58 protein-coding genes and 2 riboswitches (1 of these 60 running past the window's edge) are annotated in these 57,419 nt (G+C 42.5%); of the genes, 34 read left to right on the top strand and 24 right to left on the bottom strand.

The annotated features are described in order from the left end of the window. On the bottom strand, positions 1 to 1,631 hold the 5' portion of the coding sequence (locus tag ADA55_RS21180; RefSeq protein ID WP_048687437.1) for an ABC1 kinase family protein. 40 nt of this gene lie to the left of the window's left edge; only the first 1,631 of its 1,671 coding nucleotides appear in the window; the start codon lies at positions 1,629 to 1,631; its stop codon lies beyond the left edge, outside the window. A 14-nt stretch (positions 1,632 to 1,645) separates the two neighbouring features. Beyond that, entirely contained in the window at positions 1,646 to 1,948 is a 303-nt protein-coding gene (locus ADA55_RS21175; RefSeq protein WP_048687436.1) for a phasin family protein, read from the bottom strand. A 243-nt stretch (positions 1,949 to 2,191) separates the two neighbouring features. On the opposite strand from ADA55_RS21175, the gene ADA55_RS21170 reads away from it, so the two are divergent. Next, complete coding sequence (locus ADA55_RS21170; RefSeq protein WP_048687466.1) at positions 2,192 to 2,941, top strand: glucose 1-dehydrogenase; 750 nt, start codon at positions 2,192 to 2,194, stop codon at positions 2,939 to 2,941. 1 nt (position 2,942) lies between these two features. On the opposite strand, the gene ADA55_RS21165 is transcribed toward ADA55_RS21170, so the two are convergent. Then, a complete protein-coding gene (locus ADA55_RS21165; protein ID WP_226990521.1) occupies positions 2,943 to 3,149 on the bottom strand; it encodes a hypothetical protein in 207 nt (68 codons plus the stop codon). Between the two features lie 87 nt (positions 3,150 to 3,236). Further along, positions 3,237 to 4,028 carry a TIGR00266 family protein gene (locus ADA55_RS21160; RefSeq protein ID WP_048687434.1) on the bottom strand — a complete coding sequence of 264 codons (792 nt, stop codon included), beginning with the start codon at positions 4,026 to 4,028 and terminating at the stop codon, positions 3,237 to 3,239. Positions 4,029 to 4,219: 191 nt separating this feature from the next. On the opposite strand from ADA55_RS21160, the gene glpK reads away from it, so the two are divergent. Together glpK and ADA55_RS21150 are read left to right on the top strand one after the other, a co-directional pair. Next, a complete protein-coding gene (gene glpK, locus ADA55_RS21155; RefSeq protein ID WP_048687432.1) occupies positions 4,220 to 5,710 on the top strand; it encodes a glycerol kinase GlpK in 1,491 nt (496 codons plus the stop codon). 68 nt (positions 5,711 to 5,778) lie between these two features. Next, complete coding sequence (locus ADA55_RS21150) at positions 5,779 to 6,246, top strand: CBS domain-containing protein (protein ID WP_034314788.1); 468 nt, start codon at positions 5,779 to 5,781, stop codon at positions 6,244 to 6,246. A 53-nt stretch (positions 6,247 to 6,299) separates the two neighbouring features. Here the strand turns inward: ADA55_RS21150 and ADA55_RS21145 are convergent, their stop codons facing one another. The 4 genes from ADA55_RS21145 to ADA55_RS29570 form a co-directional block, all read right to left on the bottom strand. Beyond that, positions 6,300 to 8,414: a peptidoglycan D,D-transpeptidase FtsI family protein gene (locus tag ADA55_RS21145; protein ID WP_034314785.1), complete on the bottom strand. Its 2,115-nt coding sequence runs from the start codon at positions 8,412 to 8,414 to the stop codon at positions 6,300 to 6,302. A 343-nt stretch (positions 8,415 to 8,757) separates the two neighbouring features. Further along, positions 8,758 to 9,111, bottom strand: coding sequence for a hypothetical protein (locus ADA55_RS21140; RefSeq protein WP_048687430.1), 354 nt, complete (start codon positions 9,109 to 9,111; stop codon positions 8,758 to 8,760). Positions 9,112 to 9,185: 74 nt separating this feature from the next. After that, a complete protein-coding gene (locus tag ADA55_RS21135) occupies positions 9,186 to 10,367 on the bottom strand; it encodes a DUF2515 family protein (protein WP_048687428.1) in 1,182 nt (393 codons plus the stop codon). 22 nt (positions 10,368 to 10,389) lie between these two features. Continuing rightward, on the bottom strand, positions 10,390 to 10,557 hold the full coding sequence (locus ADA55_RS29570; RefSeq protein ID WP_153246154.1) for a hypothetical protein: 168 nt from the start codon (positions 10,555 to 10,557) through the stop codon (positions 10,390 to 10,392). 509 nt (positions 10,558 to 11,066) lie between these two features. Between ADA55_RS29570 and ADA55_RS21130 the strand changes: the two genes are divergently transcribed. The 3 genes from ADA55_RS21130 (at position 11,067) to ADA55_RS21120 (ending at position 15,218) form a co-directional block, all read left to right on the top strand. After that, positions 11,067 to 12,818, top strand: coding sequence for an ABC transporter ATP-binding protein (locus ADA55_RS21130; protein ID WP_048687427.1), 1,752 nt, complete (start codon positions 11,067 to 11,069; stop codon positions 12,816 to 12,818). Further along, positions 12,815 to 14,833 (top strand): ABC transporter ATP-binding protein, encoded by a 2,019-nt coding sequence (locus ADA55_RS21125; protein WP_048687425.1) that lies wholly within the window; start codon positions 12,815 to 12,817, stop codon positions 14,831 to 14,833. Before ADA55_RS21130 ends, ADA55_RS21125 begins: the two co-directional genes overlap by 4 nt. A gap of 136 nt (positions 14,834 to 14,969) precedes the next feature. Beyond that, positions 14,970 to 15,218: a type B 50S ribosomal protein L31 gene (locus ADA55_RS21120; protein WP_034314776.1), complete on the top strand. Its 249-nt coding sequence runs from the start codon at positions 14,970 to 14,972 to the stop codon at positions 15,216 to 15,218. A gap of 89 nt (positions 15,219 to 15,307) precedes the next feature. Here the strand turns inward: ADA55_RS21120 and metC are convergent, their stop codons facing one another. Continuing rightward, a complete protein-coding gene (gene metC / locus ADA55_RS21115) occupies positions 15,308 to 16,489 on the bottom strand; it encodes a cystathionine beta-lyase (RefSeq protein ID WP_048687422.1) in 1,182 nt (393 codons plus the stop codon). Beyond that, complete coding sequence (locus tag ADA55_RS21110) at positions 16,486 to 17,598, bottom strand: methionine biosynthesis PLP-dependent protein (RefSeq protein ID WP_048687421.1); 1,113 nt, start codon at positions 17,596 to 17,598, stop codon at positions 16,486 to 16,488. Before ADA55_RS21110 ends, metC begins: the two co-directional genes overlap by 4 nt. 86 nt (positions 17,599 to 17,684) lie before the next feature. After that, a riboswitch (SAM riboswitch) is annotated at positions 17,685 to 17,798 on the bottom strand. Between the two features lie 326 nt (positions 17,799 to 18,124). Between ADA55_RS21110 and fumC the strand changes: the two genes are divergently transcribed. Beyond that, the gene (gene fumC / locus ADA55_RS21105) at positions 18,125 to 19,507 is read left to right on the top strand and encodes a class II fumarate hydratase (protein WP_048687419.1); all 1,383 of its coding nucleotides are present in this window, start codon (positions 18,125 to 18,127) and stop codon (positions 19,505 to 19,507) included. A 109-nt stretch (positions 19,508 to 19,616) separates the two neighbouring features. Then, positions 19,617 to 19,859, top strand: coding sequence for a hypothetical protein (locus tag ADA55_RS21100; protein ID WP_034314767.1), 243 nt, complete (start codon positions 19,617 to 19,619; stop codon positions 19,857 to 19,859). Positions 19,860 to 19,912: 53 nt separating this feature from the next. Here ADA55_RS21100 and ADA55_RS21095 read toward each other — a convergent pair whose 3' ends face one another. After that, on the bottom strand, positions 19,913 to 21,058 hold the full coding sequence (locus ADA55_RS21095) for an ABC transporter ATP-binding protein (RefSeq protein ID WP_048687417.1): 1,146 nt from the start codon (positions 21,056 to 21,058) through the stop codon (positions 19,913 to 19,915). A 113-nt stretch (positions 21,059 to 21,171) separates the two neighbouring features. Further along, positions 21,172 to 22,056, bottom strand: coding sequence for a PucR family transcriptional regulator (locus tag ADA55_RS21090; RefSeq protein WP_161798632.1), 885 nt, complete (start codon positions 22,054 to 22,056; stop codon positions 21,172 to 21,174). Between the two features lie 181 nt (positions 22,057 to 22,237). Between ADA55_RS21090 and ADA55_RS21085 the strand changes: the two genes are divergently transcribed. Continuing rightward, on the top strand, positions 22,238 to 23,275 hold the full coding sequence (locus tag ADA55_RS21085) for an NAD-dependent epimerase/dehydratase family protein (RefSeq protein WP_048687414.1): 1,038 nt from the start codon (positions 22,238 to 22,240) through the stop codon (positions 23,273 to 23,275). A 121-nt stretch (positions 23,276 to 23,396) separates the two neighbouring features. Here the strand turns inward: ADA55_RS21085 and ADA55_RS21080 are convergent, their stop codons facing one another. The 4 genes from ADA55_RS21080 to ADA55_RS21065 form a co-directional block, all read right to left on the bottom strand. Next, complete coding sequence (locus ADA55_RS21080; protein WP_048687412.1) at positions 23,397 to 24,503, bottom strand: iron-containing alcohol dehydrogenase family protein; 1,107 nt, start codon at positions 24,501 to 24,503, stop codon at positions 23,397 to 23,399. Positions 24,504 to 24,565: 62 nt separating this feature from the next. Next, positions 24,566 to 25,387 (bottom strand): MetQ/NlpA family ABC transporter substrate-binding protein, encoded by an 822-nt coding sequence (locus tag ADA55_RS21075; protein WP_048687410.1) that lies wholly within the window; start codon positions 25,385 to 25,387, stop codon positions 24,566 to 24,568. Positions 25,388 to 25,443: 56 nt separating this feature from the next. After that, complete coding sequence (locus tag ADA55_RS21070; protein ID WP_048687408.1) at positions 25,444 to 26,112, bottom strand: methionine ABC transporter permease; 669 nt, start codon at positions 26,110 to 26,112, stop codon at positions 25,444 to 25,446. Next, positions 26,099 to 27,115: a methionine ABC transporter ATP-binding protein gene (locus ADA55_RS21065; RefSeq protein ID WP_048687407.1), complete on the bottom strand. Its 1,017-nt coding sequence runs from the start codon at positions 27,113 to 27,115 to the stop codon at positions 26,099 to 26,101. The genes ADA55_RS21070 and ADA55_RS21065 overlap by 14 nt, the downstream gene beginning before the upstream one ends. 69 nt (positions 27,116 to 27,184) lie before the next feature. Beyond that, positions 27,185 to 27,289: riboswitch (SAM riboswitch) on the bottom strand. A gap of 262 nt (positions 27,290 to 27,551) precedes the next feature. Here ADA55_RS21065 and ADA55_RS21060 point away from each other — a divergent pair. After that, on the top strand, positions 27,552 to 28,376 hold the full coding sequence (locus ADA55_RS21060; RefSeq protein WP_053087444.1) for an MBL fold metallo-hydrolase: 825 nt from the start codon (positions 27,552 to 27,554) through the stop codon (positions 28,374 to 28,376). 64 nt (positions 28,377 to 28,440) lie between these two features. Here ADA55_RS21060 and ADA55_RS30125 read toward each other — a convergent pair whose 3' ends face one another. From ADA55_RS30125 to ADA55_RS21030, 6 genes are all read right to left on the bottom strand, one after another. Beyond that, positions 28,441 to 28,629: a hypothetical protein gene (locus ADA55_RS30125; protein WP_034314753.1), complete on the bottom strand. Its 189-nt coding sequence runs from the start codon at positions 28,627 to 28,629 to the stop codon at positions 28,441 to 28,443. Between the two features lie 85 nt (positions 28,630 to 28,714). After that, a complete protein-coding gene (locus ADA55_RS21050; protein WP_048687405.1) occupies positions 28,715 to 28,918 on the bottom strand; it encodes a YheE family protein in 204 nt (67 codons plus the stop codon). Positions 28,919 to 28,981: 63 nt separating this feature from the next. Continuing rightward, positions 28,982 to 30,178 carry a YheC/YheD family protein gene (locus tag ADA55_RS21045; protein WP_048687403.1) on the bottom strand — a complete coding sequence of 399 codons (1,197 nt, stop codon included), beginning with the start codon at positions 30,176 to 30,178 and terminating at the stop codon, positions 28,982 to 28,984. Further along, complete coding sequence (locus tag ADA55_RS21040) at positions 30,175 to 31,542, bottom strand: YheC/YheD family protein (protein WP_048687401.1); 1,368 nt, start codon at positions 31,540 to 31,542, stop codon at positions 30,175 to 30,177. The genes ADA55_RS21045 and ADA55_RS21040 overlap by 4 nt, the downstream gene beginning before the upstream one ends. A 3-nt stretch (positions 31,543 to 31,545) precedes the next feature. After that, complete coding sequence (locus ADA55_RS21035; protein WP_048687400.1) at positions 31,546 to 32,616, bottom strand: YheC/YheD family protein; 1,071 nt, start codon at positions 32,614 to 32,616, stop codon at positions 31,546 to 31,548. A 3-nt stretch (positions 32,617 to 32,619) separates the two neighbouring features. Continuing rightward, the gene (locus ADA55_RS21030; RefSeq protein ID WP_161798631.1) at positions 32,620 to 33,645 is read right to left on the bottom strand and encodes a YheC/YheD family protein; all 1,026 of its coding nucleotides are present in this window, start codon (positions 33,643 to 33,645) and stop codon (positions 32,620 to 32,622) included. Positions 33,646 to 33,682: 37 nt separating this feature from the next. Between ADA55_RS21030 and ADA55_RS29895 the strand changes: the two genes are divergently transcribed. The 5 genes from ADA55_RS29895 (at position 33,683) to ADA55_RS21010 (ending at position 37,094) form a co-directional block, all read left to right on the top strand. After that, positions 33,683 to 33,889 (top strand): hypothetical protein, encoded by a 207-nt coding sequence (locus tag ADA55_RS29895; RefSeq protein ID WP_161798630.1) that lies wholly within the window; start codon positions 33,683 to 33,685, stop codon positions 33,887 to 33,889. A 240-nt stretch (positions 33,890 to 34,129) separates the two neighbouring features. After that, on the top strand, positions 34,130 to 35,269 hold the full coding sequence (locus ADA55_RS21025) for a DUF445 domain-containing protein (protein WP_048687396.1): 1,140 nt from the start codon (positions 34,130 to 34,132) through the stop codon (positions 35,267 to 35,269). A 73-nt stretch (positions 35,270 to 35,342) separates the two neighbouring features. Beyond that, positions 35,343 to 35,699 (top strand): YlbF family regulator, encoded by a 357-nt coding sequence (locus tag ADA55_RS21020; RefSeq protein WP_034314741.1) that lies wholly within the window; start codon positions 35,343 to 35,345, stop codon positions 35,697 to 35,699. A 147-nt stretch (positions 35,700 to 35,846) separates the two neighbouring features. Further along, complete coding sequence (locus tag ADA55_RS21015) at positions 35,847 to 36,713, top strand: Cof-type HAD-IIB family hydrolase (protein ID WP_034315523.1); 867 nt, start codon at positions 35,847 to 35,849, stop codon at positions 36,711 to 36,713. A gap of 114 nt (positions 36,714 to 36,827) precedes the next feature. Then, positions 36,828 to 37,094 carry a transcriptional regulator SplA domain-containing protein gene (locus ADA55_RS21010; protein WP_226990520.1) on the top strand — a complete coding sequence of 89 codons (267 nt, stop codon included), beginning with the start codon at positions 36,828 to 36,830 and terminating at the stop codon, positions 37,092 to 37,094. A 392-nt stretch (positions 37,095 to 37,486) separates the two neighbouring features. Here the strand turns inward: ADA55_RS21010 and ADA55_RS21005 are convergent, their stop codons facing one another. After that, the gene (locus tag ADA55_RS21005) at positions 37,487 to 37,936 is read right to left on the bottom strand and encodes a DinB family protein (protein ID WP_048687394.1); all 450 of its coding nucleotides are present in this window, start codon (positions 37,934 to 37,936) and stop codon (positions 37,487 to 37,489) included. Positions 37,937 to 38,266: 330 nt separating this feature from the next. On the opposite strand from ADA55_RS21005, the gene ADA55_RS21000 reads away from it, so the two are divergent. From ADA55_RS21000 to ADA55_RS20960, 9 genes are all read left to right on the top strand, one after another. After that, positions 38,267 to 38,569, top strand: a complete 303-nt coding sequence (locus ADA55_RS21000) for an urease subunit gamma (RefSeq protein WP_048687392.1) — start codon at positions 38,267 to 38,269, stop codon at positions 38,567 to 38,569. 13 nt (positions 38,570 to 38,582) lie between these two features. Then, entirely contained in the window at positions 38,583 to 38,897 is a 315-nt protein-coding gene (locus ADA55_RS20995; RefSeq protein ID WP_048687390.1) for an urease subunit beta, read from the top strand. Between the two features lie 4 nt (positions 38,898 to 38,901). Beyond that, the gene (gene ureC / locus ADA55_RS20990; protein ID WP_048687387.1) at positions 38,902 to 40,611 is read left to right on the top strand and encodes an urease subunit alpha; all 1,710 of its coding nucleotides are present in this window, start codon (positions 38,902 to 38,904) and stop codon (positions 40,609 to 40,611) included. 9 nt (positions 40,612 to 40,620) lie between these two features. Beyond that, positions 40,621 to 41,067, top strand: coding sequence for an urease accessory protein UreE (gene ureE, locus ADA55_RS20985; protein ID WP_048687386.1), 447 nt, complete (start codon positions 40,621 to 40,623; stop codon positions 41,065 to 41,067). Next, complete coding sequence (locus ADA55_RS20980) at positions 41,060 to 41,746, top strand: urease accessory protein UreF (protein ID WP_181151555.1); 687 nt, start codon at positions 41,060 to 41,062, stop codon at positions 41,744 to 41,746. Before ureE ends, ADA55_RS20980 begins: the two co-directional genes overlap by 8 nt. Positions 41,747 to 41,794: 48 nt before the next feature. Further along, positions 41,795 to 42,412 (top strand): urease accessory protein UreG, encoded by a 618-nt coding sequence (gene ureG / locus ADA55_RS20975; protein WP_048687385.1) that lies wholly within the window; start codon positions 41,795 to 41,797, stop codon positions 42,410 to 42,412. Beyond that, complete coding sequence (locus tag ADA55_RS20970; RefSeq protein WP_048687382.1) at positions 42,409 to 43,224, top strand: urease accessory protein UreD; 816 nt, start codon at positions 42,409 to 42,411, stop codon at positions 43,222 to 43,224. Before ureG ends, ADA55_RS20970 begins: the two co-directional genes overlap by 4 nt. A gap of 21 nt (positions 43,225 to 43,245) precedes the next feature. Further along, positions 43,246 to 43,890, top strand: a complete 645-nt coding sequence (locus tag ADA55_RS20965; protein ID WP_048687380.1) for an urease accessory protein UreH — start codon at positions 43,246 to 43,248, stop codon at positions 43,888 to 43,890. Positions 43,891 to 44,060: 170 nt separating this feature from the next. Then, entirely contained in the window at positions 44,061 to 44,459 is a 399-nt protein-coding gene (locus ADA55_RS20960; RefSeq protein WP_048687378.1) for a hypothetical protein, read from the top strand. Positions 44,460 to 44,576: 117 nt separating this feature from the next. On the opposite strand, the gene ADA55_RS20955 is transcribed toward ADA55_RS20960, so the two are convergent. After that, complete coding sequence (locus tag ADA55_RS20955; RefSeq protein WP_181151556.1) at positions 44,577 to 45,455, bottom strand: dimethylarginine dimethylaminohydrolase family protein; 879 nt, start codon at positions 45,453 to 45,455, stop codon at positions 44,577 to 44,579. Between the two features lie 250 nt (positions 45,456 to 45,705). Between ADA55_RS20955 and ADA55_RS20950 the strand changes: the two genes are divergently transcribed. The 10 genes from ADA55_RS20950 to ADA55_RS20905 all read left to right on the top strand — a co-directional run bounded on the left by ADA55_RS20950 (position 45,706) and on the right by ADA55_RS20905 (position 57,343). Further along, the gene (locus tag ADA55_RS20950) at positions 45,706 to 46,698 is read left to right on the top strand and encodes a Gfo/Idh/MocA family protein (RefSeq protein ID WP_048687377.1); all 993 of its coding nucleotides are present in this window, start codon (positions 45,706 to 45,708) and stop codon (positions 46,696 to 46,698) included. 16 nt (positions 46,699 to 46,714) lie between these two features. Then, complete coding sequence (locus ADA55_RS20945; RefSeq protein ID WP_048687375.1) at positions 46,715 to 47,734, top strand: Gfo/Idh/MocA family oxidoreductase; 1,020 nt, start codon at positions 46,715 to 46,717, stop codon at positions 47,732 to 47,734. 115 nt (positions 47,735 to 47,849) lie between these two features. Then, positions 47,850 to 49,358 (top strand): sugar ABC transporter ATP-binding protein, encoded by a 1,509-nt coding sequence (locus ADA55_RS20940; RefSeq protein ID WP_048687373.1) that lies wholly within the window; start codon positions 47,850 to 47,852, stop codon positions 49,356 to 49,358. A gap of 4 nt (positions 49,359 to 49,362) precedes the next feature. Further along, positions 49,363 to 50,361 (top strand): ABC transporter permease, encoded by a 999-nt coding sequence (locus tag ADA55_RS20935; protein ID WP_048687371.1) that lies wholly within the window; start codon positions 49,363 to 49,365, stop codon positions 50,359 to 50,361. A gap of 44 nt (positions 50,362 to 50,405) precedes the next feature. After that, a complete protein-coding gene (locus ADA55_RS20930) occupies positions 50,406 to 51,365 on the top strand; it encodes a sugar ABC transporter substrate-binding protein (protein ID WP_053087443.1) in 960 nt (319 codons plus the stop codon). A 76-nt stretch (positions 51,366 to 51,441) separates the two neighbouring features. After that, positions 51,442 to 52,455 (top strand): LacI family DNA-binding transcriptional regulator, encoded by a 1,014-nt coding sequence (locus ADA55_RS20925; RefSeq protein ID WP_048687370.1) that lies wholly within the window; start codon positions 51,442 to 51,444, stop codon positions 52,453 to 52,455. Positions 52,456 to 52,539: 84 nt separating this feature from the next. After that, positions 52,540 to 53,571 carry an inositol 2-dehydrogenase gene (iolG, locus tag ADA55_RS20920; protein ID WP_048687368.1) on the top strand — a complete coding sequence of 344 codons (1,032 nt, stop codon included), beginning with the start codon at positions 52,540 to 52,542 and terminating at the stop codon, positions 53,569 to 53,571. Between the two features lie 122 nt (positions 53,572 to 53,693). Then, entirely contained in the window at positions 53,694 to 54,533 is an 840-nt protein-coding gene (locus ADA55_RS20915; RefSeq protein WP_048687366.1) for a sugar phosphate isomerase/epimerase family protein, read from the top strand. Between the two features lie 302 nt (positions 54,534 to 54,835). Beyond that, on the top strand, positions 54,836 to 56,452 hold the full coding sequence (locus ADA55_RS20910) for a long-chain fatty acid--CoA ligase (protein WP_048687364.1): 1,617 nt from the start codon (positions 54,836 to 54,838) through the stop codon (positions 56,450 to 56,452). 93 nt (positions 56,453 to 56,545) lie between these two features. After that, a complete protein-coding gene (locus tag ADA55_RS20905) occupies positions 56,546 to 57,343 on the top strand; it encodes an enoyl-CoA hydratase (RefSeq protein ID WP_034314728.1) in 798 nt (265 codons plus the stop codon). Positions 57,344 to 57,419: the final 76 nt, after the last annotated feature.

Here is a 57,419-nt window from a genome sequence, read left to right as displayed (position 1 = left end):
AAGAACATCAGGGTTGCAACGACAAAACCAATTTCGATAACCGGTATCTTCCAAAGGATCAAGGTTTCCCCGCCTATTGCAGAGCCGATAATGAGACCGACCATGATTATGCTGAATGCAAGCAGGATGATACTGAACGACAGCCGGTTCGAGATTTGATCAAGCTTATGTAAAAAAACTTGAAGTTCGGGAATGTTGATATCGAGCCGCAATTTCCCTTTTTTTATGATACCTGTCACTTCCCGGATATCCTTGGGCAGTTCGGCAATGGCTTCAGCAGACTCGATGAATTGATTCCAGGCGTTCTTCGCAATGTTTTTTGGGTTGTAGCGTTCTTTAAAAAGCCTTTCCCCAAAAGGTTCAGCTGCCTTCATGATGCTGAAATTGGGATCTAATCCTTCGACGATGGCCTCCATGGTAAGCAGAGCCTTGCCGAGCATCGTGAATTCGGGTGGGATTTGGACTTGGTGCCGATTGGCAACCGTGAACAGGTCATTGACTGCTCCGCCTAAGCTGATTTGGCTCAATGGGATATCATAATATTTATTTCGCAGTTCATCAATATCCCCCCTTAATGGGGCCATATCGATTTCATCCGTCAAGAGACCCATATCTGAAAGCGTCTTGATCAATCCATTGGTGCTTCCGCGTTTCAGATTGATGACAAGCGAGGCGAACTGATATTTCGTTTCTTCCTCCAGACGTCCCACCATTCCGAAATCCATGAGTGCGACGACATTCCCTGGCAATATGATGATATTGCCAGGGTGGGGATCACCGTGGTAAAAGCCATCGATCAATATTTGATGAAGCATGGAGTTCGCTAATCTTTCCGCGATTTGCCGGCGATCATAACCTTCCTCATCAAGCTGTTTATAATGATTGATCTTAATTCCCTGAATGAAATCCATTGTCAGGACCCTTTTTGTGGAAAACTCCCAATGGATCCTTGGTACCTTAAACCCTTGATCATCGATGAATTGCTTGGCTATTCTTTCCCCGTTTCGACCCTCGGAGTTATAATCAAGTTCTGCGCGGAGTGATTTAGCGAATTCATCAATCATTTTTCTGATTTGGTAGCGTCTTGCCCAAGATATGCGTGCTTCCATAAGCCTTGCCAAATCATCGAGAATTTCCAAATCCGTTTCCACAGTCGGCAGAATATCTGGCCGCTGCACTTTGATTGCGACGACTTCCATTGATGGAAGCCGAGCCGTATGGACCTGTCCAATCGAAGCGGTCGCCAGTGGGGTTTCATTAAATTCAAGGAACATGTTTTCCAAAGAATCACCCAATTCGGCTTCGACAATTTTACGGACCCTATCAAATGGAAAGGGGGTGACCTGGTCCTGTAGCTTTTCAAGCTCGCGGACGATTTCGTCAGGAACGAAATCACGCCTCGTACTTGCAATCTGACCAAGTTTAATGAATGTAGGTCCCAAGCTTTGTAATATCGTATGCAGCCGCTCTCCGATTGAGCGGAGGTTCAGGTTTTCATCGGGTTGGAGTTTCGATCCCGCTTTACTCTCGGATAATCCCAGGCGATAGATGAAGTAACCAAACCCATTTTTCAAGAAGGCATTAATGATTTCTTGGTAACGATGTGCGTGTTTCAGTCGCTTGCGAAACATTCAAGTACCTCCTGTCACGGTTGTAAGTTTTGGTTCTGTTTCTCCAAAATTACGATACGGCGCTCCAATTCCTCGACTTCTTCTTTAGTTGCCAAGTTTAGGCCATTGAGGGCTTGATTGACTTTGGCCTTGACGGAATCATCCAGCTGCTTTTGGGCTTGCTCCCCTTTTTCGACCCATTGCTTAATAAGGAGCTTGGAGTCTTCTTTGCTGATATCGCCTTTTTTGACAAGAGAGTCCACCGTTTTTTCAATTTGCTCTTTTGTAGCAGCGGCAGCACCTAATCCTAAAGAAAACACATTTTTTAATAAGTCCATTTTTACATTCCTCCAATATAAATTTTTACACTGTAAGAAAGATAATAGCGGATGCCTTTCACTCTGGTTCATTCTTGTTGTTACCATCTATCATACATCACTTTAGGGCAGCTACAAAAATATAAGGGTCCCTGCGATTATTGATGATAAAGAAAAGGATTTTTAGATAGCTCAAAGTTGTTTGAAGTGGAGCGGATTGGATATTATGATAGGGAAAAGCGGCTTGAAAGTGAGGTTGGAATAATGGATTTCAAAAATAAAACGGTGATTGTAACAGGTGCTTCGAATGGGATAGGGAGAGGCGTGGCAAAGGGATATGCAGAAAGCGGCGCTTCAGTCGTTCTCGCAGATTTGGACGAGCGGGAAGGACTTCTGTGTGTGGAACAGCTCAAAAGTAACGGTCATGAAGCCATTTTCGTTAAAACGGATGTACGCAAGGAAGCTGACATTCAACAATTGATGGATGTAACGCTAAAAACATACAAGACCATTCATATATTGATCAATAATGCAGGAAAGGCATTATTCAAATCGCTTTATGATCTGACGATAGAGGAATGGGACGATATGATGAATACGAATTTGCGCAGTGTTTTCCTTTGTTCCCGGGCCGCGGCAGAATCGATGCGGAAAAATGAAAGGGGAGGTGCGATCATCAATATAGCATCAACCAGAGCGATGATGTCTGAACCTGATTCGGAATCATATGCAGCAACCAAAGGAGGGATCAAAGCACTGACACATGCACTTGCCGCTTCTTTAGGCAAAGAGAAAATTACGGTCAATTCGATTTCTCCGGGGTGGATTGAAACGGGAGATTATGAATCGCTGAGGGATGAAGATCACCAGCAGCATTTTTCCAATCGGGTTGGCAAACCCGACGATATTGCAAGGGCCTGTCTTTATTTGACGGCAACGGAAAATAATTTCGTTACGGGTGAGGATCTTATCGTCGATGGAGGCATGACAAGAAAAATGATATACGAGGAGTAACTCATTTTTTTCGGCAGAGATATTGCAGTTCAGTCCCGAGCTCACGGTTGAGCAGCTGTTCCATTTCTTCAAGCTCTTTTATGCCGATAGGGGCATCGGCAGCTGTCCAGTGAACGGTATAAACAAAATAGTAATCTCTTATTTTTCGGAAAATAACAGGCGAATTCGGGAATGGATCAAAAATTGCCCTGATATTATAGCGTCTCATGTAGGACCACTTAACAAGCTGCATGTAGCTACCCATCCTTTTCAAAAAGATCAATGACTGCCAGGATGGCAGCCATTGGTCCGGTTCTTATTTATCGTTGAATAAATTGAATAAGCCTCTAGCTACGCTGCCTTCTTCGGATGATCCTCCATTTTGCGGGGCTGCAGCAAATACACGGCTGGCAAGCCGGCTGAATGGCAAAGATTGCACCCAGACTGTTCCGGGTCCTTTTAATGTTGCAAAGAATAAACCTTCGCCGCCGAACAAAGCGGTTTTCACGCCCTTTACAGTTTCAATATTATAATCTACCCCGCTAGTCATTGCTACTAAACATCCTGTATCGACACGTAAGATCTCTCCTGCAGCCAATTCCTTTTTATGGATCGTGCCGCCGGCATGAACGAAGGTCATTCCATCTCCTTCAAGTTTTTGCATGATGAACCCTTCACCGCCAAAGAAGCCTGCCCCTATCTTTCTTTGAAACTCAATTCCGACTGAAACGCCTTTTGCGGCCGCCAGGAACGCGTCTTTTTGACATATGATTTTCCCGCCCAGCTCGCTTAAATCCATCGGGATGATTTTACCTGGATATGGCGATGCGAATGAAACGTGTTTTTTATCTCGTCCTTCATTCGTAAAAGCCGTCATGAAAAGACTCTCACCAGTAAGTAGCCGTTTCCCGGCCCCGAATAGCTTACCCATCATTCCGCTGTCACCATTTGAAGACCCATCACCAAAGATGGTTTCCATCTTGATTTGATCTTCCATCATCATTAAGCTTCCAGCTTCGGCAATCACCGTTTCCTGAGGATCCAATTCCACTTCAACAAACTGCATGTCATCTCCATATAACTTAAAATCTATTTCATGATTATTCATTTTCCATTCCTCCTATCAATCTTATTTTCATTGTAAAAGATAAACTCTTAACCTGCCAATATTTTTCAGTTTTCTGCTGTAGTTTATATATTTTTTGTTTTCACGGGTATATCTAGTAAAATGAAGAAAGAAAAAACAGCATGACACTTAAGCTGAAATGAACCTTTTCTTAAGTGCAGGAGGAGACAGCCGTGGAGACTTACATACTATCATTGGACCAGGGAACGACAAGTTCCCGGGCCATTTTATTTAATAAAAGCGGGGAAGTTTTGCATATTGCCCAAAAGGAATTCACCCAATATTTTCCGAATCCAGGATGGGTGGAGCATAACGCCAATGAAATTTGGGGTTCCATCCTATCGGTAATCGCTTCCTGTCTATCGGAAATGAATGTAAGGCCTGAACAGATCGCTGGAATTGGCATAACGAATCAACGGGAGACGACTGTGGTATGGGATAAGGAAACAGGTCAGCCGATTCATCATGCCATCGTCTGGCAATCCCGGCAGACTAGCGAAATTTGTACGCAATTGAAGGGTGAAGGCCTCGATGACTTATTTTTGCAGAAAACCGGATTATTGATTGATGCATATTTTTCCGGAACGAAGGTGAAATGGATTCTCGACCATGTAGATGGGGCACGGGAAAAGGCTGAAAACGGAGACTTATTGTTTGGTACGATCGATACGTGGCTGATATGGAAACTTTCGGGTGGTAAATCACATGTAACCGATTATTCGAATGCCTCAAGGACGCTGATGTATAACATTCATGACCTGAAGTGGGACGAAGAGCTGCTGGAAATTTTGCAAGTTCCGCGGTCGATGCTTCCGGATGTTCGTTCTTCATCGGAGGTATACGGGAAAACAGCACCACACCATTTCTTTGGGCACGAAGTCCCGATTGCCGGAGCAGCGGGAGATCAACAGGCCGCATTGTTCGGCCAAGAATGCTTTGAAAAAGGAATGGCTAAGAATACGTATGGCACCGGATGCTTCATGCTGATGAACACAGGAGAAAAGGCAGTGAAATCAGAGCATGGCCTGTTGACCACGATTGCCTGGGGGCTGAATGGAAAAGTCGAATATGCCTTGGAAGGAAGTATTTTTGTCGCAGGTTCGGCCATACAATGGTTAAGGGATGGACTGAAACTCTTGCATGATCCGAAAGACAGTGAAAAGTATGCTTTGCGGGTCACTTCAGCCGATGGTGTCTATGTAGTTCCCGCATTTGTTGGATTAGGCACCCCTTATTGGGATAGTGATGTCAGGGGAGCTATATTCGGACTGACAAGGGGAACATCGAAGGAGCATTTCGTCCGGGCAACTTTGGAAGCATTGGCCTACCAGACAAAAGATGTCCTAAGCGCCATGGAAGACGATTCAGGGATTAACCTAAAGGCATTGAGGGTCGATGGCGGGGTTGTCAAAAACAACTTCTTGATGGAATTCCAAAGCGGCCTCCTGAATGTACCAGTCGAAAGACCCATTATTAGTGAAACGACAGCGTTAGGAGCGGCGTATTTGGCGGGGCTCGCTGTCGGATATTGGGAAAGTCAGGAAGAGATTTCAAAGCTATGGGCAGTCGAAAAGAAATTCGAACCCGAGATGGAAGAACAGGAACGGAAGGATTTATATAATGGCTGGAAAAAGGCAGTTCAGGCGGCAAGGGTTTTTAAATAGAGTAAGTAAGGGTATTAATAGGGGAGAGAAGAATACAGAACGTACAAACTTAAAAAAGGGGTGGTAATATGTTAGTTAAGGATTTCATGATAAGGGAAGTCTTTGTAGCCCGTCCTGATTTTACATTAAAGGAAATTCTGCGGATCTTGATCGATAATAAAGTGGGCGGGGTCCCCGTCGTGGATGAACATGATAAGCTATTGGGAATGGTGACGGACGGGGATATCCTTCGTTACTTGACACCTGCAGAGGAAGCCATCATGGGGTATTTCACCTACATTACGGTTCTCCCCGGTGAAGAATTGGATGAAAAGGTTACATCCAAAATGAATGATAAAGTCTCACAAATCATTAAAAATAAAAGGATTACAAAGCTATCTCCCGAAGATCCGCTAGATGAATTGATAAAGGTCCTTTCCAAGCATCATTTCAAGAAAATCCCCGTCGTGGACAAAAATGATAAAGTCGTCGGCATCATCAGCAGGGGAGATGCCCTTAGGGCCCTTTATAAGGAATTCGTTCAAAAGCTGGAATGAATGGGCATCATAAAAAGGCCTGCTCGTAATCGAGCAGGCCTTTTTTGTATTCATCATTGAGTGCTTTCTACTGCTTTATCTGCATCAGATTCACCTTTTGCTCTTTTTTCCTTCAATTTAAAGTAGGCGTCCATTACGTCCCGCCCGATCCGTTTGTTAATATCATCAGAGGGCTGGCCTTGATACACCCATGGCACGACGACAGAAAATGCCACTTCCGGATTATTGTGAGGTGCATAACCTACAAGCGTCAAATTGATAGTCGGGACTGGCGCGCTATATTGATTCCTCCGCGGTCCGTCATAAAAGGCCTCGGCAGTACCCGTTTTTGCTGCCGCACGGTAAGACTTCCCGCCGAAGTATTTATATGCCGTCCCGCCTGGCTCCTGGGCGACCTGCCTGAATCCTTCCTGGACACGCTGCAACCAAACGTCCTTCCCGCCTAAATCGTTTAACACTTTGGGACTCATCGTTTTAAAGACGCTGCCCAATTCATTGTGTTCGTTGGATGGATTCCTGATTTCCCTGACCATATGTGGCTCTAGCCTTTTTCCGCCATTTGCAATCGTCGAAACATACTGTGCCAATTGCATGGGGGTATATGTATCATACTGGCCAATCGATAAATCCAGCAACAATCCGTCTGTTGACATATCGACTCCTTTAAACCCTACGGATTCATTTGGCAGGTCGATGCCTGTGCGGACACCCAAGCCAAATTGGGCATAATGATTCCGCATGATGGAATAAGCTTCCCGGTTGATTCCTAACGGCCGGTTAGGGATATAATGACCGCCGGCAATTTTGATTGCCGTCATGAACATATAGACATTCGACGATTTCTTTAACGCGGAAACATCGGTTACATAACCCAAATCACTATAAGATCCTTTGGGTTTAGCCCCTGCTAAAAGGAGTTTTCTGTCAAAGAAAGCTGACCCTGGTGCGATGGCTCCTGTCTGAAAGCCTGTATAGACAGTGGCTCCTTTAACAGATGACCCCATCGTATAGGAGGTCGTAATGTTTCCAAGGGCGAAATCGTTCATTTCGGTCAATCCTGTCTTACTGTTGCGGCCGTATTGCCTGCCGGCCATCGTAAGAACCTCGCCTGTATTCGGGTCCATTAAAACGACGAAGGCACGATCCAATAAGTAGGTATTTCCCTTAGCCTTGGTTTTGCGCAATTCGTTCTCGATGATTTTTTCAACCTGCTGCTGCAGCTCCATATCAATTGTAAGGACCAAGTCCTTTCCGCTTTGCCCTTCAGTGAGGGTATTCGTTTTGATGACTTCCCCTTTGCTCAGCACATTTTCAATCCGCGTCTTTTGACCGCGGAGGACATCTTCATATTGCTTTTCAATATAACTTTTTCCGACCCGGTCATTTCTGGTATAGTCGCGTGCCAGGTAATAGTCGATATTTTCACTGGGAATGCCTTCTTCGGAAGAAGAGACCTTGCCAAGAACCGAGCGGAGGGTCTCGTCATACTTATAGGTCCTTTCCCAATCCGTCGTTACATCCACACCTGGCATTTCATCCAAATGTTCGCTGACCCTGGCGAATTCCTTAGTGGTGACATCTTTATTCTTCACGATCGACGGTGCGAGGGCATAGCCGCTATTGAATTCCCGGAAGATGGCAATCACTTCCAATTCATCCTTTGAGAATTCCTTTATATTCTCATCGGTTACCCGCTCCATTTGAAGTTTGTATAAATCTTTTTGCTCCAGTTTCTTTTCGATGACCTTCTTCTTCTCGGCCTTGGTGATCAAGGCTTCGGCCTCTTTTGGATGCTTTAAAATCCAAAAATCCTTTTTATCCGGCAGGGTTACCTTTTTGGTATCCTTTTCTATCAAGGTGGCAAGGACCTCTGCCGTCTTCACCATATCGGCCGTTTTCGTATTCGGGTATTTCGTATAGGTGATGGCATTACGCGGCTCATTATCAACGACCGGATTCAAGTTCCGGTCATACATCTTACCACGGGGAACGGGGGTATTGGCCACATCGTTTTCCGTTCGGTCGACTTCGCGGAGGTAATCATCCCCATACACGATTTGGACGATGCCAAGCCGGATTATTAAGCTTGAAAATAAAATGAATATTAAAAAGAACATGAAGTTCAGTCGGAAAGGAATTGGGGTTTTTTTCTTTTTTTCTTTGGCCATCATTAACATTCCTTTCTAGTAAAAGTAAAAAATAAGAAAATTCCTATCTCCAATGATATATAAAATTAACTTATTTTTCTATGCTTTATCCGTAAATTTATCTATATTTCCAAAAGAATGTTTTGAAGTTATATAATTCCTAGTAATCTTATAATTGGGAAAATTGATATAATAGATAAATAGAGGAAGAAGCGGTACAGCGGCAATCATTAGTAGGGATGCGTGGTTGGGGTGCTCATATAAAAAAGGGGAGCATAAATCAAGGTACTTGGAAAGAAGTCTTGTACATGAACGATTAATGACTATAACCCTAATTCACTACAGCGACTTAAGTACCATGATTTTATTTTGCTTCATATTTCCTAACGGGAGTTTGAGTCGTGACACTGATAATCCCTTTGAAATATCCGCATAGCTCATACCATTTTTCAGGGTAAATATAGTTGAAGCGTTCAATGGTTTCCAGGGAGTGAAGCACAAGGCAATCGATTTGCCCCGTTTTTTTACTTTGTAAATTGGATAGAAGCTCATGCGGGATGGTGTAATAAGGGTGGATTTGATACGGATTGAGTATGACCGGGGAAATATTATTCTCTTCCATATACCTGTCCGTCACGATCTTTTGGATTGCCAAGCTTTCATCCGTATGTAAATCCCCAATTTTGTAATTTGGATTCAATAGTACAATGCCTCTCATTTGATTCACCCATTCTTTTTGCTAACCATTCTTGCCAAATGGCGGATGGGATATTCAAGGTAAGAGGCATCATGCTAGAAAATGGCTTTCATTTCGTTAAGGGTTTTGAGCTGCTTGACATTTTCTAGCACCTCGTTGGTCAGGTCCTCCTTTTTAATGATCGGTAAACTTCGTAAATCTTCCATGAAGCTTTCATTCGTGAACCAATCAAAGGAATGGGGAGGAAAGAATAGTTGATCTTTCCATGCATCATGAAGAGTGGGGCTGTAGATTTTATCAACTTTTGACGTGGATCCATCAGAGGTATATATGCTTGCCCAGTAATCCTCCCTGGAACCCGTGTGGGAAATCTCTTTTGTAAAATGGCCAACACCGCGAAAAACCACCGGATGCTGAAAAAGAAGCCCATATAATAATTTCCCCGTTGCAATGCGCTGTTTCGGGTCGGCAAAGCGTTCGACGGTAAGTCCTGTCAAGGAATGAAGTCCTTTTTGCTTGTTTGCATAAGGAAAGATCACTTTCATGAAGCCTAAGTATTCCTGAAGCTGAAAATCAAGCCTGCGGAGGATTTCACCATGACGGGTGCGTTTTAATATCCTTTCCTGAAGCATTCTTTGTTCATTAATGATAAGGGCCGTTGTCAAAAGGGGTGAATGGGGCTCTTCGATGAAAGATTCCCAAATCGGGGCCATGAATCTTGAAATGCGGAATACTGGTAAATACCTTCTTAACGGAAGTTCTTTTTGTTTAGAATGTTCATATAAAAGAAGCTGGGGGAAGGCATCTGCAAATATGGCTGAATTGGCACGCTCAAGGAAAAGGAAAAATTTCTGCCGTTCCGCTCTGTCAAGGAGATGGGTCATGTTTGAACTTTTCAAGTCAGTCATATGGTATCCGCCATTCCTCGAAACCATATGTGCTAAAAAGGCCCAATGGATCTCTGGATTGCGATTGTAAAAGGCAAGATAGGCTTGTGTTCTTGTGATATTGTTCCGGTTCAAGGCAGCCGTTTCGGTTCGAATGCTTTTTATCAGGGCGGCTTCCTCGGGGAAAAAAGCTTTTGACTCATCAACAGGCTGAAAGAGCTCTTTTTGCAAACGGGATTTTAGCGTGTCATATCTTTCAGAATCGATGATCGGTTTGGTTTTGGCAGGGTGTTTACCCAACAGCTTTTGAAAATATTGGGAAATCATACATTTCACCACGAATGTTTTTCGATCATTATATGCAGGGCCGTCAAGAAAGGGGCGTTGCATTTGCAACGCCCCCAAGGTGATGTCATCTTTTTTTCTTCTTTTCCCGGTACAATAAAATATAATAAACTATCCAGAAAAGAAACACAGGAATGAAGGATAAAAATCTATATTGGACCGGTACGGCAAATAAGATGAAAATGGCTGATAATAAAAAGGGAACCGCCAGGAGTATATATTTTCTCCATTGCATATGCTGAACCTCCTTAGGTTGCGTCATTCTTATTAGAATAAAGGATTATCCATCAATAATCTAGAAAAGTCACAATTGACAAAAATATGCAAACGTAGTAATCTTTAAAAACAAGTTAAAAATTACCATTAATCAATGGAAAAGGAGGCGAACGTCATGACTAAATCAGTTAAGCACAGTGATGTCACAATTGAATATCATACGTCCGCCTGCCCTGAGACCTTGTCTTTCCAGACATAGGATTCCTCGTTTCCATTCATGATTTTAAAGCGCAGGTTGTGGAATTTTCGCGGCCTGCGCTTTTATATGTGTTATTACGCATCTAAAAAAGCTTCCGCTAATTGGCGGGGGCTTTTTGGCATTTTGGATCCAGGTGCATTAGCACCCTTTCCATATAAAGGATAGGAGGAACTATAAATGAGACAAAAAACATTGGAAATCTTATTGCAGCCAGGAGATCCAGAAAGCGGTTAGCGAGTGAAAGGTTGAACCAAAAGGGAGGGGAATTCATGTTTGCGATTTTTAAAAAGCTGTCCTGGTTCTTTAAAGAACAGTGGCAGCGTTACACCTTGGCGATTTTATTTCTATGTCTAGTGAATATCTTGGAGGTTATCCCGCCAAAACTTGTCGGGAATGCCATCGATGATATGAACAATGGCAGCATGACGCAGGAAGGGGTCATGAAATACGTTATTTATTTGCTCATGGTACTGATCGGCAGTTACCTATTTGGTTACTTATGGAGTTATCTGTTATTCGGCGGCGGAAACTTGGTCGAACGGAAACTAAGGTCAGGATTTATGGGACATTTGCTGAAAATGACGCCGAGTTTTTATGAAAAAAACCGTACAGGAGATTTAATGGCAAGGGCAACCAATGATTTAAAGGCCATATCCCTCACAGCTGGTTTCGGGATATTGACCCTCGTTGACGCGGTGCTGTTCACCATCACGGTAGTGGTCATGATGGGAGCCACGATCAGCTGGCAGTTAACGATTGCGGCGGTGCTGCCGCTTCCGATCATGGCAGTGCTGATGCAAATTTACGTGAAGAAAATTTACAAACGTTTTACGGATGCACAAGCAGCCTTTGGCACTTTAAATGACAAGGTCCTGGAATCCATTTCCGGTGTCCGTGTTATCCGGGCCTATGTCCAGGAACGGGAAGATGAAAAGCGATTTGAGGAAATGACCGAGGATGTATATCGCAAAAACCTAGCCGTGGCAAGGATCGACGCCCTCTTTGATCCGACGATCAGCATTATCATTGGCATCAGTTATTTAATCGGGTTGGGCTATGGGGCTTATCTTGTGTTTCAACAGGCCATAACGCTTGGCGGACTTGTTTCGTTCAATGTGTACCTAGGCATGTTAATCTGGCCGATGATCGCAGTGGGTGAACTGATCAATGTCATGCAAAGGGGAAATGCTTCGCTAGACCGTGTTCAGGATACCCTTTCGTATGAAGCGGATGTGAAGAATTCAATGGGGCTGGAGAGTATTACGAACCCGGGGAATATCCAATTCAATTCAGTGCATTTTACATACCCCTCCTCAACGGTTGTGAATCTATCCGATATTTCCGTTCAGCTTGACCGCGGTCAAACATTGGGGATAGTGGGGAAAACAGGTAGTGGAAAAACGACATTCGTGAAGCAATTGCTGCGGGAATATCCTTTAGGAACAGGTGAAATCGCTTTTGCAGGCAAGCCGCTGGAGCAACTGCACCTTGAAGATATCCGTGAATGGATCGGGTATGTTCCACAGGACCATTTTTTATTCTCGAAGACTGTTAGGGAAAATATCTTATTCGGTAAAATGGATGCAACGGAAGATGAACTGGCTGAAGCCATCCGGCTTGCGGATTTTGAGAAGGACTTAATGATGCTGCCAAACCGTCTAGAGACACTTGTCGGTGAGAAGGGTGTCGCTCTGTCCGGTGGGCAAAAGCAGAGGATCTCGATTGCCAGGGCATTGATCAAAAATCCGGAAATCCTTATATTGGATGATTCCTTATCCGCTGTCGATGCAAAAACGGAAACGACGATCATCGAAAATATCCAAAATGAACGGGCAGGGAAAACGACCATCATCACAACCCACCGCTTATCAGCCGTTCAGCACGCGGACAGGATTATCGTATTGGACAGCGGAAAGATCATCGAAGAGGGGGCTCATGCGGATTTACTGCTGAATGATGGCTGGTATAGCGAGCAATATGAACGACAGCAGGTTGACGAAGGAACGGAGGTGAAGGCATGAAGGTCGTAAAGAAACTTTTTAATTATGCTGCCCTTTATAAAAAATTGATCATTGGCGCCCTGATCATGCTTGCTCTTTCGGTAGCGGCCGATTTAACGGGTCCTTTCGTTGCCAAGAAAATCATCGATTCACATATACTTGGCATCGAATCTTCCTGGTATGAAGCAGGTAAAGGAAAAGATGCAGTTAAGTATGATGGAAATTGGTATAAACGGGCTGATTACTTTGCAAAAGGTGAGAAGAAAGGCAGGGAAGTCCATGTTCTGCAGGTTGGCAATCAATTTGTCTTCGTAGATGAAGCTGTCCCTATCGATGGGCGCAGAACCTTGGAGAACCAATCATTGATCATCAAGAAAGACGGGAAAGAGCAACGTGCGCAAGCAGTGAAATTGACGAGTCAGGAAGTGATGGGATTTTATCAACCGGAAATCCCGCGGATCATTAAGCTTGTGGCTTTTTATTTCAGCCTTGTCATCCTTTCCTCCATTTTTCAATATGGCCAGAGTTTTTATTTACAGAAAGCGGCGAACCGAATCATACAGAAGATGCGAAATGATATATTTAGGCATATTTCCCGTTTGCCGATACGTTATTTCGATAATATGCCAGCGGGTAAAGTTGTAGCCAGGGTCACTAATGATACGGAAGCTATCCGGGAATTATATGTAACCGTGCTCGCCAACTTCTTCTCGAGTACCATTAATATTTTCGGCGTTCTAATTGCTTTGTTTATTCTGGATCCACGAGTCGGTACCATTGGCCTTCTACTTATTCCGATCATCGTTATCTGGACGATGGTATACCGTAAATTCGCCTCGAAATATAATCACATCATTCGGGAACGGGTCAGCGATATTAATGGAATGATCAATGAATCCATTTCTGGTATGAGCATCATTCAGGCATTTGGACGTGAAAAGGAGACGAAGCAATCTTTTGAAAATCTGAACCGGGAGCATTTTTCCTATCAAAATAAAATGCTCCATTTGAACTCGTTGACGGGTGGAAACTTGATTGGCGTCATTAAGGTTTTGGCGCTGATGGCCTTCGTCTGGTATTTCGGCGGTATTTCCCTTACAGCGGGTTCGGCCATTTCCTTAGGGATGATGTATGCAATTGTTGATTTGATCAGCCGCCTGCTACATCCGCTTCACGGAATCGTCAATCAGTTCGCTAATCTTGAACAGGCGCTTGTTGCAGGGGAGAGGACGTTCAGCTTATTGGATGAGAAGGGATTGGCAGTCAGCGATGAAAACATATCCAGATACAAAGGAAACGTACAATTCGAAAATGTTTCTTTTGGTTATAAGGATAAAGAATATGTGTTAAGGGACATTTCCTTCTCCGCTAAACAGGGGGAAACGGTCGCTTTAGTTGGCCACACCGGTTCAGGAAAAAGCTCCATAATGAATTTATTGTTCCGCTTTTATGACAGCAGTGAAGGACAGATCAAAATCGATGGCAGAAATATATTGGATATCCCCCATCAGACGCTTAGGGAGCATATGGGGATCGTCCTTCAGGACCCCTATTTATTTACTGGTACCATCGCCTCCAATATCAGTCTCAATCATAAAGGCATCACAAGGGAAATGGTTGAAAAAGCATTAAGAGATGTCGGGGGGGACAAAGTGCTGAAGCATCTTCCTTTAGGGCTTGACGAACCCGTGATCGAAAAAGGCGGAACGCTGTCTTCCGGACAGCGTCAGCTAATCTCTTTTGCCCGTGCCCTTGCATTCAATCCGGCCATATTGATCTTGGATGAAGCGACAGCAAGCATCGACACCGAAACCGAGGCAATTATCCAGGAGGGAATGGAAGTGCTGAAAAAAGGGAGAACGACCTTCATCATTGCACATAGGCTTTCCACGATAAAAAATGCCGACCAAATTCTTGTACTGGAAAAAGGGCGGATTGCTGAGCAAGGTACACATGAGGAATTAATGGAACTGAAAGGGAAGTACTATCAAATGTATGAACTGCAGGCAGGTCCGCATAAAGGCATGGCTGGCTGAACACAATTGAATAAGGGTGGATCATCTAGATTAAACTATAATGAAGGTACCGACTTTTGGTACCTTCAAGCATAATGATTGATAATAGTAATCATTACGTTTAAGATATACCTATACTGACGATGAGGTGATAATAGTGAAACAAGAAATTCATCCCGATTATCAACAAGTGGTATTCATGGATACCAACAGTGGGTATAAATTTTTGACAGGCTCCACTAAGACGTCCAATGAAACGATCGTTTGGGAAGACGGCCAAACATATCCCTTATTAAAAGTGGAAATCAGCTCGGATACGCACCCTTATTATACAGGAAAGCAGAAGTTTGCTGAAAAAGGCGGACGGGTGGATCGCTTCCTGGATAAATATAATATGAAGAAATGAGAGTCAGGCCATCGGGAAATCGATGGTTTTCTTTTATTGATGGAATAAAAAAGGTGCCCATAAAATATGAGGCACCCACTACTTTAAAATCATTTTGCAGCAATTGCTTCCCCTTTGGCAATATTGACGAGGGCAGCTTCGAAGTCCTTGATTAAATCGTCCGGATTTTCCAGTCCGACAGAGAGGCGGAGCAAGCTATTCGTGATGCCTCGCTTTTCCCTTTCATCAGCAGGCATGGCCGCATGGGACATTTTGGCCGGGTAGGATAATATGGATTCTACCGCTCCCAGACTTACGGCAAAAACAGGGAGCTCGACAGTGTTCACGAAGGAACGGAAGATTTCCTCACTTTCCAATTCAAATGAAAGGACCGCCCCCGCTCCGAGTGACTGGCCTTTCTGGATGGCGTGCTGTGGATGATCGGCTAGGCCGGGATAATACACTTTTTTCACCAAGGGCTGCTCATTTAAGTAGGCTGCAATCTTTTCTGCCCCTTTTTGTGAATGTTCCATTCTAACTGACAAGGTTTTCAAGCCTCTCATTACGAGCCAGGCATCCTGGACACCAAGGACCGCTCCAAAGGAGTTTTGAAGCGAACCGAGTCTTGCCGCCAATTCCGGATCTTTCACGACCGCAAGCCCAGCTACCACATCACTATGTCCGGATAAAAACTTCGTCGCGCTATGAAGGACAACATCAGCGCCCAGATTCAGCGGTTTTTGCAATGCGGGCGTCAAGAATGTATTATCAACAAAACTTAAGGCACCGGCTTTTTTTGCGATATCACATACAGCTTGAATATCGGTCACTTTAAGTAACGGATTTGAAGGCGTTTCAATGTATATGGCCCTGGTATTTGGCTGAACCGCCGCTTTGACACTTTCAAGGTCCGTCATGTCAACGAAGGTATGCTCAATATTGAAACGGTTCAATACGCTTGTGACCATCCTGAACGTTCCGCCATACACATCTTCAGAAATGACGATATGGTCTCCGGCAGACAATAGGAGGAAGGCTGTTGAAATGGCAGCCATACCTGATGAAAAGGCAAAGCCGTGAGTGCCTTCCTCTAGATCGGCAATGATATCTTCAAGTGCCTCGCGAGTTGGGTTCCCGCTTCTGCTGTAGTCATATTTGCCGAATTGATCGATATCGGATTGATGGAAAGTCGATGCATGCTGAATGGGGACGCTCACACCGCCCGTTACTGGATCGAATTTATATTTATTATGAAGTAATTTCGTTTCAAAGCTAAAATCATGATCTGTCATCGTAGTGCCTCCCTTTTTACATGTGCGAATGCTTGCTGCAAGTCACCAATCAAATCGTCGCTATCCTCGATGCCAACGGAGAAGCGGAGCAATCGATTACAAACCCCGTTTGCCGTTCTGACTTCAAGCGGTATATCGGCATGTGTTTGTGTGGCAGGATAGGTGATGAAGCTTTCGACCCCTCCAAGGCTTTCTGCAAAGGAAATTAATGAGAGCGATTGTAAAAATGGGTTGACCGCCGCTTCATCAATGATGCGGAAAGAAATCATGCCGCCTCGGCCTGGATACAATACGTCCGTAACACAATCATGCTCCGATAAGTAATCTACAAGTATCTTGGCATTCTTTTCATGACGCTCCATCCGCAATGCCAGGGTTTTCATTCCGCGCATCAACAGCCAAGAATCAAATGGGCTCAAGACAGCTCCAGTGCCATTATGATGGAAGGCAAGTGCATCACATAATTCAGCGCCGCTAGCAACGATCAGTCCGGCGAGCACATCATTATGACCACCGAGATACTTGGTTGCACTGTGGATCACAATATCCGCTCCAAGCAAGATGGGTTGTTGAATAAGAGGCGTGTAAAAAGTGTTATCAACGATTAGCAATAAATTATATCGTTTAGCCAATGCGGCAACGGCGCTAATATCCGTTTGCTGCATAAGAGGGTTAGTGGGAGTTTCGATGAAGATGGCTTTCGTGTGAGGAGTGATGGATTTTTCGATATCCTCCAAACAACAAGTGTTTACATAGTCACACTGCAATCCCCATTTTTTAAAACCTTGTTCTAACAGCCGATATGTACCGCCATAAAGATCTTCACTGACAATCCACGCATCCCCGGATTTAAAAAGGGCGAGTATAGTGGAGATGGCGGCCATTCCTGAACTGCAGGCATAGCCTTGGTCTCCTTTTTCCAGATCGGCGATGGATCGCTCCAATAGCTGGCGGGTAGGGTTACCTGTCCTTGTGTAGTCGAATCCCGTCGATTGACCGATTCCTTCGTGGCGAAAAGCTGTTGAAAAGTATACCGGCGGATTGACTGTTCCTGTCGCCGTTTCACTGCGATTTCCTAATTGAGCAAGATATGTTTCAGGTTTATACATGGTTTTCACTGCTCCTTTGAGTTAAATAAAATAAAAAAAAGTCTTCTTTAAGAAGAAGACTTTGATTAAATAGTGACGAGTCATTCTTCTTATCTTCCAAGTTCATAAACTTGTGGAATTAGCACCTTTTCATTGGTTTGAAACAAATGAAGGTTGCTGAGGTGTCATCGGGCCATTCCCTCTACCTCTCTCGATAAGAGTTTAGATTATTCAATTTCTTTTGAATTTACTATATATACAAAATACTGTCAAGGACATTTTGGGAGTGATGATGTGTTGGTGTTCATGGCCAGGTCAATTGAAGCCTAGCGGTGCCTACACTTTATGTGTCAAAAAAGAATATCCAAATTTTCATCTAAATATGAATGGCCTAGGATTTTTCAGAAATATGGAAAGGGTCAGCGGGATATTTTTGCTTTAAAATAATAAAGTTTGTACAATGTATGGAGAGAAAGAATAATCCGACATTATTCATTTCATATGCAAAAATTCTTCAATGAATAGTGCAAACTTAGGAGGAGAACACATGGAATACAGAATCGAACGAGATACGATGGGTGAAGTGAAAGTTCCTGCCGATAAATATTGGGGAGCACAAACTGAGAGAAGCCGTAACAATTTCAAAATCGGTAACGAAAAAATGCCGATTGAATTGGTTCGTGCATTTGCATATGTTAAACAAGCTGCTGCAAAGGTGAACTATGATCTTGGTGATCTTTCCGAAGTTAAAAAGAACGCCATCGTCAAGATTTGCGGCGAAATCCTTGAAGGTACGCTTGATGAACATTTCCCGCTTGTAGTTTGGCAAACGGGAAGCGGTACGCAAAGTAATATGAATGTGAATGAAGTGGTCGCTAACAAAGGGAATGAATGGTTAAAAGAAAATGGTGAATCGGAAATCCTTCACCCGAATGATGATGTTAACAAGGCACAAAGCTCAAATGATACTTTCCCGACTGCCATGCATATTGCAGCCTTTATGGAAGTGGCTGAAAAATTGGTTCCTGCCATCAAAGCACTTCGTGATACATTCGATACAAAAGAAAAAGAATTTTGGGATGTCGTGAAAATCGGCCGGACACATCTTCAAGATGCTACACCCTTAACATTAGGACAAGAAATTTCCGGTTGGAAAGCGATGCTCGATAAAGATTTGGCGATGATTGAGGAAAGCAGCCAAAAACTATTGAACCTTGCTCTAGGCGGAACGGCTGTAGGAACCGGAATCAATACAAAGAAAGAATTCCCGGGACTTTCTGCCAAACAAATTGCAGCGGATACAGGATATCCTTTTGTCACATCTGATAATAAGTTCCATGCATTGACTAGCCATAACGAAATCGTCTACGCACACGGTGCTTTGAAAGCATTGGCGGCGGATTTAATGAAAATTGCGAACGATGTCAGATGGCTTGCAAGTGGACCGAGAAGCGGAATCGGAGAAATTGCCATTCCGGAAAACGAGCCGGGCAGCTCCATCATGCCAGGTAAAGTCAATCCGACCCAAAGTGAAGCGCTTACCATGATTGCGACACAAATCGTGGGTAACGATGCTACAATTGGCTTTGCAGCAAGCCAAGGTAACTTTGAATTGAATGTGTTCAAACCAGTCATCATCTATAACTTCCTGCAAACGGTCAAATTATTGACGGAAGGCATTCATTCCTTCAACGATAATTGTGCGGTTGGCATCACTGCAAATGAAGATAAGATCAAAGAAAATGTAGAGCGTTCCCTTATGCTGGTAACAGCATTGAACCCGCATATCGGTTATGAAAAAGCAGCCAAGATCGCCAAAACTGCCTTCAAGGACAACTCGACGTTAAAAGAAGCGGCGTTGAAACTGGAGTTCCTGACGGAAGATGAATTCAAAGCATGGGTCGATCCTGCTAACATGGTTAATAAATAATTGGATGGAAGTACCCTCCCTCTACCATTAGGGAGGGTGTTTCCATGTGTTAAAATACTGGAATCGACAAATACTGAAATCATAAGTATCTGGAACAGGAGGAAAAACAATGTCTATATGCCCGCTTTGCAACGGTCTAAGAAAAATTCATGTAGATTGCCCGGAATGCGGCAGTGAACTTGAGGATAAAGGGAAATTCATGGATTATGCTGATGATTACAGTGCTTATATGGATATCGACATCCTTAAAGAAAACGACGGATACCCTCAATCCCTACAAAAAGGGCAATGCCCCCATCTCATGAAATGCCCTGAATGCGGACATGATGAAGTGGTATTGGTCCAGGAATGAATCGCCCTTTATTTTAACGTAAAAAGACCCATAATGAATGGGTCTTTTCATGTTTAATTGGCAGATAACTTCATGCTTTCCTGCATCTGTTCATCTTCTTCAACTAAAATGCGATGTTCGGTCCCTTTATCAAAAAAGTGCGCTTTATTCATGTCGAGGGCAAGTTCGATCTTTTCGCCTGCCTGGATAATGTTATTGGCATCGACCCTTGCAACGAAGTCCTGCCCCTCTAAAGTGGAGTAGAGCATGATCTCCGCGCCCATGAGTTCGGCTACATCAATTTGGGTCGTGAATGTAGTGTTAGGGGACTCCGTGAAATAAGCTCCTTCATTATGGAAATCTTCCGGACGGATGCCAAGGATTACTTCTTTTCCGACATATCCTTGATCACGTAGCATTTTCATCTTAAATTCAGGTATTTCAAGCGTTTGTTCGCCTATTTTGATTGTGCCTTCTTTTAATGTTCCGGAAAAGAAGTTCATGGCAGGCGATCCGATAAAGCCGCCGACAAACACGTTTATTGGTTTCTCATAAACATCCTTTGGAGCACCGACCTGTTGGATGATACCATCTTTCATTACAACAAGACGTGTCGCCATGGTCATTGCCTCTGTTTGGTCATGTGTGACATATATCGTTGTGGTGTCGAGCCGTTTATGCAGTTTAGCTATTTCCGCGCGCATTTGAACCCGCAGTTTTGCGTCGAGATTGGATAATGGCTCATCCATCAAGAAAACTTTTGCGTCCCTTACAATTGCACGGCCAAGTGCAACACGCTGGCGCTGACCACCTGAAAGCGCTTTAGGTTTCCTGTTTAGCAGCTCTTCAAGTCCGAGAATCCTTGCCGCTTCATTTACTCTTTGCTTGATTTCATCTTTTGGCGTTTTCCTGAGCTTTAATCCGAATGCCATATTGTCAAATACAGACATATGAGGATATAAGGCATAGTTCTGGAAAACCATCGCAATATCGCGATCTTTAGAGGGGACATCATTGACTCGCTTGCCGTCTATGTATAAATCCCCTTGGGAAATGTCTTCCAGTCCGGCAATCATCCTTAATGTCGTTGATTTACCGCAACCTGAAGGTCCCACAAAAACGATGAATTCCTTATCGGCAACACGAAGGTTGAAGTCTTTAACGGCCGTCACCTTTTTATCATAAATCTTGAATATATGATCTAACACTAACTCTGCCATGAAAAATCCCCCTTTTAAACTCTTAGATTACTTGTACCAATTAGCTATAGTCTAAGCTATAGGTTTTGAAAAAAGTATGGGCATATTGCACAAAAAAGTGCTTACATTGGAAATTAATCATTCAGTAAAAGTATCAAGTATGCAGTAAGGGCATGACGGAAGTTTCTAATATCGAGACCAGTTTTTTCAGAGAATTTATCGATTCGGTATTGTAAGCTGTTCCGATGTATATAAAGCTGTTTGGCGGCAAATGTGGCATTGGAGTTACATTCGATATACGTTTTAACCGTTTTGATAAGCTCAGTATCCTGCTTGGTCTTGCCAAGAATTTCATTGATAAACCAATTTGCATTCTTAAAGGATGGATCATTTATTAATGAGTATGGGATGATGTCTGCCAAATCAGTCACTTTTATATCCGGCAGATGCACCTGTGCCATTTCAAAACACTTTTTCTCCTGAGTCCAGTGATGGCGAAGGTCTTGATCTACAGGGTGAAAGCGCCCGGTGAACATACGGGTCTTTACATAAAAGTCACTTTCAAGTGTGGAAGTAATGGCGATCAGTTCTTTATTTGATAATAGTTCATCCTTGTCCGGTTCAATTAAGACGCCTGCCGTTTCATTTTCCCAAATAATAGCTGCGTCAGATGGAACGAAAGCGAGGAAGGCCCCTTCAAAATCGGAGTTGGAAAAATCAGCATGAGTCAACTTGAAATGAAGGAATCGAACATTCTCCCAGCTCGTTAAAGGCAATGGTGCATTCGGTTCGGATAAAAAATTTTTCCATGATGAGCCTGGATGTGCATTGAGGTTATTTGGGTTTATGGAAGGAACAAAAAGCAGTTCCAATAAACGGATTTCTTCTGCTGTGATTTCTGAACGGGGAATACCAAGTATACTTCTGAAGTCTTCGAACCAAACATAATTAGAAATATCATCAGTATCCTTTTTATTGGTAAGAGCGTTCGGGAATTTTTGTTTAAGATTTTCAAGCATCGGTTCCACCTTCTTTCTCCCTTTCCATATCATTATAGCGAAAAAGAATAAAGTTCAAAAGATTAGGATATCTTTAGTTTTTCCGAGAAGGGAAAACCAAAGAAAAGTTGCAAGTATTATTAATTTCAGGAAAGGGTATTGCGTATGCTTTATGGAATATCGTTAAAGAGGAGGAGATCTTATGAACATTTTAATATTGGGTGGTAAACGGTTTTTAGGCCGATATTTAGCAAAAGCTGCAATAGAGAAGGGGCATGATGTCACACTTTTTAATAGTGGAAATGACCCTTATGTTTTTCCCGAAATAGAACAGTTAAAAGGGGACCGCGACGGGGATCTTGAAATGCTGAAAGGAAGACAGTGGGATGCAGTAATTGATACATCAGGCTTTATCCCTAGAACTGTATCGAAATCCTGCAGGTTGCTTAATCAAGTTAAACATTATACATATATTTCAAGCATCTCGGTTTATAGTGATCCAACCGAACCAGGTATTGATGAAAATGGAGAGGTTCATGCACTAAATGAAGATAAAGCAGAAGAAATAACCCGCGGAACGGCTGGGCCGATATACGGTGAATATTATGGACCGTTAAAATCATTAAGCGAAAAAGCAGCTGAAAAAGAACTGCCGGGGAAAGTCTTGTCAATTCGTGCCGGGCAAATAGTAGGTCCATATGATTACACTGACCGATTGCCGTACTGGCTTAAAAGAATAGCGGAAGGGGGAGAAGTTTTAGCGCCTGGACGCCCTGGACGTCCAATCCAAATTATCGATGCAAGGGACTTGGCTCATTGGATCATCCAAATGATGGAAAAGGGCATGGCAGGTACGTATAATGCCGTTGGACCAGACTACACACTGACTATGGGGCAAATACTTGAAGGCTGCAAAAAGGTAACAAGAAGTGATGCTGCCCTTACATGGGTATCTGAAAAATTTTTAAAAGACAATAAAGTAGAGCCGTGGGGAGAAATGCCTTTATGGATACCGGAAGAATTCCCTTTACCAGGAGGTAAGGAACCTTTGAATGGGTTTTTGGCTGTCGACAACGATCAAGCCATCAATAATGGACTAACATTCCGTCCCCTATCAGAAACTCTCGAAGATATATGGAATTGGGAAAAGGGCCGTCCGGAATCTGCCGATAGAAAAGCAGGCATGCACAGACAACATGAAAGTGATCTTCTTGGATTATGGAAACAGACAGTAAGGTAATACCTTCTTTTATTATACTGAAGTATTATCGGCACATTATGTATGCTTGGTGAAAAGGATGATTTTAAACAAACAAAGAGGAATCAAAAAAAAGCGATGGGGTAAAAACCCCATTGCTTTTTTAGTCCGTGGATTGGTTTGCATGGTTTGTGAGGATTTCAAGGTTTTCCATGGCGGCTGCCACTTTTTCCTTGTTGATATCAGGGAAGAGAAGATGGATGTCTTCACCTTCTTTGACAGAGTGGGCTGCAATTTGTTGAAGTTCGGCCTTATGTTCAACAGTCAGGCCAATATCAAGCCATGTCATCGGCAATTTAAGCACCTGGTAGATGGGCAGCAATTGTTTGATTTCCGAGAATTTCCCTTCTAGCACAAGCTGGACTAAAATGCCATATGCAACTTTTTCCCCGTGAAGTAAATGATGCGCTTGCGTGATGGAAGTCATGCCATTATGAATGGAGTGGGCACCGGCAACGCGCAAGTACTGGCCGCCAAACCCGCCAACAAGACCACTGGTGATGATGTTCGTTTCAATTACACGCTGCAGCGCATCTGTCCATTTCCCTTTTTCCAAATCAGCTAAGGCTTCCTCGCCATATGTCAATAAAACTTCCTGGCATTGCCTTGCGGCCAGATGGGCCAATTCAATACAAACGGACTTGGTGGCAAGCTTTTCGGCCAGTGCATTGCCCTCGTACCATTTCGCCAATGTATCGCCGATTCCAGCACGTAAATAGTTAATCGGCGAATTAAGAAGAATTCCTGGTTCGATCAATAACATCCAAGTGCTTTTTTCATGAATATCATAACGGACATATGAACCATTATCATCATAAATGACACTCAACGGTGTCCAGGCAGCGCAGGTGGAAGCCAAGGTTGGAATGAGGATGATTTCCTTTTGAAGCGAGTTTCCGGCCGATTTGGCGAGGTCGAGCAACTTACCGCCGCCAATGCCAATTAATGCATCTGCACCATGTTCAAGAGCAGCCTTCTTGACGCGTTCAATTTCCGGGTCACTGCATTCCCCGCCGTATGTTAAAAAGATCGTCTCAATATGTTCTAAGGAAGGAAAAAAGGGTTCAGTAACTTCCCAAGATTTTCGTCCATGAATAACGAGCACTTTACGAATGTTCCCTTTCCTCAGTTTCACTTCCAGGTTTTCAAGGACATTTGCTTTACAGGCGTAATAAGCGGGGCCGCTGCGGACCTCCAGTAAGGTATTCATATTTGCTCTCCTTAATGAAAGGCCTGTTCCCGGTAAAGGGGAAGCAGGCCTTGATTATTTGATCAATCCATCCAGTCTGGTTTTCCGAATCCGGCAAATTTGTCATCGATCACTTTTTCAAACTGGTCGGATTCCACTACTGATTTAATATCCTTGGCAAATTGAGCGTCTACATCTTTTGTATTCACTGCAACAACGTTTCGATACATATCCGGCATTTTTTCCAAAACTAGGGCATCCTTGAGGTCCATTTTCGCTGCAAGAGCAAAGTTGCCAGGGACCGCCGATAGGTCAACGCTGTCTGTTGCGCGGGGTAACTGAGCGGATTCCAATGGTTTTAGCTGGATGTTTTTTGGATTTTTCGTTACATCCTTTTCAGATACTTTTAAAGGGTCGACATTTGGATCGACTTCAATCAACCCTTCATCCACCAGCACTTTAAGTGCACGTGCCAGGTTAACCGGATCATTGGGCACTGCAAGGGATGTACCGTCTTCCACTTCTTTCAATGAATTATACTTATTAGAATATATGCCCATTGGCGCTGTTGGAACTATGATAAGGTCGGAAAGCTTTAAATCATTTTCTTTAGCGAAGTTATCCATGTACACTTTATGCTGGAAAAGGTTGGCGTCGATCGAGTTGTTGCCAAGCGACTTATTCGGCTGGATATAGTCGGTGAATTCGACGATTTCTATTTTGTATCCGAGATCTTCCAGACCTGGTTTGATGGCCTCCTTAACCATATCGGCGTACGGCCCGGTAGTCGCCCCGATCTTCAATTCTTTTTTGTCTTCAGTATTTGGGGATGCATCATCGCTCCCGCATGCTGCCAAGCCGAGTGCAAGTGCACAGACTGATAATAACGAAGCTATTTTCTTCATTTGAAATTCCTCCTGAGTAATGAAATGTATTGAGTCATTTAAAAAAATGATTGATCCTATCGCTTGTTAACTATGTATGAAACTTTGTCACCAACCATTTGAATGAGTTGCACAAGGCAGATAAGAACGACGATCGTCGTGATCATGACTGTGTTGTCATATCGGTAATATCCGTACCGGATTGCCAGGTCGCCAATTCCGCCACCGCCGATTGTCCCAGCCATTGCTGAGTAACCGATTAGCGAAATGGTCGTTAATGTCAGTCCTTGAATGATTCCCGGTTTTGCCTCTGGAAGAAGTACATCCTTAATGATCATCCATGGAGTGGCACCTACGGCAATTGCTGCTTCAATCACTCCTCTGTCTATTTCACGTAATGCCGTTTCAACAATCCTTGCAAAAAAAGGGATTGCGGATACGGACAGGGAAACAGAAGCTGCTCTTGGCCCTATCGTCGATCCCGTAAGTAGGTCCGTTAAAGGAAGGAGGGCGACCAAGAGAATGATGAACGGGATTGAACGAACAATATTGACTGCGAAACCGAGAGATCGATTCACGATGCCATTTTCAAAAAATAAATTCCTGGTTGTTGTAAATAGCAATACTCCAAGCGGTAAACCGATCAGCAGGGCTACTGCAAGAGAAACGCCGACCATATAAATCGTTTCAAGAAAGGCTTTATTAAGATCAGGTAAAATATTGACGATGGGATTAAGCAGTGACATGTTTTAACACCTCCACAGAACTGGAACGATTTTTTATATATTCCAATGCCGAATGAATTTGGACGGCATCGCCAATTAACTCGATGATTAAAATGCCTAAAGGAACATCCTGGATATACTCAATTTTACCGTGTAAAATATTCCCCTTTACTGCATGGGATTGGAGAGTATCCGAAAGAATCGACTCACCGGCGGTTTGCCCTTCGAATTGGATCTTAATAATCGTCCCTTCACTTTCATCAATCAAGTGCGAAGGGAGTTCGAAATCCAGTACACTGCTAATGAATTGCTTCGTTAATTCCTGTTTGGGCTGTGAAAATATTTCATAAACGGGTCCTTCTTCAATTACCCGGCCATCCTGCATCACGGCGACTCGGTGGCATAGTTCTTTGACCACTTCCATTTCATGTGTAATCAACACGATGGTGATACCAAGCTCACTGCTTATCTTTTTCAATAACTGTAAAATCGCTTTTGTAGTTGTTGGATCAAGGGCTGAAGTCGCTTCATCACATAATAGTACAGTGGGTTCATTTGCTAACGCGCGAGCTATGCCGACCCGTTGCTTCTGTCCACCGCTAAGCTGTGCAGGATAGACATCTTTCTTATCGCTGAGCCCTACGATTTCCAACAATTCCAATACACGTAACTTAGTCGCGTCCTTCGATCGATGCGCTGCCCTTAAGGCGAAAGCGACATTTTCATAAACGGTTTTTGAACTGACCAGGGAAAAGTGCTGGAATATCATTCCGATTTTTTGGCGTTGTTTACGAAGCTCTTTGCTAGATAAAGAGGTTAAATCAATGCCGTCGATAATGATATTTCCACCTGTCGGACGTTCAAGCAAATTCAAGCAGCGGAGTAATGAGCTTTTTCCAGCTCCGCTGTAGCCGACAATGCCATATATTTCACCAGTTTGAATGGTCAAAGATACGTTATCCACTCCGATAACTCGGTTTTTCTTCGAGACGTATTCCTTTCGGATTGAACGGATTTCAATCATGAGCTTTCCCCCTTAAACATTAAAAAAGCTGCCTCTATCATTCAGAAAGAGGCAGCGAAATCATATCTCGGCTTATCTTTCAGAATGCAATCATTCTGCAGGAATTGGCACCGTTCCCTAAGGGCGGTTGCCGGACATCACAGGGCCTGATCCCTCCGTCACTCTTGATAAGTAAATTATTATTTTAGAATATTTCAAGTTTTATAATATAATCTATATTATTTGTAAAATCCGGCAATGTCAATCGTTTCTTTTATTTTTTTGTCATTAAATCTGGTACGGTCCGTTAAAACGATTCATGGAAAAAGCATTTTCTTCGAGGCTATTTATTCCAATATTTCCTTGTCAAAAAGGTAAAGTGGTACTACATTTATTATAGTAAAGTTAAAAAAAGGAAGGTAAAACTATTTTTGTACAATGATGGGGAGGAAACCGAATGATAGAGATCAAGACGATAAATGATGTGGTTTGCGTGCATGGGACTCCTGGCGGGAACAAGGGAGGGATGAGTGTGTATGTCTTTTTAACGGATGGCCTATTGATAGATACTGGCGCACAGATTTTATTGGAAGAGCTTATTCCATTCTATGAATCCGCAGACTTCGACTCAGTGGCCCTGACTCACTATCATGAAGACCATACGGGGGGCGCTGCCTGGATAAAGGAACATAAAAAGGTCCCTCTTTTCATTCACCCGATGTCGGTTGAGGTTTGTGCAAAGGATGCTGAATATCCTGAATATCGCAAAATTTTCTGGGGAAAGAGAGACGCCTTTAAAGCTGAGCCGCTAGGGAAGGCCATTCATTCCCGTACCCAAACGTGGGAGCCGATTTTTACCCCAGGTCATGCAAAGGACCATATGGTGTATTTGAATCACAAAAATGGCGTGCTTTTTTCAGGAGACCTTTTCGTAACCCCAAAAACAAAGCTTGTCTTACGGGAAGAGTCTGTCCCGGTGATCATCGATTCCATAAAAAGATTGCTTCAATATGACTTCGGGGAAGTGTTTTGCTGTCATGCTGGGCATGTTCCTGATGGGAAGGAGATGTTTCGAAAAAAACTGGATTATCTGGAAAACCTCCAAGGGGAAATTTTACGCTTGCATTCTCAAGGGCTGACCGTTCATGAAATCCAGCAGGTCGTTTTACCGAATCGCTATCCCCTTATCGAGATATCTGGGCATGAATGGGATTCAGAGCATATCATTACATCGATATTAAACGAAAATATTTTAAGTGCGAGGGAGAATGGGACTATTTGAATGCTATCCGTTTAACGGCCTGACTGATATAAAAGAGAGCTCTCCATAAGAGAGCCCACATTATTCATTTATTGACATTGGGATCTGTTTCATCATAAAAATCATGTGCTTCTTCGATGTTCTGAAGGTTAGCGACTTCATACACATTTCCGCCCGCCATTCCTTCATTGATGATACGGTCGATATCCAGGTAAACGGAGTCCTTGCCATCATATTCGGTATCCTTCAAAAATGTCATTTTTTCTTTATCCAAAAGAAATCCCTCCTAGCCTTTTCTTTAGTTTAGGCAAAGGAGTTTTTTTTATTCTGTTAAGCGATTTCATGAATGTAAAGGGGTTTCATTCATATACATGGAAGATCATTAAATCATGTATCATGCTTTTGAGTTTAGTTTCATCTGTTTCGGAAGGCGGATTGGCTGTCCACTCGATGGATCCATCTTTATGATACAAGGCTTTGATTGCCTGCTTGTTGAAATAAAAGGAAATTTTCCATCCTGGCAGATTCTTATGCAATGGTTCCCATTGAAAATGAGTGATCATATGTATTACCTCCATATATACTGTTTCTCATTCGATTATAATGGAAAACGGCAGCTGGAGGTGTTATTTTCTTTTCAGGTTGGAAAAAGTTAATTCAATGAAAAGATTTTTTAAATGCAAAAGCCTGTTTGTTTCAATTTCTTCTTCATCGAATTGCATCGGCTTTGAGTTCACTTCGTATATGAAAAGCGAGCCTGATTCGTCTTCCCCTATATCAATGGAAAACTCTCCGAGAAACCCGATCTTTTTTGAAAGTATCTCTCCGCATTTTTGGGCGATATTCGCTAATTTTAGATCCAGGTTTTTTGATTTAATGTCCTGATAAGGAAAAAGCTTTCCGCCTCGGGGAGTGTGGGTGGTGATTTCCTGAGTTTGCGACATCCTTACCGCTTTGCCGGTCACTTTATAAAAACCTCTTTCATAATGGACGAGAATCCGGTAATCATAACGATGTCCAAAGAGTTTTTTTGGTATGATCGCCTGTTGAGCAAGATAGCTCCTTTTTAATAAATCCCTTTTTTTTGTATCCCAGAAGGAAGCAAAATCAGGGAAGGACTCACTATGCTTTAAGCTATTGAACAATAGGGTATCATCATCATTTTTGATAATGGTATAAATGCCCTTCCCTTGGCTTCCTTTGCATGGCTTAAGGTATATATGCCTGTATGTCTCCAGGAAAGAATCAAGGCAACCGCTGTTTCGTAAGACCATGGTGGGCGGAAGGTGGTTGGTGAGGGATCCATCTTCAGTTAATGCTTCGAACATCACATATTTATCTATAAAACAGGGGTTGAATAGAGTCATTCGGTAATCTTTAAAATTTGTGATAAGATGTTGGAATTCCTCTGACGCCTCATAGCTCCTCCAGGGGATACGGTTATAGACGATGTCAGGGAAGGGCACCTTACATTCAATCCACTTGTTTGAAATGGAGGAAAAAAGATACCCTTTCATCGACTCGGAATGAAGGGCATTTCCTGTGAATACATACGCCAATATTCCATGTTGCAATAAATATAATGATAAGTCCCGAAAAAGGGTCAGGTTTCCACCCAAACCTGATTCCTTTTTGGGATTGGAAACAGTTAAAATTCCGATGGTAAGCATCCGGTTACCCGGAAACATTGTGATTGGAATTAGAGGTTGATTCGAATGGTTCTTTTTATAGCTGATTTCTTCTTCGGCAGAGCCGGCGAAAAGTTCCGCATTCTCATGAGTGTGGTGCCAATTCTCAGTGGGTATATCATAAAAAATGTTCATTGCGGCACTCTGATTGATTTTGTAATCGTCTGTTCCGTAAGATAAATGGCATAATCAAGGCTTAGCTTTCTGGTCAGCAATTCGAAATCCTTGAGTTTTGGATGGGAGAAGATGGAACGTCCAGGCTTGGAATTGGCTTCAAACATCCAAACCTGCCCTTTTTTATCCAATCCAAAATCAAATCCTATTTCTGCGATGATGCCGTCCAAGTTCTTTTCTATACTGTCACTTAAAATCAGTGCGGCTTCCGATAGCTTTCGTTCGACTTCTGTCGCCTCATCGTCATCTCCAAACAGTTCGGCAACCGTTTTGATGACACCCCCGCTTTTAATATGGGTCGTGACGCTGCCGGCGCCGGCGATTTTTGCGGCAATCGCGGTCACCTGCCATTTTCCATTACTGTCCTTGTTCGTATGAACCCGGAAATCCACTGGACGTTTTTCAGATCGAATTAATGGGATGCCCTGCTGCACGATCAGATTCTCGAGCGGGCGGTCGTGAAAAATGTGTTTAACGATGGATTCCAATGTCGAAAACCGTTGCAGTTTATTTTCTTTTGCTTCGTTTGTATAGCGGCAATAGTAAACATTCTCATGCTTATCATAAAGAATTTGGTGAATCCCTAGACCGAGGCTGCCATGAATGGGCTTTATATAAACTTGCCGGTAATGGGAAAGAAGGGTTTCCACCACGGATATGGATTGAAATGGATACGTTTCCGGCAAATAAGGCAATGCCCGCTCATCTGCGCATAACCTTTCATTTACATCCCATTTATTGAAAAATCCGGGGTTATACCATGGTATGGTATATATTTTTTGGAATTTCTGCTTCACTTCTTTAGGTCCATCACGGTTTTCCGTCAACCGATTTGGTAACCGGTCATAGATGACATTAGGAAAAGGAAATTCATAAATGTTCCAGTCATCTTTATCAAATACATAGCCTTTGATTGTCTCCTCATCCCAATTGATTACATTCTCTCCAAAAACAAAGGGAATACAGCCTGTGGTCTTGCTAAGCGAAAGGAGCTTTGCGAAAAATTCAGATCTCTCCCCTAAAGGTTTGTTTGAAATGCCCGTGAAGCCTGAGGAAAAGATTCCGACAAGCGGTCCGATATGGATGCTCTTGCCGTATATGAATAAATGAAGGGGAATATCGGTATGATCGAATAGTAGAGATTCCGCAAGACTTTTCGATAGCACGATTGTTTGATTGACGGCCGGGTTTTGTTTGACGATGGCAGGACATGAATGCCGTCCGAAATAAATTAATTCAATCTCTGCCAAATCTCCAAGCTCTGAAGGGTAGTAGAGAACATTGCCAGGGATAGCGGCAATTTCGGCAGGATAAGTCTTTCTCACTTCCTATTCACCTGCTTTCTGAAGCTGTTCGGCTAAATACTGGCTATACTGAAACGGTGCTCGATGAATATCTTTCATGGTCTCCGGCTGTAGTGCCTGAATGATTTTCCTACCAGGCTTCGAGTTAATGTCCATTATCCATATTTGGCCTTTTTTATCGATGCCTAGATCAATTCCCAACTCGAATAATCTTTCAAAGACAGCTTCGGTTTCAACGGGCAGGGTGCGAAGGATATGATGAATCTTTTGTTCGACAGCAATCGAAATCGTTTCCGGGTTTCTTTTGTTGAAGTTATCCAATGAAATGGCTTCCCCGCCTGTGGCAAGATTTGAAGTAATTCCGTCTTTTTGTCCCGTACGAATTCCGCGGCCCCGTTCCATCCATTGATTCTTCTCGTTTTTTTGAAGTAAAATCCGTAAATCGAATGGCTCATTATTTTGGGTGCAAAGTTCTAAATATGGCTGGCAAAGATAACGATATCGATTTAATAAATGCTGCAGCCATTTGTTAAGCTGAGATTTGGAGGAGAATGGGCGGTCATATTTGGTACCCTTTTTCGTCATGGAAACCAAAGTCCCGTCTTCGGTTTTTGAAAGGAGATAGATTCCTGTACCGCCTGCACCGAATTCAGGTTTGATGATGATTTTATCCAGGCGTTCCAAATGTCCTATAATATCTTCAGGTGTCGTCACTTGTACGGTTTCTGGAAAAAATGCCTGTAGGTGTGGATGGTTTTTTAGGATTTGGTACACTTCCCACTTACCAGGAAGTCCCATTCCTAAGAAATTCGAGTTATCTTTTAACCACTCGATTTTGTGTCGCGTTTCCGTTGACTCACGAACTAAACCGTGAAAACAGCGATCATATACAAAATCAGGTAAATCAAAAGATGTGGCGATCCAAGTTTCGCTCTCGGCATCAAAACGCTCGCCCCTCACTTTTTTTAGATCCATATCAATATTTTCCGGTGAGAATTTGCAAACTTTCATATTAAATGATTTAGCGGTTTTGGCTATTTCGGTGAAGTAGTTGTTTTCATGAGTATCCGACGCGGCCATTAATCCTATTAACACGTGCTAGCAACTCCTTTTATGGATGGTTTTCGGGTAAAGGGCAAGCATGAAATCTATGATTGATTTTACTGATGGACGAAAGGTTTCATAGTTGCCTTGAAATTTTTTCGAAGGTTTTGAATTCACTTCGATGATCCATGGATGGGTATCGGTGTCCAGTGCTAAATCGATCCCTAGCTCACCGAATGAATCGTCAAGGTTTTCGACTAAGGCCTGTGCAGTGTTTTTAGCCAGGCGTACGAGCTTTTGATATATGCGGCTGGCGTCCTGAAGTTCAAATGCTTCTTTTAGAAAATCCGGCCCATTTTTCATCAATCCGCCTTGTGCAAGATTGGAAACAATAGTACCAGGATCCCCAATCCGGGCAACCATTGATGTAACTTTCCATTCAAGCTGTTCGTTCCGGTGAAGTAGTATGCGGAAATCAACTTTTCTCTGATCGGTTTCGAATAGGGAAATCCCTTTTTGAAGAATGAAGGATCGTTTTCTGGAAAATTTTTTTAAGGTTTCAAACAACTTTTCATCCGTATCAGCAAAATGTACATTCTGGAGATGTCCGGATTGCTCGATTTTCCATTTTCCAGCTACTTGCGTTAATCTGCAAATATTCCTGCCTTGGCTGCCTGATGCGGGTTTAAAGTAGATTACCGAATGCTTTTCTATAAATGTCAAGAAAGTTTCCTCTTCGTTAAACAGTATCGTCTCTGGTAAATTTGGCAAAAGCCCATCTTCTAAGATCAGTAGTTCGTGTACATCATGTTTGGAGAGGAACCTTCCGTTGAACATCGGAATCGACCGTTCCTCCAGTTCAGTTTTAAACAGCTTGAAAGAAGACGATTGCTCAAGTTTACGCGAATGTATCCGGTTATAAAATACATCAGGGATGGGGAGGGGCAAGGCTTTCCAGCCACTTTGCCCTGGCAGGTAGCCTTCCACAACCCCATCTTGAAGAGACTGCAGTTTAACTAAATAGAAGGGGATGCCCTGCTGGTTACAATATGTTTTCATTTCCTGATAAAATTTTTCCATCTCGCCGAATGTCCCGTCTTGCAAGGGAGTCTGGTTCATGAGTGAAGCGAAGAATGGTCCTATTTTAATTGACCTTTCATCCGCATGGTATGAGACGGAGATTGGATCGGAAAAAATGGGTAAGGATAAAATTTGGTTCATATCATATGAAAGTTTCAATGTAGGCTGGGATGACGCGAATGGCTGGACAAGTACCGGGACGGAACGGCATCCAGCCATTATCGTTACGGGTTCTCCAAATTGAAGGTCCCATTCCTCAAATAATTTTTCTTCGATAAACAATAGCGCCTTCTTTCTAGTCTCTGCGGGATTTACCGTAATGTAAACTTTCTGATGGTTAAGGTTCATAATAATTCCCCGTTTGCACTAAGTTTGATATCCTTTAATAATTAAATGATGGGCAAATGTGGATAACACATTCTATGATTTTTTAATTAGAAGGTGTCATCAAGCCTTTATTTCAAGCAATAAAAGGAGAAATTTCATGGGTGAGTTTTGGCTAAAGATACTGTTTATGGTCGTCGTTGGTGCAGTAATAGGTGGCTTCACTAATTTATTGGCTATCAGAATGCTATTCAGACCGTATAAGCCAATCCATATTTTTGGGAAGCAGCTGCCGTTGACACCAGGGTTGATTCCGAAGCGGCAGGATGAGTTAGCTAAACAATTAGGCAAATTGGTGGTCGATCATTTAATCACACCAGAGAGCATTCAAAGTAAAGTCATCAATGATGCCTCTATACAGAATATGAAAATTTTCGTCCAGGCAGAAGTAAAGAAAGCATTGTCCACACAAAAAAGTACTGCTCAATTGCTTGATCAATTGGGAATGAAGAATTCTTCATTTACGCTGGAACAGCGATTACAAACATTCATTCTTGGTAAATATGAAATATGGTCGGAAGAGAACATGAGCAAGAGCTTGAAAGATATCGTCCCTCCGCAGCTTCAGCAAAAAGCCCTCGACTCGATTCCTGATTTGTCACGTTTCATCGTGAAAAAGGGAAAAGAATATTTTGACAGTGCGGAAGGCAAACGCCGTCTTGAAGACATGTTGGATGATTTTTTCAAGGAACGGGGCAAGCTGATCAATTTAATTCAGATGTTCATTGGAAACGAAAAGTTAATTGACAAGATTCAGCCGGAAATCATTAAATTTTTTGAACAATCGCGAACGATTGATATATTGTCAGTGATGTTGGTGAAAGAGTGGGGAAATCTCGAGAAATGGGATATAGAGAAAATCGAGGGAATGATCGGGAGAGAAACGATAAAACAATGGATTACCGAAAAAACGGTTGAAATGCTGCCTGTCGCTTCGATCCTGAATAAGCCGGTTCGAGAATTGACTGCCAATTTCTCGGACACCATTGTGGAAAAGGGCGTTCCGATTTTTGTGGAAAAAGGTGCCAAGTACGTAATCAATCATTTCCAGCCGCTATTCCAAAAACTGCATTTGGACGATATCGTAGAAGAACAGGTTTCGTCCTTTTCTGTGTCCCGTCTTGAGGAAATGGTCGTTTCCATCACTAAGAAGGAATTGTCGATGATCACATACCTTGGGGCCTTGCTTGGTGGAATCATCGGTTTATTTCAAGGTTTCGTAACTGTTTTAATAGGATGACGTGTAATTCTCAATCGGATTTGTTATAGTGGAAAAGGTGTAGGAATACAATGATTACCGGGAGGGGAAATAAATGAGTAACGTATATGATGCAGCGTATGAAATGGAAAAGGCGATTAGGGCAAGCAATGAATATGCCGATTTGCAACGCTTATATGATCTTGTGAATTCGGATGAAGCAACAAAAGGAATGTTTGAAAACTTCCGTAATCTCCAGATGTCATTGCAGCAAAAGCAAATGATGGGACAGGAGATTGCACCGGAAGAGGTTGAGCAAGCACAAAAGACGGTACAGCTTGTCCAACAAAACCCAACCATTTCACAATTGATGGAAGCTGAACAACGGATGAGCATGGTCATCGCAGACCTCAATAAAATTATCATGAAGCCGCTTGAAGATTTATATGGCTTGCCAGAACAACAGCAATAAGCAGTTGGAGACTCCCTTCTTTAATGGTTGGGGGTTTTTTTGTTCCCTGAAAGCACAAGTGCAAGGGTCGTGAACCACTATTTGTTCTATTCTCGAAATTTTAGTCATAAATTTTGAAAGAGGATACAACAGATGGGAGAGATCAGCATGGTATATCGACTACTTGCGGTCAATATCGACGGGACATTGCTCCAGTCGAATGGCCGTTTAAATAAATCGACTAAAGAAGCAATAGATTATGTTCACCAAAAAGGTGTCCATGTTGCACTTGTGACGTCAAGAAACTATCACTCAGCAAAAAAAGTGGCCAAAGCCCTAAAAATAAATCCGATGATCGTTGCTCAGCAAGGAGCCTTTGTCGGAGCTTCCATGGAAAAGCCGATAATGGTAAAAAGAATATCAGAAGAACTGACTGCAGAGCTCGTGCAAATGCTTGAAAAGACCACGTGCCAAATATTGCTCATTCATGAAAAATACTCGCTGGGCAATCGGGTGAACCTCCCGGAGAATTTGCTTGGTAAATCGGTTATGTATTTGAATGACCAAAATATTTATGCTCAAAATTATGTGGATGATATCAGTGAAGAGCTTATTGATCAGCCGATGGCCCCGACGAAGATGGACATTATATTTCCAGAAAAAAATGCTCGAAATGATATGTTGAAATTGATAAAGGAAATGTTCCCTGAGGTGGATGCAGTCTTACACCCAGGACATAAACTGACAATCGTTCCGAAGGGTGTATCTAAATGGAGTGGTGTATTGTATTTAGCGGACCATTTAAAGGTGAAAAGAACGGAGATCGTCTCGATTGGCGATGGATTGGATGATATGGATATGATTGCCGGTTCTGGTCTGGGAGTTGCCATGGGCAATGCGGATGAGGAAGTACGGAAAGTGGCAAAATGGGTGACGCGCTCCAATGATCAAGATGGTGTTGCCTATATGCTTAGGGAGTTTTTCCGGAAACAGCATCCGATCGAATTTTTACAAAAAATGAATATGCTTAAGTGAATGGCGGGGCTCCTTCTTTTGAAGGGGCCCCATTCAGATAACGCGACTTGCGAGGTCTGTCATCTTTCATAAATAATTATAAGTTTCTTTCCATAAACTAAAGGAAAATCAGTAATGGAAAGGAAGAATTCAATGGGTGTAATCAATGCAAAAGAAGTGCAGGTCGGTGACGAGGTGTTTGTGATTTATAATAATCCCCATGTCCCTACAGTTTCGAATATCAGGGCAGCAGAAATTGTTCCGCACCCCAAAGATCCCAATGCAGTTGCCTTGTTCCTGAACGATACATTTCATACGATCGAGGATGATGATGCTTTGTTCACTTCGGAAGCCTCAGCGGAAAAGGCATACAGTGATTATATGGATAACCAAATGACTTAAAGAGACGTTCACTTCGAATGAACTGAAGAAAGCCCTCGCTATTAAAGAGCGGGGGCTCTTTTTAATTTTATTCACGAGTGTTTGCTACAAACTCACGAGTAACGCTCGAATTCACGAGTATTTCCACTAAACTCACGAGTAAAAGATTGAAACTCACGAGTAAATGTAGCAAACTCACGAGTAAAAGCTTAAAATTCACGAGTAAACGCCCGATTTTACGGGTGGATGCTCGAACTCACTAGTAAACGCTTGAAATTCACGAATATTTGCAGCGAACTCACGATTATTTGCTCCAAACTTACGTGTAAACGCACCAAAACTGTAATTTTTCGTCCTAAATAAAAAAACAGCCACTTCCATTACAAGAAAAACAGAGTGACAGTTTCTTAATCTCAGTTTTTGGATTGTATGAATAGTTTCATTGCGTGAATTTGGCCTATATGATTGGTTTCGTGCAAGACTACAAAATTAATGAATTCTCCCACTGTTTCCATTCCGTTGAAAGGCTGTGCTGTTTTTTCTGCCAATCGTTCTTCCGGAATTTCAAGAAGTCGATCAAGTTGTTCATGCAACTGTTGCTTTAATACTTCAACGGTAGGTACATCTCCGGTCCAGTTGGCTGGTTTTGAACCATATCCGAATAGCTGGCTGTAACTCTCTGGCAAATTACTGCTGGAGTTCAATAAAAACTTTTCCGCTGCAGTAAGGACATGTCCAATGTGCCAATGGATTGTATTATTAAAACCTTCAGGCTGCACATCCATGAACTCTGGATTGATTCCCTCAATTTCTTTTAAAAGATTGGTGCGCATGGCTGTCAGTTGATTTTTAACATAATTCATTTTACATTCCCCTTTCAATCCTGTTTTTTTCTAAACGCTATCCCATGAAATTATAGCAAGGATAATTCAGTATTATCAAATTTTAGCTAGGTCTTTTCAAAAGGGGAAGGCTTATCAATTTACAATTAAATTCATTTTAAGGGTTGTAATTGTCAGATAATTTATTATAATTAAAATAATGTTAGATAAACTTACATAACTATGTAAAGTTAAGGGCCGGAATGTTGGGTCGGATAATGGTAATTGACTGAAACGGCGCATTGAAAGAGTTGCAGCCGAACTTAAGGGGTAGGTATTTTAACGGCATAGATTGGCAAAAGGAGAGAGGGTATGCGTTTAACAGCAAGGGAACAGGAAAAGTTAATGGTTGTAGTGGCGGCGGATTTGGCAAGAAGGCGAAAAGATCGCGGCTTGAAGTTGAACTATCCGGAATCCATTGCCTTGATTACCTACGAAATAGTCGAAGGGGCCAGGGATGGGAAATCAGTATCGGAACTGATGCAATTTGGCAGGACGATTCTTTCAAGTGAAGATGTTATGGATGGGATTCCTGAGATTATTCATGATATTCAAGTTGAGGCAACGTTTCCGGATGGTACAAAGCTTGTGACTGTTCATAATCCGATTCAGTAAGGAGGAAGAGGCCATGATACCAGGTGAATATGTCTTGAAAAAAGAACCGGTCGTATGTAACGAGGGAAAGATTTCAACGGTCATAACAGTCATCAACAGGGGAGACCGCCCGATACAGATTGGCTCACACTTTCACTTTTATGAAGTGAATCTTGGACTGGAGTTCATTCGTGAGGATGCTTTTGGGAAAAGGCTGAACATTCCTGCTGGTACAGCTGTCCGTTTTGAGCCGGGCGATGCGAAGGAAATCGAACTGGTCCCATTCAGTGGCAAGAGGGAAGTTTATGGATTAAGCAATAAAACGAATGGTCCGCTTGATAAGGAGTGAAAATATGAGCCATGAAATGTCACGTAAGCAATATGCCGATATGTTTGGTCCGACAACAGGGGATTTAATTAGATTGGCAGATACTGAGCTTTTCATAGAAGTGGAAAAGGATTTTACAAAGTACGGTGATGAAGTGAAATTTGGCGGGGGTAAAGTGGTACGTGATGGTATGGGGCAGCATCCAACCGCTTCAAGAGGTGAGGTGATGGATCTTGTTTTCACCAACGCGATCATCATCGATTATACAGGCATCTATAAAGCGGACATTGGCGTGAAGGATGGAAATATTGCAACTATAGGAAAAGCGGGAAATCCCCTATTGATGGATGGGGTGACAGTGGTGATAGGAGCAGCTACTGAAATAATTGCGGCTGAAGGAAAAATCGTTACAGCTGGTGGTATTGATGCCCACATCCATTTCATTGCCCCGCAGCAAATCGAGACTTCACTGTCAAGCGGGATCACGACAATGATCGGTGGGGGAACCGGACCTGCAACGGGAACGAACGCCACGACGTGTACTCCGGGAGCTTGGAATATACATAAAATGCTCGAAGCAGCAGATCATTTCCCTATGAATCTCGGTTTTTTGGGTAAAGGTAATTCCTCCGCCAAAGAACCGCTTGCTGAGCAAATAGAGGCTGGTGCGATCGGGCTGAAGCTACATGAAGATTGGGGCACGACGGCAGCAGCGATCGATACAAGTTTAATGGTGGCTGACGAATACGATGTTCAAGTGGCGATTCATTCCGACACGCTTAATGAAGGTGGTTTCGTCGAGGATACAATCAGAGCGATCGACGGCCGTGTCATTCATACATATCATACCGAAGGAGCGGGTGGGGGGCATGCCCCTGATATCATCAAGGCGGCTGGTTATCAGAATATTCTCCCGTCCTCGACGAACCCTACCCGTCCATATACCATCAATACGTTGGTAGAGCATTTGGATATGCTGATGGTATGCCACCATTTGGATCCATCCGTACCTGAAGATATCGCTTTTGCCGATTCCAGGATAAGAAAAGAGACTATCGCAGCTGAAGACATTCTTCATGACCTGGGCGTCTTTAGCATGATCAGCTCCGATTCCCAAGCGATGGGGCGGGTAGGGGAAGTTATTCTACGAACATGGCAGACGGCCGATAAGATGAAAAAGCAGCGTGGCAAAATGCTGGAGGATACAGGGGAAGGGGACAATTTCCGCGTTAAGCGTTATATTGCCAAATATACGATAAATCCTGCAATTACACATGGGATTTCTGATGTCGTCGGATCTGTGGAAGAAGGGAAATTCGCAGACTTGGTGCTATGGGATCCTGCCTTTTTCGGGGTTAAACCGGACATGATTCTAAAAGGGGGCATGATAGCGCACAGTATGATGGGCGACCCGAATGCTTCTATTCCAACACCTCAACCCGTGCTATACCGCCCGATGTTTGCAAGTTTTGGACAGGCCGTTGCGAGTACTTCGATTACGTTCCTATCAAAAGCGTCATATGAAGCGGGAATTCATGATGACCTGGGTTTGAAAAAAATAGTGAAGACCGTCTCGAATATTCGCAATCTTACAAAAAAAGATATGAGGTTAAACGGGGAGACCCCCCTCATAGAAGTTGATCCGCAAACATATGAAGTGACAGTGGATGGTGATTTAATTACGTGTGAGCCAGCGGAAATCCTGCCGATGGCGCAACGATACTTTTTATTCTGAGGTGATGACATGATAGTTGAAGAAGTATTGGGAAATATAGAGTTTATTGAAAAAAAAGCGAAACATATGGAAAAGGTTTATCTGGAAAGCGATGCATTAAGAAAACGGATACTAAGGGTTAAAACGGATCATGGAAATGAAATTGGGATACGCCTTAAAGAAAACAAGGATTTGATGGATGGTGACATCCTTTATATGGATGAAAATAATATGATCGTTATCCATACGATAGATGACGATATTTTGACGATCTTGCCTACAACTCTAGGGCAGATGGGCGATATAGCGCATCAATTGGGAAATCGCCACTTACCTGCCCAATTTGTTGGAGATGAAATGCTTGTTCAATATGATTACCTGGTGGAAGAGCTTTTAATGGAACTTGATATACCGTTTCGACGTGAAAAGAGAAAGGTCAAGCAGGCATTCCGTCATATCGGCCATTCACATGATTGAACGTTTGTTTCCGTTGATCCAGCTTTGTGATTCCAATTTTCCTTCTGGGTCGTTCTCCCATTCATTCGGAATGGAGACCTACATTCAAGAAGGGAAGGTCCATGATGCAGCTTCTTTAAAGGCGTTTTTGAAGGTATATATTTCTAAATCTTTAACCTATACAGATGGACTGGGGTGCCGGCTTGCATATGAATTCGCAAGTAGTCATAGGGCTGAAGGTATATGGTATCTGGATGAGTTGCTTTATGCCGCATGTTCCCCCCGGGAATCCAGGGAAGCCTCGAAAAGAATTGGACAGCAGATGGCTAAACTATGCTCGAACTTATACCCATCCGAAGAATTATTGGCATACTTGAAGAAAATCCAAGGAAAGCAATGCTATGGTCATCCGGCCATTGTATTTGCGCTTGTGTGTACCGAACTGAACCTTACCGTAGAAATGGCCATTTATGCCTGTTTGTATGCAGCCGTGTCCTCGCTTATCCAAAATGCAGTAAGAGGAATCCCTTTGGGGCAGACAACTGGACAATCCTTGTTATTGTGGTCACATGAGGTCATCCAGACAGCCGTTGCATTCATTAAAGCACTTCCGGAGGATGAACTCGGACGGACACTGCCGGGATTGGAAATCGCCCAAATGAGGCATGAGAATTTACATGTAAGACTATTTATGAGTTAACCAGAAAAGAGGTGACAGGTTTGCCTCATAGAGGTAAATCGATAATAGATGAAACAAGTAGTCAAAATAGGTGTAGGCGGCCCAGTTGGTGCCGGAAAAACAATGCTTGTCGAGAAGTTGACACGGGTAATGGAAAATGACTTTAGCATGGCAGTTGTAACGAATGATATATATACAAAAGAAGATGCGCTGTTTTTAATGAAAAATGGTGTACTTCCTGAAAATCGGATCATTGGTGTGGAAACCGGCGGCTGTCCTCATACAGCGATACGTGAGGACGCCTCGATGAATTTCGCAGCCATTGATGAGTTGATGGAACTCCATCCGGAACTCGATTTGATTTTTGTGGAGAGCGGCGGTGATAATTTAGCGGCGACCTTCAGCCCTGAACTCGTCGACTTTTCAATCTATATCATTGATGTCGCACAAGGGGAGAAAATCCCCCGGAAAGGTGGCCAGGGAATGATTAAATCGGATTTATTCATCATTAATAAAACGGACTTGGCCCCTTATGTAGGAGCAAGCCTGGAAGTGATGGAGAGGGATACATTAACGACCCGAGGGGATAAACCTTTCTTTTTTACTAACTTAAAAGACGAAAAGGGTTTGACTGATGTCGTGAACTGGATAAAGTCAGAGGCGTTTCTAGTAGGTCTTGAGCAGTGAGTTGGACAGGCAGCATTCGCTTAAAGGCGGAACTGAAAAATGCTCGAACGATAGTGAGTGATACTTATTATGACGGGGCATTCAAATTGTCCCGTCCTGTGTTTTTTGATGAACTTTCACCTACCTATTTTCTCATTCATGTTGGAGGCGGCTATGTAGGTGGTGACAAGTACCATCAGCTTTTTTGTTTGGAAGAAGGGGCTACAATAACATTGACGACGCAGTCTGCGACAAAGATATACAAAACGATGGATGAGCCGGCAGTGCAGAAAACCGAGTTAGTTTTAAAAAAGGAAAGTTTCCTTACCTATGTGCAGGACCCTGTAATTGCCTATGAATCTGCTCGATATATTCAGGATACGACTATACATATGGAAAGCGGAGCGGGATTGTTGATGACTGATATATTTACACCAGGATGGTCAGAGAGTAGGGGGGCATTCACATATGATTGGATCCGCTCCAAAATGAACGTGTTTCAAGATGGTAAAAGGCTGTTGATGGACCACTTGTTTCTGAATCCTTCAGATGAGATGGACTCTGTACTTTTATTGGAAGGATATAGTCATTTTGGCTCGCTATTATTGATAAATAAAGAGGTGGATGTGGAATTCATTACCGAACTCGATGAAATGCTTTCCCCGTTAGGAAGCAATGTTAGAATAGGTTTTTCCCGGCTGCCAATACGGGGTTTGATGTTGCGGGTATTGGCAAATCAAACTCAACAGATAGAAAAGGCATTTTCAGTTTGTGAGGATCTCTTCCGAAGGAGGATCCTTCGGAAGGATCCAATTTTTTATCGTAAATATTAGTAAAGGGAAAGGCGATGTTTTATGGAAATGAGTTTATTGCTTGTTTTAGCGATTGGATTTGTATTAGGCATTAAGCATGCTCTGGAACCCGATCATATCATTGCTGTTTCTACGATTGCGAGCCAAAGCAAGAAAATATGGAAATCTTCACTTGCAGGCCTATTTTGGGGAATCGGGCATACACTTACTCTTTTGGTGTTCGGTGTCATCCTAATCCTTTTTAAAAACGAAATTCCGGAAGCTTGGACTATGTCATTGGAATTTCTTGTGGGAATCATGCTGGTATATTTAGGTATCACGACGATTTTTTCTTGGAAGCAAACGAAGCGGCATGACCATACAGGCCGGGCTACATATCTGAAATCGATGTTAGTGGGAATTGTCCACGGACTTGCAGGCAGTGCTGCAATGGTCCTTCTTACTTTAAGTACGATAGATGCAGCGTGGCAGGGGGCAATCTACATTATCATATTTGGTGTAGGTACTTGTATAGGTATGCTTCTGTTCACTACGATTTTAAGCATCCCCTTTGTCACAAGCTCTTCCTCCAAAAAAGTCAATCTCTTACTCATCCGATTGACAGGTGTGATAAGCACGCTTTTCGGAATATATTATATGTACAATCTAGGCATCAACGAGGAACTATTTTCTGTATGGTTTGGATGAATGCAGCACATATGACCAAGGGATAAAGGTTCAAAAACCCTCAAGTTATAAACTTGAGGGTTTTTTACTGTTAAAAAATCGACAAACAATCCTATTACTCTTTTGCTTGGACTAGTATAATGAGAAATATTGGATAATTAATCCATTGGGGTATAAGGAGATGACTTGTCATGAAAAGGAAACCGCTCCTGGTTGGCCTTTGCTTATTATCAATAACGTTGGCTTCAGGTTGCACGACAAAGCAAGAACATATTTCCGTTCAAAAATATGAAGGTAAACACTATAAATTCGAAGCATATAAAAAAAAGATAGAAATGGGGAAAACAGAAAAAACAAAAGAAATAGTAAAGAATGCGGCTTGGGAAGAATTCGCGTTGGAGAAGGATCATTCTAAGGCGGACTTCATCTTTTATTTTAATGATGAGAAAAATGAAGGTGGAATTTCCGTATATTATGCTTGGGTAAATACTGATGAAAATATTGTAGAATTGACGAAGGATGAACATAGCCAATATGTACAGTTAAATAGAAAGGATTCTGAAATTATATTAAGACTACTACTGAATTGATGTATAGAGAAGATTCTTTTTAAGGGGTGGTCGCAAATTCCATTGAAAATTAATGTTTGACAACAAAAAGGAGAAAGAAACCGGACTTCCATATTAGTCCGGTTTCTTTCATTCTGCTCAGGCTGAATCAGTCTTCTTTTTCGTTGTCCTCAATAGTGGCATGGTGCAACAACGGAAAGAGCCACCGGACTTGATGATTTCGCTTATATCGACTTCAATGACTTCATATCCGCGTTCACGAAGCTGACTATTTACCTGTTTATTACAGGGTAGACTGAATAATTTTTTATTCCCAATCGAAAGCACGTTGGTTCCTAAAGTGAATTGTTCTTCTTTCGTCACTTCGATCATGTCATAACGTGAAGCTAATATATCCATCTCTTTTTTTGTAAAGGACTCTGGAAAAATAAGCGCCTCTGTCGGTGATATGATATTGAAAACACAGTCTAAATGAAGGAATGTTTCAATGAAAGGAACCGCTATGACCTCGTATTCCGGTAATAAGGATTGAAGATGCTTGACGGATGTTTCATCCGTTCTTTCACTGATTCCAATATAGATGGTTTTTCCGTCAATAAGGACATCCCCGCCCTCAATATGATTTTTGAGGAGGTTGAAATATGAAATACCATTCGTTTCGAGCCAGGATTTCAATATTTGTTCTTCACCCTGCCTGATACCTGTTGCCAACTCAGCTACGTAAACGGTTTCGCCAAGAGTGAAACCGATATCCCTCGTAAAGACTTGTTCCGGATATGTAGATTGAGGCGGAAGTTTTATGACTTCAATCCCTTCATGTTCTAGAGCCTTTGTAAATTGTGCGTGCTGCTCCAAGGCAAGTGCCTGATCGATATTTTCTTCTTGAAACTCTTTTTGGGTTTCGTTAATGATCTCCCGGATCTCCATATGACGAGGTTCACAGACGATCACCCGTGATAGCTTTGAATATTCACTCGCACAATAAGCTTCTAGTTCTTCGTTTATTTTGTTTACCATAAATGAGCTCCCTCTAAATATAATTGTATCTTTACTATTTCCTCTTTTTTCTAGAAAGAAACATAAAAATTAAGTCGTGGCTCTTTAATCTTCTTTAGAGTAGATTGCTTTTTATACTGGAATAATTCTGACTGATAATTCTGAAAAATAATTTTCGGCATTTCTGTAAATGTAATTGAATAATGAAAATGTGTGAGTTACAATAGCAAAAAGGAAAGCGCTTTCCCAAAATATATGAGGAGTGTGAATGATGGGAAATATTCGTTGGGGAATCATGAGTGCTGCCAATATAGCCTTCGATGAATTTTTACCGTCCATAAGCCGTTCAAACCGTGCAGAGTTAGTAGCCGTAGCATCGAAAAGCTTAGAAAAGGCTAAGCGATTCAATTCGTCCTATATTTATGAAAAGTATGAACATCTTATTGAAGATTCATCTATTGACGCAGTCTATATCCCTTTACCTAACTCTCTTCATGCAGAATGGGCGGTGAAGGCCATGAAAAAGGGAAAACATGTTCTTCTTGAAAAACCAGCAGCTTTAACGGAAGCCGATATGCACGCTGTTAAAACAGCAGCCCGAGAAAATGATGTTGTCTTCATGGAAGCCTTCATGTATCAGTTTCATTGTCAGCATAAACGAGTTAAGGAATTACTTGAATCCGACAAGATCGGGGAATACAACCATGTTAAAGCACATTTTTCCTGGATGCTTGAAGACTCTGGGGATATTCGTTTGAAACCGGAACTAGGGGGAGGGGCCATGAGAGATGTCGGATGTTATGGCTTGCATGCAGTTACGCAAATCGTTGGCTTTAAACCTGTTCAAATCACAATGAGCGGCAAAATGAATCAAGGCAATGGTGTTGACATGACATCGACCTGTTTATTGTTGGATGCTCAGAAAAGGACTGCTGAAGTTACAGCTTCATTGGAACTTCCATTTATTAATCGTTATGAAATCTTTGGCCCTAAAGGATCCATTACAGTCGATTCTGCATTTCGACCCGACGTATCGAATGATGAACACGGAAAAATAACAGTAAAAGATGATAATGGTAATGTAATCCTTTTTGAGAGATATAAAGATGATCAATATTTAAATCAGATTGAACATTTCCATGACTGTATTTTAGAAGGGGAGAACCCTGATTATAATGTCGATCATTCGATTCAAATGGCCCGTTATCTTGAAAAAAGTTACCAATCATTGAACAGAAAGTCCGTGCTGACGGAAGTTAACTAAAAGGAGAAAAAATAATATGTCAAAAAAAATTCGAGCAGCTGTACTTGGACTTGGAAGACTTGGCTATTGGCATGCAGTGAATGTAGTTACAAGAATTAGAAACGCGGAACTTGCGGCAATATGTGATGTCGATATGGAGACGGCAAAGCGTGTTGCAACTGAATTGGAAGTGCCATTTTTCACGTCCGACCCAGAGGATATCCTTAAAGACGATACTATCGGAGTAATGATCATAGCTTCTCCTACAAGCACACATTTTGATTTGTTGAAAAAAGCGTCAGAAGCAGGCAAGTCCATATTTGTCGAAAAACCACTTACGATAGATTTAAGTGAAGCAAATGAAATTAAAAGAATAATAGAATATGACAATACCATTTGCCAGGTGGGATTCATGCGCAGGTTCGATCCCGCTTATGTTGCAGCGAAAAATAGGATCAATGCCGGTGATATCGGTGATCCGATTTACTTCCGCGGTATTTCCCGTGATCCACATTCACCCCATGAAGCGTTTATCCAACATAGCGGCGGTATGTTTGTCGATGTATCCATTCATGATTTTGATATTGCCCGGTACTTAATGAATTCCGAAGTGACTTCAGTTCATGCTCATGGAAGAATCCTAAAATACCCATTCATGGAAAAATACCAAGATGTTGATCAATCTCTTACCTATTTGGAGTTTTCATCTGGGGCTGCAGGAGATGCAGAGGCAAGTCGTAATGCCCATTATGGCTACGATATCCGTGGAGAGGTCATTGGGACGGAGGGGTCGATCTTTATAGGGAATCTTCGAAATCATGATATACAGATTTTAACGAAATCGGGTAACCTGCATGATATTTTACCCGATTTTCCAACTCGTTTTACCGATGCCTACCATTTGGAACTCGCGAGTTTTTTCCAGGTAGTTGAGGGTAGAGGAATACCAAGTGTAACAGTGGACGATGGCATAAAGGCACTTGAAATAGCATTTGCAGCACGTGAATCCTATCAAACGGGAAAAAAGGTTGAGCTTAATTCATTATATCTGTGGTAATAATTCAGAAAATACGAAATATTAAATAAATATATTGAAAAGTAAATATAAAAAAAATATACTCTAGTTAGGAAAGCGCTTTCTTAAATGGTAAATGACGAAAAGAGGTTTGCCCATGATTAATCATTCAGGAAATCTCCTTGAAATGAAAGGGATTAAAAAAAGTTTTGGTCAAAACCATGTTTTAAAAGGAATTGATTTAGATGTAATGGCGGGTGAAGTTCATGTATTACTAGGGGAAAATGGTGCAGGCAAATCCACACTCATAAAAATTTTAACGGGAGCATACGAAAAAGATTCCGGAGAAATTTTTTGGGAAGGTAATTCTGTCCAACTTGATACACCTCTTGATGCTATGAATCTAGGGATTGCGACTATTTATCAAGAATTGAATGTCATTCCTGAATTAAAGGTATATGAAAATATATTCCTCGGAAGGGAATTGAAGCGTGGCGGAAAATTCTCATTACTTAATCAAAAGGAAATGCGTCAGGAAGCAAAACGCTGTTTGGAAATGCTTGGTCAAAGCCCTGAACTTGCAGATAAGCAATTGGGGGAGCTAGGAATCGGGCAGCAACAACTTGTGGAAATTGCGAAAGCGCTTACCCTTGATGTGAAATTAATTATTATGGACGAGCCGACGTCCAGCCTTAGCGGAACTGAAGTAGAGCAGTTATATCGATGTGTAGAACAACTTACTCAAAAGGGCATAGCGATTTTATTCATTTCCCATCGGTTGGATGAAATCAGGCAAATGGGTGATAGGCTTACCATCCTTCGAGACGGATTTAAAATTGAAACGCTGCCGGTCAAGACAACGGAAACCGATCATTGGATCGAATTGATGGTCGGCCGGGCGCTGGATGAAAAATATCCTAAGCAATCGTTTACGCTTGGCAGTGAAGGGTTCAAGGTCGAAAACATAGTAGTGGCGGGAACCAAAGAACCTGTAAGCTTTTCAATCCGACACGGTGAGATCGTCGGAATCTCCGGACTCGTCGGAGCTGGACGGACAGAATTGGCAAGAGCCATTTTCAGTGCAGATGACAGGGGAAAAGGTAAGGTCTACATACATGGGGAGGAGGTTCGGATCAAATCACCCAGGGATGCAATTGATGCAGGCATTGCTTTTATTACGGAGGATAGGAAAAGCGAAGGTCTCTTATTGGATCAACCGCTTGATTTCAATATTGCCATGGCAAATATGAATAAATTCACGAATAAATTCAGACTCATTGATTTGAAAGGTCTGCGTGAAGAAGCAAACAATTATATTAGGGAATTGAAGGTACGACCAAATAATATTGATCTTCATGCCAGAAATCTAAGCGGGGGTAATCAGCAAAAAGTCGTTATTGCCAAGTGGTTATGCACACAGGCAAAGGTTTATATCTTTGATGAACCTACAAGAGGGATTGATGTTGGTGCAAAAGTTGAAGTCTATCGCTTAATGAATCAGTTGGTTGAAGGCGGTGCCATTGTCTTGATGATTTCTTCGGACCTCCCGGAAATACTTGGTATATGCGATAGGGTCTTAGTGATGAGTGAGGGGAAAATGACCGCTGACCTGGAGATAGGAGAAGCCTCTCAAGAACGGATCATGAAAGCGGCAACAGGGGGATGAAATTATGAATGAAGCAGTCATACAAAAACCAGAGAATGATTTACCAAAACAAAGTAGAACCATTAAGACTTACGTAAGTAAGTTCGGGCCATTAATCGGTCTTATCCTTTTAACGACGGTACTGACATTCTTGTCGGACAAGTTCATGACATTGAACAATATCATGAATATAGCCCGTCAGTCCTCCATAAATGCCATACTTGCAATCGGTATGCTTCTTCCGATTTTAACAGCCGGCATCGATTTATCTGTAGGTTCCATTCTTGCGGTCTCCATCATGGTTATGGGAATCGTTTCAGTCACGATGGGATTCAGTCCGATCTTGGGCCTACTTGCCTGCCTGGTCGTAGGAGCTGGATTCGGTTTACTCAATGGTCTGCTATTAACGAAATTACGTTTGCCGCATCCGTTCATTTCGACACTGGGGACGATGAACATTGCACGTGGAATCGCGTTGATCATCACGGCTGCAGCCCCGATTGCCGGTTTTCCATATTTGATCCAATTTTTGGGGCGTGAATTTGTAGGTCCCATTCCAGTTAGCTTCCTGTTAGTAATAGTGGTATATATCATCTTTCATATATTCCTGACAAGGACCCAGACAGGGCGTTATATATATGCGATCGGTGGTAATAAAGAAGCGGCCCGTCTCTCGGGTATCAATGTTGATCGTGTATTGATCATAGTATATACGATCAGTGGTTTAATGGCAGGTCTTGCAGGGCTTGTAATGGTCGGACGCGTCAATTCCGCTTTCCCTCTCGCAGGCCAATCATATGAACTTGATGCAATAGCGGCAGTCATCATTGGAGGAGCAAGCTTCATGGGAGGTGTCGGAACTGTTTGGGGTACATTGATAGGTGCAATGATCATAGCTGTGCTCCGAAATGGATTAAACCTCCTGAACGTTCCTGCCGATTTCCAAATGGCAGTAATCGGTTTCGTCATCATCGCAGCCGTGTTTGTAGACGTACTCCGACAACGCAAAGGAAAAAAAAGGTGATCGATCGTTAATTCATTTCAAATATGAAACTTGGAGGTAACAGGATGAATGGGAAACTAAAATGGTTTGGAGCGGCATTAGTGATATCGTGTATGGCGTTAGTGACTGGCTGCGGTGATGGGGATAAAAAAGCGGGCGGCAGTGAAGAGGAAAGTGTCGCAGTCGTTTTAAAAACCTTATCAAGCCCTTATTGGAAATATGTTGAGGCAGGAGCCAAAGCTGCTGGTAAGGACCTTGGAATTACGGTATCGGTGGTAGGTCCTTCTGCGGAGTCGGAAGTGATCCAGCAGGTTAATATGCTTGAGGATCAAATAAACCAGTCACCTGGCGCCATCGTCGTCGCACCTTCGCAACCGGATACGGTCGTTCCGGTGTTAGAAACCGCAGCGCAGAATGTACCTGTGATACTTATAGATTCAGATGCTGATTTTGAAGGGAAAACGACCTTTATCGGTACAGAAAACAAAACTGCAGGTCTGGAAGGCGGGAAATTGTTGGCTTCTACGCTTCAGAAGGGAGATGAAGTGGTCTTGATTTCGGGAGCACTTGGCAATCCGGCTACGGATGCGCGGATAAAAGGTGCAAAAGAAGCCCTTGAAGAGGCAGGTCTGGAAGTTGTTGCAGAACAACCTGGTGATAGTGATAAAACGAAAGCGATGTCAGTAATGGAAAATATTCTGCAAAAAAATGGAGATGTAAAGGGAGTTTTTGCAGCAAATGATGATATGGCATTGGGGGTTTTACGCGCCGTTGAAGCTAAAGGACTGGATATTAAAGTCATTGGCACTGATGGAACCGAAGAAGCGGTTGAATCCATTTTGGAAGGAAAACTAGCTGGCACCATAGCCCAGAGTCCATATAACATGGGTTATCAAGGTGTTGAAAATGCCTTGAAAGCTATAAATGGGGATAAGGTCGATAAGCGGTTAGATAGCGGAATTGACATCATAACAATAAAAAATGCGGAAGAAAAATTGGAATTCTTAAAGAGTATTTCAAAATAAGGAAATCTATAGTACCTGTAAAATTCCTTCATGCTAAAATAAAGTAAAGGATAATTTGGAGGAGTTTTGAAAACACATGAAGCAGCCTACGATTTATGATGTAGCAGAAAAAGCCGGCGTTTCAATTGCCACGGTATCGAAGGTGGTAAATAATACTGGCCGAATTAGCGATAAAACGAGAAGTAAGGTAACGGAAATCATGCAAGAACTTGAATATCACCCAAGCACCGTTGCAGCTGCGCTGACAGGTAAGAGAACATTCACTATCGGAGTGCTTGTCCCTGATATTTCAAATCCCTTTTTTGCTGAGGTTGCCAGGGCATTGGAAAACCATGCTCGTGAAATCGGGTATGCCATTATTTTATGCAGTACGGATTATCAACTGGAAAGGGAACATGACTATTTAGAGCTTCTTATTAAAAAACAGGTGGATGGAATCATAATCGCCACTGAACCGAAGAATCGAAAGATTTTCAAGAAGCTTCATATCAGGAATATTCCACTTTTGATGTTTTCGGTGGACCACCCCTCTTTCGTCGAAACCAATGTTGTCACCACGGATGATGTTCGGGGCGGATATCTTGCCGGACGGTATTTATTGGCTAATGGGCATCGGCATGTTGCAGTGATTGCCGAATTAAACAGGGCGAGCGGTTGCTTGCGTTTAGAGGGATTTAAACAGTCATTGCTCGATGAGGGGATCAGTTTAAATGAAGAACATGTAATTCACTCTAAATCGAAAATTGAAGAAGCAAGAAAGGCCGCCAAGGAAATTTTGCGGTTAGAAGATAGACCCACTGCTATATTCGCTGCAACCGATTTAATAGCAGCAATTTTCATGAATGAAGCCCGAAAGGAAAATGTATTCATTCCGAATGAAATATCGGTTATTGGCTTTGATAATACCATACATGCAGAATTAGCTGATCCAGGTTTAACGACAATAGCTCAGCCAATTGATGAGTTGGCATGTTACGCAATTAACCAGCTTTTGATGTCGATTGAGCAACCGAACAGGTCTGGACATAGAATCATGCTTGCACCATTACTTATAGAACGTAATTCAGTAAGAGACTTAAACAAAATATAAAAAGTATATAGAAAGAAATATTCCACCGGTTATGACCCAGTGGATTTGCATTTAAAGTTAAGCGCTTAATCAGGAGGAGAGTCAATGACACTGACAGTTGGAATTATTGGTGCTGGACGCATTGGTAGATTACATGTAGATAATTTGAAGGGACTTCAGCAAATCCGGATTAAAGGCGTTTCTGATGTTGCAGCCAAACATTTAGAACCATGGGCGATGGAGAAACGAATCGAAGTGTTCACAATAGATTACCATGAATTGCTGAATGATCCTGAGATCCAAGCAGTATTCATATGTTCGCCTACTAATACACATGCAGCAATCATTAAAGAAGCGGCAGAAGCCGGAAAGCATATTTTCTGTGAAAAGCCTGTCAGCTTCTCGGTCGAAGAAACGGAAGAAGCACTCAATGCAGTAAAAAAGGCGGGCGTAAAGCTTCAAGTGGGTTTTAATCGTCGCTTTGATCCAAGTTTTCGAAAGGTTAGTAAACTTGTTCAAGAAGGTGAAATCGGATTACCACATATCCTGCGAATCACTTCCCGTGATCCTCAACCGCCAAGTGCGGATTACATTAAGGATTCAGGCGGTTTATTCATGGATATGACCATCCATGACTTTGATATGGCCCGGTACGTAATGGGAAGTGAAGTTGTCGAGGTATTCGCATATGGAGCTGTACTTGTGGATTCAGCCATCGGTGAAGCAGGCGATATTGACACCGCGGTCATTACGATGAAATTTGCAAATGGCGCACTTGGTGTCATCGATAACAGTCGTCGTGCAGTCTATGGATATGATCAGCGCCTTGAGATATTCGGGGATAAGGGCTCTGCGCAAGTTAATAACAACAGGGCAACAACTGTTGAAATCTCTACAAATGATCACGTGAAGAAAGAAAAGCCGCTACACTTTTTCCTTGAACGGTATTCCCAGGCATATATGGATGAAGTGACGGAGTTTGCCTCGGCATGCCTGGAGAACCATGAGGTGAGTTGTAATGGATTTGACGGTTTACAAGCTGAGCGGATTGCTAGGGCCGCGAAACGGTCGCTAGAAACAAGGATGCCAGTAAGTTTAAAGCAGGCTGAACAACCTGGAACACATGTTATTCGCTGAAAGTGAAATCAGCATTATTATCACCTATTGAAGATCAAGGACAGTTCCATCTAGAACAATTGAATGAGAGAAGGGGATACAATTCGGTAGTGTTCTTACTAACCGCATAAGGAGTAAATGATATGAAATTTTCAATATGCAGCTGGATTTTTGGAGATATGCCTATAGATAAGATCATGCGATTCGTGTCAGGAACAGGATATGATGCAATAGAAATACGGGCAGCCGTGAACGAATATGACTGGAAAGACATTTTACATCTGTCCAAAGAATTGTCCTTGGAAATTGGAGGGTTGACAGGCGATTCAGCCTGGCCCAATCAAGCACATGACTTGGCTAATGCCCATATTGAAAATCGTCGCAAAGCCATAGAATATTTTAAAAGGCAGATGGAGGCAGTGAAGGCGGTAGAGGGGAAATATCTTGTTGTGTGTCCTTCCGCTGTAGGAAAGACTTCACCAATGGGATTAAATGGTGATGACTGGAAATGGGCAGTTGATTCAGTTCAGGAATTAGTGGGAAAGGCATGTGAATTAAATATCACACTTGTGATTGAACCATTGAATAGGTACGAAAGTTGCCTAGTGAACAGTGGGGAAGATGCCTTGCGATTCGTACAGGAAGTGGGAAGTCCAAAGGTAAGGATGCTATTGGATTCATATCATATGAATATTGAAGAAGTAGATTTGGAAACCCCATTCCTGAAAACAAAAGAATATCTTGAAATCGTCCATGTAGCGGATAGCAATAGACAAGCCCTGGGGAGGGGACATATTGATTTTGGGAAAATCACATCCGGTATTAACCGATCTGGGTTCAATGGACATATTGTAGTGGAATGCATGGCACCGGGCGCTGATCCTTTTCAAGCAAGTAAAGGTTATCCCGCAATCGATTTAATTTATACCTATGCAGAAGAATCCTTACTCTATTTAAAAGAGCTTTCCATGGATCGAAGGTAAAGTCATTACAGGAAGTAGATTTTGTTTTTTTTAGATAAGGACTAATGATGGTTTAAATTTCTAAGTCCGATGGACGAATGGATAATCGTAAAACGGAACATTGACGAGCTTCCGCATTCTAAGAAATCAGGCAAATAGAATATCAAAAAAAGGGATCTGGTTTAGATCCTTTTTTTATTTGAAATATCTTCAAGATAACCCCAAATTCAAAATAATCATAAAAGGTACCTAGGGAAAAAGGATTATTTTTTTTCTGGTCGAATATATAATGAGCATGCTTTTAATATAAGGGGGAGATTGTAATGATGGATACTCCATTGATCATGACTCAAATCATTGAGAGAGCTGAAAAATATTTTCCAAAGAAAGAGGTAGTTTCGCGTACGGATGGTGGCATTCACACATTTACATATGCTGAGATTGCTGAGCGTACAAGAAGGCTGACCAGTAATCTTGAAAAATTCGGTATTCAAACAGGTGACCGTATTGGAACGCTTGCCTGGAACCATCATCGGCATTTAGAAGCTTATTTTGCGATTCCTTGTCATGGTGCTGTCTTACATACAATCAATATGCGTTTGTCCCCTCAACATGTTTCTTATATCGTCAATAGTGCGGAGGATCGATTATTATTGATAGATCCGGATGTCATCCCCCTTTTGGAAGCAATTAAAGATGAGTTAACGACAGTGGAAGGGTATATCATTATGACGGATAAAGATGAGCTGCCTGAAACGACCCTTTCACCTATATATCATTATGAAAAATTATTAGCCGAAGGAAATCCGAAACAGCCATTCATCCAAACCTTGGATGAAAATGCACCTGCCGGCATATGTTATACGTCCGCCACGACCGGGAACCCCAAAGGTGTGGTTTATTCGCATCGCGGAATTTTACTGCATGCGATTGCACTGGGGCTTGCCGATTCTACAGCAATAAGCGAGCGTGATGTGGCCCTTCCTGTCGTGCCGATGTTTCACGTGAATGCCTGGGGCATGCCTTTTGCCAGTGTCTGGTTTGGAACGAAGATGGTTTTGCCAGGACCCTATTTCACCCCAAAGATTTTGGCGGAGCTTATAGAGACGGAGAAGGTTACTATCGCAGCAGGGGTTCCGACGATATGGCTGGGCTTATTGAAGGAGCTGGAAGAAGGCAGCCATGATACGAGCAGCATTCGTGCCGTTTTATGCGGAGGGTCGGCTGCTCCGAAAAGCATGATTAAAACCTTTGAACAAAAGTATGGGATACCATTCCTGCATGCATATGGAATGACTGAAACAAGCCCGCTCGTATTTGTATCGAAACCCAAAAGCTATCAGGAAGACCTCCCTGAAGAAGAACTTTATGAGTTGAAGGCCAAGCAGGGCCTTGTTTCACCAATGATAGAAATTAAAGTGATCGGTCAGGATGGCGAAGTGAAGCCTGATGGGAAAGAAATGGGAGAATTGCTGATTAGGGGTCCTTGGATTGCCAATGAGTATTTTAAGGATGAGCGGTCAGGGGATACGTTTAAAGATGGCTGGCTTTATACAGGGGATGTTGTCACGATTGATGAAGAAGGATTCGTGAAAATCGTCGACCGGACTAAAGATTTGATTAAAAGCGGCGGTGAATGGATTTCTTCCGTGGATATAGAGAATGCCTTAATGGCCCATGAAGGAATCTTTGAGGCGGCGGTAATCGCAGTGCCTCACGAAAAGTGGCAGGAACGGCCGATCGCCTGTGTTGTCCTGAAGGAGGCATACAAGGGGCAAGTGTCCCAGGAAGACATCATCGGATTTTTAAAACCGCAGTTTGCAAAATGGTGGCTGCCGGATGAAGTGGTCTTTTTGCATGAAATCCCGAAAACCGGCGTTGGGAAGTTTTTGAAAAGGGCATTGCGTGATCAGCTTCAGGATAAATATATCAATAAATAATGGAATATTTGTTTAATTATAACTTTTCACCCTATTCTCATAATGGTTGATGAATATATAATAGATTCATAGAACGAAAGAGGAGGAAATAAATTGAGTATTGAATCCACATCACCTGCAGGCACTGTTTTAGTCACATATTCGGACAGGACGGCCACTGTTGCAATGAACCGTCCAGAGGCAATGAATTCTCTAAATCCGAAAATGCTGCATGATTTCATTAATGCCCTGAAGGAAGTAAGCGAGAATGATGAAGTGGACGTCGTCATTTTAAAAGGGAATGGGAAAGCGTTTTCCGCTGGTGGTGACATTAAGATGATGCTCTCGCCTGGAAAAGAAAACGCTTTCGATGAGCTGATGGATGGAATCAGTGAATTGGTGACCACCCTATACTTCATGCCTAAATTGACCATCAGTGCCATTCATGGTGCAGCTGCAGGGCTAGGGTTGAGTATAGCTCTTGCAACGGATCACCTTATTGCCGATTCGGAAAGTAAGGTTGCGATGAATTTCATCGGGATTGGATTAATCCCTGATGGCGGCGGACACTTCTTCCTTGAACGCCGTCTTGGTGAAGTGGGTGCGAAAGAATTGATCTGGGAAGGTAAAGTGCTTACAGCGCTTGAAGCAAAAGAAAAGGGCCTCATTCATGAAGTGGCAGACGGAACCTTGGAACATGCGGTAGAGAAAAAAGTGCAATCTTGGCTGCAAAGCCCGGTGCAGGCCATGATTAAAACGAAAAAGATCCTTAGTGAAAAAAATCGCCCACTATTAATTAAGATGCTTGAGATTGAAAAAGCTGCTCAGATGAAAATGCGCCAAACAGCGGACCACCAAGAGGGAATAAAAGCGTTCGTGGAAAAAAGGAAACCGAACTTCATTGGAAAATGAATAAGAAAGGCCGTCACTTTCCAGTGACGGCCTCAGTTTGTAGACAAAAGGGGTTCGGAATTAAAAAATTCTGAAC

The sequence above is a fragment of the Bacillus sp. 220_BSPC genome, assembly GCF_001054655.1.
Classification (GTDB): Bacteria; Bacillota; Bacilli; order Bacillales; family DSM-1321; genus Peribacillus; species Peribacillus frigoritolerans.
Note: the sequence above shows the minus strand (reverse complement) of the source record. Positions and strands in the feature narration are given on the sequence as shown.

What these genes read in the sequence shown, in the direction of transcription:
- ADA55_RS21175 (WP_048687436.1), bottom strand. Translation starts at nt 1,948, where the DNA reads ATGGACTTATTAAAAAATGTGTTTTCTTTAGGATTAGGTGCTGCCGCT.
- ADA55_RS21170 (WP_048687466.1), top strand. Translation starts at nt 2,192, where the DNA reads ATGGATTTCAAAAATAAAACGGTGATTGTAACAGGTGCTTCGAATGGG.
- ADA55_RS21165 (WP_226990521.1), bottom strand. Translation starts at nt 3,149, where the DNA reads ATGAGACGCTATAATATCAGGGCAATTTTTGATCCATTCCCGAATTCG.
- ADA55_RS21160 (WP_048687434.1), bottom strand. Translation starts at nt 4,028, where the DNA reads ATGAATAATCATGAAATAGATTTTAAGTTATATGGAGATGACATGCAG.
- ADA55_RS21150 (WP_034314788.1), top strand. Translation starts at nt 5,779, where the DNA reads ATGTTAGTTAAGGATTTCATGATAAGGGAAGTCTTTGTAGCCCGTCCT.
- ADA55_RS21145 (WP_034314785.1), bottom strand. Translation starts at nt 8,414, where the DNA reads ATGGCCAAAGAAAAAAAGAAAAAAACCCCAATTCCTTTCCGACTGAAC.
- ADA55_RS21140 (WP_048687430.1), bottom strand. Translation starts at nt 9,111, where the DNA reads ATGAGAGGCATTGTACTATTGAATCCAAATTACAAAATTGGGGATTTA.
- ADA55_RS21135 (WP_048687428.1), bottom strand. Translation starts at nt 10,367, where the DNA reads ATGCAACGCCCCTTTCTTGACGGCCCTGCATATAATGATCGAAAAACA.
- ADA55_RS29570 (WP_153246154.1), bottom strand. Translation starts at nt 10,557, where the DNA reads ATGCAATGGAGAAAATATATACTCCTGGCGGTTCCCTTTTTATTATCA.
- ADA55_RS21130 (WP_048687427.1), top strand. Translation starts at nt 11,067, where the DNA reads ATGTTTGCGATTTTTAAAAAGCTGTCCTGGTTCTTTAAAGAACAGTGG.
- ADA55_RS21125 (WP_048687425.1), top strand. Translation starts at nt 12,815, where the DNA reads ATGAAGGTCGTAAAGAAACTTTTTAATTATGCTGCCCTTTATAAAAAA.
- metC (WP_048687422.1), bottom strand. Translation starts at nt 16,489, where the DNA reads ATGACAGATCATGATTTTAGCTTTGAAACGAAATTACTTCATAATAAA.
- ADA55_RS21110 (WP_048687421.1), bottom strand. Translation starts at nt 17,598, where the DNA reads ATGTATAAACCTGAAACATATCTTGCTCAATTAGGAAATCGCAGTGAA.
- fumC (WP_048687419.1), top strand. Translation starts at nt 18,125, where the DNA reads ATGGAATACAGAATCGAACGAGATACGATGGGTGAAGTGAAAGTTCCT.
- ADA55_RS21100 (WP_034314767.1), top strand. Translation starts at nt 19,617, where the DNA reads ATGTCTATATGCCCGCTTTGCAACGGTCTAAGAAAAATTCATGTAGAT.
- ADA55_RS21095 (WP_048687417.1), bottom strand. Translation starts at nt 21,058, where the DNA reads ATGGCAGAGTTAGTGTTAGATCATATATTCAAGATTTATGATAAAAAG.
- ADA55_RS21090 (WP_161798632.1), bottom strand. Translation starts at nt 22,056, where the DNA reads ATGCTTGAAAATCTTAAACAAAAATTCCCGAACGCTCTTACCAATAAA.
- ADA55_RS21085 (WP_048687414.1), top strand. Translation starts at nt 22,238, where the DNA reads ATGAACATTTTAATATTGGGTGGTAAACGGTTTTTAGGCCGATATTTA.
- ADA55_RS21080 (WP_048687412.1), bottom strand. Translation starts at nt 24,503, where the DNA reads ATGAATACCTTACTGGAGGTCCGCAGCGGCCCCGCTTATTACGCCTGT.
- ADA55_RS21075 (WP_048687410.1), bottom strand. Translation starts at nt 25,387, where the DNA reads ATGAAGAAAATAGCTTCGTTATTATCAGTCTGTGCACTTGCACTCGGC.
- ADA55_RS21070 (WP_048687408.1), bottom strand. Translation starts at nt 26,112, where the DNA reads ATGTCACTGCTTAATCCCATCGTCAATATTTTACCTGATCTTAATAAA.
- ADA55_RS21065 (WP_048687407.1), bottom strand. Translation starts at nt 27,115, where the DNA reads ATGATTGAAATCCGTTCAATCCGAAAGGAATACGTCTCGAAGAAAAAC.
- ADA55_RS21060 (WP_053087444.1), top strand. Translation starts at nt 27,552, where the DNA reads ATGATAGAGATCAAGACGATAAATGATGTGGTTTGCGTGCATGGGACT.
- ADA55_RS21050 (WP_048687405.1), bottom strand. Translation starts at nt 28,918, where the DNA reads ATGATCACTCATTTTCAATGGGAACCATTGCATAAGAATCTGCCAGGA.
- ADA55_RS21045 (WP_048687403.1), bottom strand. Translation starts at nt 30,178, where the DNA reads ATGAACATTTTTTATGATATACCCACTGAGAATTGGCACCACACTCAT.
- ADA55_RS21030 (WP_161798631.1), bottom strand. Translation starts at nt 33,645, where the DNA reads ATGGAAAAATTTTATCAGGAAATGAAAACATATTGTAACCAGCAGGGC.
- ADA55_RS29895 (WP_161798630.1), top strand. Translation starts at nt 33,683, where the DNA reads ATGAGTGAAGCGAAGAATGGTCCTATTTTAATTGACCTTTCATCCGCA.
- ADA55_RS21025 (WP_048687396.1), top strand. Translation starts at nt 34,130, where the DNA reads ATGGGTGAGTTTTGGCTAAAGATACTGTTTATGGTCGTCGTTGGTGCA.
- ADA55_RS21020 (WP_034314741.1), top strand. Translation starts at nt 35,343, where the DNA reads ATGAGTAACGTATATGATGCAGCGTATGAAATGGAAAAGGCGATTAGG.
- ADA55_RS21015 (WP_034315523.1), top strand. Translation starts at nt 35,847, where the DNA reads ATGGTATATCGACTACTTGCGGTCAATATCGACGGGACATTGCTCCAG.
- ADA55_RS21010 (WP_226990520.1), top strand. Translation starts at nt 36,828, where the DNA reads ATGGAAAGGAAGAATTCAATGGGTGTAATCAATGCAAAAGAAGTGCAG.
- ADA55_RS21005 (WP_048687394.1), bottom strand. Translation starts at nt 37,936, where the DNA reads ATGAATTATGTTAAAAATCAACTGACAGCCATGCGCACCAATCTTTTA.
- ADA55_RS21000 (WP_048687392.1), top strand. Translation starts at nt 38,267, where the DNA reads ATGCGTTTAACAGCAAGGGAACAGGAAAAGTTAATGGTTGTAGTGGCG.
- ADA55_RS20995 (WP_048687390.1), top strand. Translation starts at nt 38,583, where the DNA reads ATGATACCAGGTGAATATGTCTTGAAAAAAGAACCGGTCGTATGTAAC.
- ureC (WP_048687387.1), top strand. Translation starts at nt 38,902, where the DNA reads ATGAGCCATGAAATGTCACGTAAGCAATATGCCGATATGTTTGGTCCG.
- ureE (WP_048687386.1), top strand. Translation starts at nt 40,621, where the DNA reads ATGATAGTTGAAGAAGTATTGGGAAATATAGAGTTTATTGAAAAAAAA.
- ADA55_RS20980 (WP_181151555.1), top strand. Translation starts at nt 41,060, where the DNA reads ATGATTGAACGTTTGTTTCCGTTGATCCAGCTTTGTGATTCCAATTTT.
- ureG (WP_048687385.1), top strand. Translation starts at nt 41,795, where the DNA reads ATGAAACAAGTAGTCAAAATAGGTGTAGGCGGCCCAGTTGGTGCCGGA.
- ADA55_RS20965 (WP_048687380.1), top strand. Translation starts at nt 43,246, where the DNA reads ATGGAAATGAGTTTATTGCTTGTTTTAGCGATTGGATTTGTATTAGGC.
- ADA55_RS20960 (WP_048687378.1), top strand. Translation starts at nt 44,061, where the DNA reads ATGAAAAGGAAACCGCTCCTGGTTGGCCTTTGCTTATTATCAATAACG.
- ADA55_RS20955 (WP_181151556.1), bottom strand. Translation starts at nt 45,455, where the DNA reads ATGGTAAACAAAATAAACGAAGAACTAGAAGCTTATTGTGCGAGTGAA.
- ADA55_RS20950 (WP_048687377.1), top strand. Translation starts at nt 45,706, where the DNA reads ATGGGAAATATTCGTTGGGGAATCATGAGTGCTGCCAATATAGCCTTC.
- ADA55_RS20945 (WP_048687375.1), top strand. Translation starts at nt 46,715, where the DNA reads ATGTCAAAAAAAATTCGAGCAGCTGTACTTGGACTTGGAAGACTTGGC.
- ADA55_RS20940 (WP_048687373.1), top strand. Translation starts at nt 47,850, where the DNA reads ATGATTAATCATTCAGGAAATCTCCTTGAAATGAAAGGGATTAAAAAA.
- ADA55_RS20935 (WP_048687371.1), top strand. Translation starts at nt 49,363, where the DNA reads ATGAATGAAGCAGTCATACAAAAACCAGAGAATGATTTACCAAAACAA.
- ADA55_RS20930 (WP_053087443.1), top strand. Translation starts at nt 50,406, where the DNA reads ATGAATGGGAAACTAAAATGGTTTGGAGCGGCATTAGTGATATCGTGT.
- ADA55_RS20925 (WP_048687370.1), top strand. Translation starts at nt 51,442, where the DNA reads ATGAAGCAGCCTACGATTTATGATGTAGCAGAAAAAGCCGGCGTTTCA.
- iolG (WP_048687368.1), top strand. Translation starts at nt 52,540, where the DNA reads ATGACACTGACAGTTGGAATTATTGGTGCTGGACGCATTGGTAGATTA.
- ADA55_RS20915 (WP_048687366.1), top strand. Translation starts at nt 53,694, where the DNA reads ATGAAATTTTCAATATGCAGCTGGATTTTTGGAGATATGCCTATAGAT.
- ADA55_RS20910 (WP_048687364.1), top strand. Translation starts at nt 54,836, where the DNA reads ATGATGGATACTCCATTGATCATGACTCAAATCATTGAGAGAGCTGAA.